At 44.8% G+C, this 57671-nt stretch carries 47 protein-coding genes, 8 tRNA genes and 3 pseudogenes (2 of these 58 only partly in view); 10 read left to right on the forward strand and 48 right to left on the reverse strand.

Going from position 1 to position 57671, the window contains the following annotated elements; all coding sequences use genetic code 11:
• From RQP50_RS27150 to zwf, 16 genes and pseudogenes are all read right to left on the reverse strand, one after another.
• Positions 1 to 816 (reverse strand): IS110 family transposase (locus RQP50_RS27150; protein ID WP_315747290.1); only part of this gene is annotated, 816 nt, incomplete at its 3' end.
• A 399-nt stretch (positions 817 to 1215) separates the two neighbouring features.
• Positions 1216 to 1305, reverse strand: a pseudogene (locus RQP50_RS27155) (hypothetical protein); the annotation flags it as partial.
• 85 nt (positions 1306 to 1390) lie between these two features.
• Positions 1391 to 2929, reverse strand: a complete 1539-nt coding sequence (locus RQP50_RS27160; RefSeq protein ID WP_315747291.1) for a glycosyltransferase family 2 protein — start codon at positions 2927 to 2929, stop codon at positions 1391 to 1393.
• A gap of 184 nt (positions 2930 to 3113) precedes the next feature.
• The gene (locus RQP50_RS27165; protein WP_315747292.1) at positions 3114 to 4031 is read right to left on the reverse strand and encodes a glycosyltransferase family 2 protein; all 918 of its coding nucleotides are present in this window, start codon (positions 4029 to 4031) and stop codon (positions 3114 to 3116) included.
• 15 nt (positions 4032 to 4046) lie between these two features.
• Positions 4047 to 5390 carry a glycosyltransferase family 2 protein gene (locus RQP50_RS27170; protein ID WP_315747293.1) on the reverse strand — a complete coding sequence of 448 codons (1344 nt, stop codon included), beginning with the start codon at positions 5388 to 5390 and terminating at the stop codon, positions 4047 to 4049.
• 12 nt (positions 5391 to 5402) lie between these two features.
• On the reverse strand, positions 5403 to 6491 hold the full coding sequence (locus RQP50_RS27175; protein ID WP_315747294.1) for an NAD-dependent epimerase/dehydratase family protein: 1089 nt from the start codon (positions 6489 to 6491) through the stop codon (positions 5403 to 5405).
• Between the two features lie 31 nt (positions 6492 to 6522).
• Entirely contained in the window at positions 6523 to 7761 is a 1239-nt protein-coding gene (locus tag RQP50_RS27180) for a UDP-glucose dehydrogenase family protein (protein WP_315747295.1), read from the reverse strand.
• Positions 7722 to 7934, reverse strand: a complete 213-nt coding sequence (locus RQP50_RS27185; protein ID WP_315747296.1) for a hypothetical protein — start codon at positions 7932 to 7934, stop codon at positions 7722 to 7724. Before RQP50_RS27185 ends, RQP50_RS27180 begins: the two co-directional genes overlap by 40 nt.
• Before the next feature lie 41 nt (positions 7935 to 7975).
• On the reverse strand, positions 7976 to 8755 hold the full coding sequence (rfbF, locus tag RQP50_RS27190; RefSeq protein ID WP_315747297.1) for a glucose-1-phosphate cytidylyltransferase: 780 nt from the start codon (positions 8753 to 8755) through the stop codon (positions 7976 to 7978).
• A gap of 277 nt (positions 8756 to 9032) precedes the next feature.
• Positions 9033 to 10307: an L-lactate MFS transporter gene (locus RQP50_RS27195; RefSeq protein WP_315747298.1), complete on the reverse strand. Its 1275-nt coding sequence runs from the start codon at positions 10305 to 10307 to the stop codon at positions 9033 to 9035.
• Between the two features lie 161 nt (positions 10308 to 10468).
• Entirely contained in the window at positions 10469 to 11215 is a 747-nt protein-coding gene (locus RQP50_RS27200) for a LytR/AlgR family response regulator transcription factor (protein ID WP_315747299.1), read from the reverse strand.
• Positions 11212 to 12855 (reverse strand): sensor histidine kinase, encoded by a 1644-nt coding sequence (locus RQP50_RS27205; protein WP_315747300.1) that lies wholly within the window; start codon positions 12853 to 12855, stop codon positions 11212 to 11214. The genes RQP50_RS27200 and RQP50_RS27205 overlap by 4 nt, the downstream gene beginning before the upstream one ends.
• Before the next feature lie 255 nt (positions 12856 to 13110).
• Positions 13111 to 14532, reverse strand: a complete 1422-nt coding sequence (gene gndA / locus RQP50_RS27210; RefSeq protein ID WP_315747301.1) for an NADP-dependent phosphogluconate dehydrogenase — start codon at positions 14530 to 14532, stop codon at positions 13111 to 13113.
• Between the two features lie 127 nt (positions 14533 to 14659).
• Positions 14660 to 15328, reverse strand: coding sequence for a fructose-6-phosphate aldolase (gene fsa / locus RQP50_RS27215; RefSeq protein ID WP_315747302.1), 669 nt, complete (start codon positions 15326 to 15328; stop codon positions 14660 to 14662).
• 40 nt (positions 15329 to 15368) lie between these two features.
• On the reverse strand, positions 15369 to 17363 hold the full coding sequence (tkt, locus tag RQP50_RS27220; protein ID WP_315747387.1) for a transketolase: 1995 nt from the start codon (positions 17361 to 17363) through the stop codon (positions 15369 to 15371).
• Entirely contained in the window at positions 17341 to 18864 is a 1524-nt protein-coding gene (gene zwf, locus RQP50_RS27225; RefSeq protein WP_315747303.1) for a glucose-6-phosphate dehydrogenase, read from the reverse strand. Before zwf ends, tkt begins: the two co-directional genes overlap by 23 nt.
• Positions 18865 to 18990: 126 nt before the next feature.
• Here zwf and RQP50_RS27230 point away from each other — a divergent pair, with 126 nt between their 5' ends.
• Positions 18991 to 19887, forward strand: coding sequence for a LysR family transcriptional regulator (locus tag RQP50_RS27230; protein ID WP_021255215.1), 897 nt, complete (start codon positions 18991 to 18993; stop codon positions 19885 to 19887).
• Positions 19888 to 19999: 112 nt separating this feature from the next.
• Entirely contained in the window at positions 20000 to 20620 is a 621-nt protein-coding gene (locus RQP50_RS27235) for an NAD(P)-dependent oxidoreductase (protein ID WP_315747305.1), read from the forward strand.
• Positions 20621 to 20768: 148 nt separating this feature from the next.
• Here the strand turns inward: RQP50_RS27235 and RQP50_RS27240 are convergent, their stop codons facing one another.
• The 3 genes from RQP50_RS27240 to RQP50_RS27250 all read right to left on the reverse strand — a co-directional run bounded on the left by RQP50_RS27240 (position 20769) and on the right by RQP50_RS27250 (position 22737).
• On the reverse strand, positions 20769 to 21134 hold the full coding sequence (locus RQP50_RS27240; RefSeq protein ID WP_315747306.1) for a GNAT family N-acetyltransferase: 366 nt from the start codon (positions 21132 to 21134) through the stop codon (positions 20769 to 20771).
• Between the two features lie 230 nt (positions 21135 to 21364).
• Positions 21365 to 21799, reverse strand: a complete 435-nt coding sequence (locus tag RQP50_RS27245; RefSeq protein ID WP_268625830.1) for a PaaI family thioesterase — start codon at positions 21797 to 21799, stop codon at positions 21365 to 21367.
• Positions 21796 to 22737, reverse strand: a complete 942-nt coding sequence (locus RQP50_RS27250) for a DMT family transporter (RefSeq protein ID WP_315747307.1) — start codon at positions 22735 to 22737, stop codon at positions 21796 to 21798. Before RQP50_RS27250 ends, RQP50_RS27245 begins: the two co-directional genes overlap by 4 nt.
• Before the next feature lie 188 nt (positions 22738 to 22925).
• On the opposite strand from RQP50_RS27250, the pseudogene RQP50_RS27255 reads away from it, so the two are divergent.
• Positions 22926 to 24361 (forward strand): annotated as a pseudogene (locus RQP50_RS27255) (aminotransferase-like domain-containing protein).
• A gap of 175 nt (positions 24362 to 24536) precedes the next feature.
• On the opposite strand, the gene RQP50_RS27260 reads toward RQP50_RS27255, so the two are convergent.
• The 6 genes from RQP50_RS27260 to RQP50_RS27285 form a co-directional block, all read right to left on the reverse strand.
• Positions 24537 to 25316 carry a MerR family transcriptional regulator gene (locus tag RQP50_RS27260; RefSeq protein ID WP_072727672.1) on the reverse strand — a complete coding sequence of 260 codons (780 nt, stop codon included), beginning with the start codon at positions 25314 to 25316 and terminating at the stop codon, positions 24537 to 24539.
• Positions 25291 to 26217 carry a DUF2268 domain-containing protein gene (locus RQP50_RS27265; RefSeq protein WP_315747308.1) on the reverse strand — a complete coding sequence of 309 codons (927 nt, stop codon included), beginning with the start codon at positions 26215 to 26217 and terminating at the stop codon, positions 25291 to 25293. Before RQP50_RS27265 ends, RQP50_RS27260 begins: the two co-directional genes overlap by 26 nt.
• A gap of 351 nt (positions 26218 to 26568) precedes the next feature.
• On the reverse strand, positions 26569 to 28044 hold the full coding sequence (locus tag RQP50_RS27270; protein ID WP_138188322.1) for an aminotransferase class I/II-fold pyridoxal phosphate-dependent enzyme: 1476 nt from the start codon (positions 28042 to 28044) through the stop codon (positions 26569 to 26571).
• Positions 28045 to 28189: 145 nt separating this feature from the next.
• Positions 28190 to 29317, reverse strand: a complete 1128-nt coding sequence (nspC, locus tag RQP50_RS27275; protein WP_315747309.1) for a carboxynorspermidine decarboxylase — start codon at positions 29315 to 29317, stop codon at positions 28190 to 28192.
• 1 nt (position 29318) lies between these two features.
• Positions 29319 to 30557, reverse strand: coding sequence for a saccharopine dehydrogenase family protein (locus RQP50_RS27280; protein ID WP_315747310.1), 1239 nt, complete (start codon positions 30555 to 30557; stop codon positions 29319 to 29321).
• A gap of 486 nt (positions 30558 to 31043) precedes the next feature.
• Entirely contained in the window at positions 31044 to 31334 is a 291-nt protein-coding gene (locus RQP50_RS27285; RefSeq protein WP_315747311.1) for a hypothetical protein, read from the reverse strand.
• 337 nt (positions 31335 to 31671) lie between these two features.
• Between RQP50_RS27285 and RQP50_RS27290 the strand changes: the two genes are divergently transcribed.
• Entirely contained in the window at positions 31672 to 33015 is a 1344-nt protein-coding gene (locus RQP50_RS27290) for an alpha/beta hydrolase family protein (protein ID WP_315747312.1), read from the forward strand.
• Between the two features lie 607 nt (positions 33016 to 33622).
• Here the strand turns inward: RQP50_RS27290 and RQP50_RS27295 are convergent.
• The 17 genes from RQP50_RS27295 to RQP50_RS27375 all read right to left on the reverse strand — a co-directional run bounded on the left by RQP50_RS27295 (position 33623) and on the right by RQP50_RS27375 (position 47692).
• Positions 33623 to 33988 (reverse strand): hypothetical protein, encoded by a 366-nt coding sequence (locus tag RQP50_RS27295; protein WP_315747313.1) that lies wholly within the window; start codon positions 33986 to 33988, stop codon positions 33623 to 33625.
• Positions 33989 to 34018: 30 nt separating this feature from the next.
• Positions 34019 to 34351: a hypothetical protein gene (locus tag RQP50_RS27300; RefSeq protein WP_315747314.1), complete on the reverse strand. Its 333-nt coding sequence runs from the start codon at positions 34349 to 34351 to the stop codon at positions 34019 to 34021.
• A 741-nt stretch (positions 34352 to 35092) separates the two neighbouring features.
• Positions 35093 to 36928, reverse strand: a complete 1836-nt coding sequence (glmS, locus tag RQP50_RS27305) for a glutamine--fructose-6-phosphate transaminase (isomerizing) (RefSeq protein WP_072727687.1) — start codon at positions 36926 to 36928, stop codon at positions 35093 to 35095.
• A gap of 823 nt (positions 36929 to 37751) precedes the next feature.
• Positions 37752 to 39095 carry a phosphoglucosamine mutase gene (gene glmM, locus RQP50_RS27310; protein WP_072727688.1) on the reverse strand — a complete coding sequence of 448 codons (1344 nt, stop codon included), beginning with the start codon at positions 39093 to 39095 and terminating at the stop codon, positions 37752 to 37754.
• A 151-nt stretch (positions 39096 to 39246) separates the two neighbouring features.
• On the reverse strand, positions 39247 to 40686 hold the full coding sequence (locus tag RQP50_RS27315; RefSeq protein ID WP_315747315.1) for a CdaR family protein: 1440 nt from the start codon (positions 40684 to 40686) through the stop codon (positions 39247 to 39249).
• On the reverse strand, positions 40679 to 41503 hold the full coding sequence (gene cdaA, locus RQP50_RS27320) for a diadenylate cyclase CdaA (RefSeq protein ID WP_021255712.1): 825 nt from the start codon (positions 41501 to 41503) through the stop codon (positions 40679 to 40681). Before cdaA ends, RQP50_RS27315 begins: the two co-directional genes overlap by 8 nt.
• Positions 41504 to 41697: 194 nt before the next feature.
• The gene (locus RQP50_RS27325) at positions 41698 to 42315 is read right to left on the reverse strand and encodes a zf-HC2 domain-containing protein (protein ID WP_028532705.1); all 618 of its coding nucleotides are present in this window, start codon (positions 42313 to 42315) and stop codon (positions 41698 to 41700) included.
• Positions 42316 to 42515: 200 nt separating this feature from the next.
• Entirely contained in the window at positions 42516 to 43082 is a 567-nt protein-coding gene (gene sigW / locus RQP50_RS27330) for an RNA polymerase sigma factor SigW (protein ID WP_021255710.1), read from the reverse strand.
• 374 nt (positions 43083 to 43456) lie between these two features.
• Positions 43457 to 46246 (reverse strand): phosphoenolpyruvate carboxylase, encoded by a 2790-nt coding sequence (gene ppc / locus RQP50_RS27335; protein WP_315747316.1) that lies wholly within the window; start codon positions 46244 to 46246, stop codon positions 43457 to 43459.
• A gap of 619 nt (positions 46247 to 46865) precedes the next feature.
• Positions 46866 to 46939: transfer RNA gene (locus RQP50_RS27340), tRNA-Gly, on the reverse strand.
• Positions 46940 to 46948: 9 nt separating this feature from the next.
• Positions 46949 to 47025, reverse strand: a tRNA-Pro gene (locus tag RQP50_RS27345).
• A 15-nt stretch (positions 47026 to 47040) separates the two neighbouring features.
• Positions 47041 to 47117: transfer RNA gene (locus RQP50_RS27350), tRNA-Arg, on the reverse strand.
• Between the two features lie 8 nt (positions 47118 to 47125).
• Positions 47126 to 47200: transfer RNA gene (locus RQP50_RS27355), tRNA-Gly, on the reverse strand.
• A gap of 155 nt (positions 47201 to 47355) precedes the next feature.
• A tRNA-Gly gene (locus tag RQP50_RS27360) sits at positions 47356 to 47429 on the reverse strand.
• A 9-nt stretch (positions 47430 to 47438) separates the two neighbouring features.
• Positions 47439 to 47515, reverse strand: a tRNA-Pro gene (locus RQP50_RS27365).
• 17 nt (positions 47516 to 47532) lie between these two features.
• Positions 47533 to 47609, reverse strand: a tRNA-Arg gene (locus tag RQP50_RS27370).
• A gap of 8 nt (positions 47610 to 47617) precedes the next feature.
• Positions 47618 to 47692, reverse strand: a tRNA-Gly gene (locus RQP50_RS27375).
• A 681-nt stretch (positions 47693 to 48373) separates the two neighbouring features.
• On the opposite strand from RQP50_RS27375, the gene RQP50_RS27380 reads away from it, so the two are divergent.
• From RQP50_RS27380 to RQP50_RS27385, 3 genes and pseudogenes are all read left to right on the forward strand, one after another.
• Positions 48374 to 48802: a hypothetical protein gene (locus RQP50_RS27380; RefSeq protein WP_315747317.1), complete on the forward strand. Its 429-nt coding sequence runs from the start codon at positions 48374 to 48376 to the stop codon at positions 48800 to 48802.
• Positions 48803 to 49826: 1024 nt separating this feature from the next.
• A complete protein-coding gene (locus RQP50_RS29420) occupies positions 49827 to 50135 on the forward strand; it encodes a tyrosine-type recombinase/integrase (RefSeq protein WP_394358444.1) in 309 nt (102 codons plus the stop codon).
• Positions 50136 to 51018: 883 nt separating this feature from the next.
• A pseudogene (locus tag RQP50_RS27385) lies at positions 51019 to 51880 on the forward strand (ATP-dependent DNA ligase).
• An 82-nt stretch (positions 51881 to 51962) separates the two neighbouring features.
• Here the strand turns inward: RQP50_RS27385 and RQP50_RS27390 are convergent.
• A complete protein-coding gene (locus RQP50_RS27390) occupies positions 51963 to 52532 on the reverse strand; it encodes a hypothetical protein (protein ID WP_315747318.1) in 570 nt (189 codons plus the stop codon).
• Between the two features lie 264 nt (positions 52533 to 52796).
• On the opposite strand from RQP50_RS27390, the gene RQP50_RS27395 reads away from it, so the two are divergent.
• Together RQP50_RS27395 and RQP50_RS27400 are read left to right on the forward strand one after the other, a co-directional pair.
• On the forward strand, positions 52797 to 52979 hold the full coding sequence (locus tag RQP50_RS27395) for a hypothetical protein (RefSeq protein ID WP_315747319.1): 183 nt from the start codon (positions 52797 to 52799) through the stop codon (positions 52977 to 52979).
• Between the two features lie 16 nt (positions 52980 to 52995).
• The gene (locus RQP50_RS27400; RefSeq protein WP_315747320.1) at positions 52996 to 53607 is read left to right on the forward strand and encodes a hypothetical protein; all 612 of its coding nucleotides are present in this window, start codon (positions 52996 to 52998) and stop codon (positions 53605 to 53607) included.
• 61 nt (positions 53608 to 53668) lie between these two features.
• Here the strand turns inward: RQP50_RS27400 and RQP50_RS27405 are convergent, their stop codons facing one another.
• Together RQP50_RS27405 and RQP50_RS27410 are read right to left on the reverse strand one after the other, a co-directional pair.
• Positions 53669 to 54208: a pyruvate kinase gene (locus RQP50_RS27405; RefSeq protein ID WP_315747321.1), complete on the reverse strand. Its 540-nt coding sequence runs from the start codon at positions 54206 to 54208 to the stop codon at positions 53669 to 53671.
• 79 nt (positions 54209 to 54287) lie between these two features.
• Positions 54288 to 55064, reverse strand: coding sequence for a hypothetical protein (locus RQP50_RS27410; protein WP_315747322.1), 777 nt, complete (start codon positions 55062 to 55064; stop codon positions 54288 to 54290).
• Between the two features lie 648 nt (positions 55065 to 55712).
• Here RQP50_RS27410 and RQP50_RS27415 point away from each other — a divergent pair.
• Entirely contained in the window at positions 55713 to 56156 is a 444-nt protein-coding gene (locus tag RQP50_RS27415) for a hypothetical protein (RefSeq protein WP_315747323.1), read from the forward strand.
• Between the two features lie 155 nt (positions 56157 to 56311).
• Here RQP50_RS27415 and RQP50_RS27420 read toward each other — a convergent pair whose 3' ends face one another.
• Positions 56312 to 56983 carry a hypothetical protein gene (locus RQP50_RS27420; RefSeq protein WP_315747324.1) on the reverse strand — a complete coding sequence of 224 codons (672 nt, stop codon included), beginning with the start codon at positions 56981 to 56983 and terminating at the stop codon, positions 56312 to 56314.
• A protein-coding gene (locus RQP50_RS27425) for an N-acetylmuramoyl-L-alanine amidase (protein ID WP_315747325.1) crosses the window boundary here: on the reverse strand, positions 56980 to 57671 show its 3' portion. 1 nt of this gene lie beyond the right edge of the window; only the last 692 of its 693 coding nucleotides appear in the window; the start codon is cut by the window's right edge — 2 of its three bases fall inside, at positions 57670 to 57671; the stop codon is at positions 56980 to 56982. Before RQP50_RS27425 ends, RQP50_RS27420 begins: the two co-directional genes overlap by 4 nt.
• Positions 57656 to 57671, reverse strand: the end of a protein-coding gene (locus RQP50_RS27430; RefSeq protein ID WP_315747326.1) for a phage holin family protein. It continues 461 nt past the right edge of the window; the window shows 16 of its 477 coding nt (coding positions 462-477); its start codon lies off the right edge, out of view; its stop codon occupies positions 57656 to 57658. The genes RQP50_RS27425 and RQP50_RS27430 overlap by 17 nt, the downstream gene beginning before the upstream one ends.

Genomic DNA, 57671 nt, shown 5'->3' on the forward strand with positions numbered 1-57671 from the left:
CTGGCGCTTAGCCAAGTCATATTCCTCGAGCAATTGTCCCAGGTGAAGTTTATAGGCATGGAGTGCTTGCTTGGCGCCAACACTGGATTTTGCTAGTACAATGAGCTGCTCCGCTCGTTTAGCTCCAGCATGACGCTTCACATATTGTTTCCATCCAGCAAGGACCTGCTCTGTTGTTAAGCGACAAATTTCCTCCGGCAAGGGGAAGAGTCTGAGCGTTGCAATGGCACTTGTGCAAGTAAGGATCTTAAAGACCTGGCGCAGCTCAGGGAATACGATATCTACCCATCGATGAATTTGGTTAACAGCGCTGTTGAGCCGTTTGGTAACCGTGTCTCGGTTAGCCATGAGAATTCGCAGTTCTTCGTAGGCTTCTGGATGAAAACGAACAGGGGAGTAATACCCGTTTTTGACCATATCTGCAATGACAAGAGCGTCCTTGCGGTCGCTTTTAGATGGGGTATTGTCACGGTTCTCCTTATTCTTTTTGACGAGATGGGGATTAACAAGAACGGACTCAATGCTCTGAGAAGAGAGCCAACGTGCGAGATTTAGCCAGTAATGTCCGGTGGGTTCCATGCCTACAATGACTTTGTTAAGCTTGTAGACTTTGAGTAGATCATGGATCCAGCGTCCCAGCATCTCAAACCCCTCAAGATGATTGTCAAACTCTAGCGGTGTACCTAATGCAATTCCACGAAAGCTGACTGCGCGGGCCACATGGAATTCTTGGGCGATATCTACGCCGATGACTAGGTGATGAACGGTAATGTTTTCAATGAGTTGATTTTGCTTGTCCTGTGCCTTAAACTTCATAGTAGAGCGACCTCCTGGATGGGATTATTGAGGCAATGACCTCGTGCACAACCCCATCGTACCGAGGCGCTCGTTTTTGTTCAACCACCCAATTATTCGTATTACAGGAATTCTAACGGGTTATCGATTGCAATAAGCTCCGCACTACTCCTTTCAATATGAAATGAAGAATAGACCCCCTACTTTTATAGGAGGTCTATTCTTCATCTAGAAGCTTAAACAGACCAAGTCGTATACATTCATATTCGCTAGAAGTTAGGTGCCAATCGAATAAGTTTATCTGGGGTGCCGTCCCCATTTTTGTCGCCATTGTTACTGGTGACGAAATAGAGTGATCCGTCTGGCGCTTCAACAATGTCGCGAATGTGTCCGTATTTATTCACAAACAAGTAAGTAAGATCACTGCTCTTGATCGTCGGTTGGCCGTTCTGCTCTCCAATGATATTTAGGCCAACCGCAATTGTTACCGGGTTGAATGTAGTTAATCTCATCTTTGGAGGATTCACCGTGCTCCGATGCAAAGAGACGATTCGTTCCCTAAAAAATCTAATCGTACCCACTAGTCACCACTTTATTAGCAAGAGTCCCCTACAGCAGCCGATAATTTTTGGCGTAACATGATATATGCTTCGGTTTCAGTGTGAAGTATTTCCGAATGCTGTGAAGTAGAGACAAACTCATCAAAAGCACGGCTAAGATCCCCTTTTATTATCCAACAAACGGTTTGCGAGAAGATAGCTACTAACTCGGCACTGACATTTTGGAGCAACGGATACTTTGTGAGTAGATTGGCAAGTTGCGTATCAATTTTCAATTTTTCTGACGATAAAGGTCGCTTCTTTTTGATGTCCAAAAAAAGCAAAAATAGCTGGTCATCCGGTTTATTTACGGCGCGATACGCCATGATTTCCATTTCTGTTAACAAAGGCTCGTCTACATCACGGTTTTTAGTCCAATATTGAAAACGCTCAATCATGCGGTTGTAATCTTTTCGAAGAATAGATGGGATCATATCAGGCATTTTTAATAGTACATACTCCAGCGCTTCTTTTTTAATGAATGGAGATAAGTGTGGATAAATAGCTACAAGAATTTCAACTGTCATTTCAGCGCTATTCAGGTTTCGGTATTTTTTTTGTGCGAGAAGCCATTTTACAACTGGAGTGCGCAGCTTCACATCAAGCTCTTCATCCGGAATATCGCTCTGTTGGAACAATTCCTTGGTTTTTTTGTGAGTTAATAAATCAAATAGGTTTCGCAGTTTTGAATGGTGGGACAAGGTAACATGAAGTAGAACGACTATCGTGTCAATAATTCCGTTATAGTAGACAAGCTGAAGAAATTGGTGGTTCTGTGGGCTGATTGCCCCGCACTTGTCAATCAGAAACGCACGTGCTGTATCGTCAAGTATTCGGTCGCAAGTCATACGGGTAGCGTCCAACTGATGCGAGGAAGAGCGTGGATAAACATAGTATTTGTGTAATGAGTCTGCAAGGATGCCGACACGGCTGGCATTACGAAAGTTTTCAATTGCAAACAGGGTATCATACCCATAATGTATATTTGGCATACGTGAAAAATCAAATTTGCGCAAAACCGACACTTTGTAAAGTTTACACCATACGGTTCTCATAAACTGATGATACGTAGGAAAATAGGTGCCAAACATAGCTGGTGAATCTAATATGAGGTTATGATCCAATTTGCGAATACCAAGCAGATTTTTGTTCGTCTCATCGATATAATCATTTCCGCAAGCGACGACATCAAGATCGTAATTCGATATAAACCGTACCATGTTCGTCAAGAAATTCGGTTTGTATTCATCGTCTGCATCGAGAAAACAGAGATAATCGGAATCATCGTAATTCCCGATGATTTCTGCCCAACTATTCCCCTTTTCATGAACATGATTCTGCTTGTTTCTAAGCGCATTAATCCGCGAATCTTTGGACGCATATTGTTCTATGATTTTACCTGTTCCATCTGTGGCGGCATTATCCAACAGATACCACACCCAGTTCAGCTCAGTCTGGGCCAGAACGCTTTCAATCGCGCGCGCTATCGTTTTTTTCGCATTATAAGCGTATGTGTAGAAAATGCACGTATTCAAGCTACAAATCATCCCCTATGCATTTAAAAATAGTTTCATGACTTCGCGGGACTTTTTCCAGCTTCTATAGATTATGTGCATGTTTACAGAATGTTTCTTTCTCATAAAGGACGATCCTTCTGGTTCCCGCAAAAGCGCGTACCCTTTGCACAGGCAATTGAGTAGGAGGAGTTGATTCATGATATCACTTTGGATCGTTTTCCGTATCTTTTCTGATGACCGCTTTGTAATCCTCACCCTTATTAGCTAAGTATTTCGTCATATATGTTAGTTGCTTCTCACAGCCTGGTAAGCAGTTGGATATGATATTCTCACACATGCTTTGCATAAAAGCGAGCAAAGAATTTTCAATATCTTGGGCAATTTCCGGTGCACGTGTGGAGAGATATTCTGCCCGCGTGTGATACATCGCCAAATATTCATCAAGCAACTCCGGCGTCATCTGCTTGTTATGTACTAACGCCGTCATGTTGGACGTGTGTTTCCTGAAAACATACATCGCGATATTCCACACGGCTATTCGCTGCGCCCGCTCAAATACCTTGTAGATAACGTGAATATCGTCCACCAGCACATTGTCTGGAAATGACAGACCCGTCCACAAACTGCGCCGAAAGAGCTTAGTCGGTGGAGCGGCATTGTAAAGCCGACGGTTCAATAACTCTCTTAATCCTTGCAATCGGTCAAAAACAAACCGCTCATTACAAATGAAGTATGGTTCCAGCCTGTCCCCTAAATCGTTATAGCTGCCGCACATAGCAATATCGGCATTCTCTTCGCGTGCAAGATTGGCGAGAAACGAGAGCATCGATGGCTCGCACCGATCGTCGTCATCCACAAATAAGACGTATTCACCCACAGCGACAGCAAGACCGCTGTTGCGTCCAAAGGATGCGCCGATGTTTTGCCGAATTGTTACTAGTTTTACCCGCGCATCCGCTTCCGCATAAGCCGCACAGATTTCCGCTGTACCATCGGTCGAACCATTGTTGACTAGAATCAGCTCATAATCATCGAATGTCTGATTCCGTAAGGAGTCCAGCATGTCTGGTAGATACTGCTCACGGTTGTATGTAAGCAAGATAACGCTAATAGACGACATAGGAACCTCCAGATGTTAAAATTCGATGATAAACAAATCGCTCTCGTCAATACCAAGTGCGATAAACTGCCCCCTGAGTTCTTCCCGCACATTTTGGTATCCAGACCCTATCAGGATCGTTATGGGCTTATCACTATCTATCTCCGTTACAGCGCCAGGAAGGCGAACAGGAATTCCATCCGCTAACATTCCGTCTTTTTGTACATCGTTGTCAAAAAAACCGGAAACAGAAAGGCCACATGTCTCAAAAGCAGTTTTCAAATGTAAGCCAATATGGCCGGTCGGAGCAAGATATATATCTCCCCCCTTTGCTAAAGCCATCCTAACTATTTGCTCAACGATGGTAAAGTTTTGCTCCCGCAAACTGGCAAGGCCCGCTGCAGCACCTTCTACTAACAGTGTATCAATTATAGAACAGCTGCAGTCTTCTGAGGGTGTAGGCGTAACTTTCCGTTTATTTTGTTGCTTCACATAGTTATCGATCTCGGCAGCGCTTTCGGTTATTTGCTTGCTAACGATGCATAACGCGGCAACGAGTTGATAACGAAATTGCTCCATATAGACGCGGACAAAGCCACGCTCTTGCTCCGTTTTTGCCTTGTACCGCATCAACCATCCCAAAGAGAGCAAAAGCTTGCTGCACTCCGAAACAGTACCCGCCGCGGTGATCCTCGATATCGATGACGAACGGACACGGTACAAATAAATCGGTGTATCAACGTAGTATACCGAGCGCGCCGAGAGCAATGTACGGATCGATACGTAGACATCATGATAAATATATACTGGCGTCTTTACATGCTTTATGGACACACGATAACGCTCCCGTAATTTTCGCGAAAATATCAGCCGCCACGTTGCCACATTGAACGGCTGTGCTTCAGTCAGATATTCAAGGACTTGCTCCTTGCTGCACCCGTTAATGCGTTCGGTTGGATAAGATGTGTCCGTAAAATTAATGATGCTTTCCTCTAAAACCGTACTGAACCGCCCGAAAAGCACATCGGGAGCCTGATTTCGTAAAATATCCAAGATTTCGCCATACGCGCCCGGAGCCAACATATCGTCGCCATCTACATAATGCATGTATTGCCCCCGCGCTTTTTGGGTGCCGTACATGACTGCCTTGCCGAAAACCGGCTCACCGATCAACTCGTAATATCGTATCTGTTTATGATGAGCTGCGTATTCTCTGCAAATCGCATCGCTCCTGTCAGTAGAGTTGTTATTGACCAAAACGATCTCATAATCATCAAAGGGCTGAGTAATGATGCTGTCCAAACATGCACCAATGTAACGCTCTAAATTAAATACGCTTACGATAAAGCTAACAAGCGGCCTCTGCCCAAATATCCGCATATTACACCTCTTCTAAGAACCATTGTCATCATTCCCGTGCATCCCTAAGTACCTCAAATACCGTTCTACACCCGTCCGCGTATCCACGAATGGCGTGAAATTCAGTACTGTTTTTATTTTGGTCAAATCTGGACGGCGGCGCTGTGGGTTGTCTGTATTGTAATGTTTGTCCGTATGCTCACGAAACATGATGCTCCCCTTATATCCAAAGATGTTATTCCCGACGGAACGGTATATCTCCGCTAATTCCCGAATCGTCATTTCTTCCGCGTCGCTGCCGATATTGAAGATGTCGTATCTCGCGTACAACGCACATTTTAGCGAAGCGAGCGTTGTATCCGAAGCATAACTGAAGGTACGAGTCGCTTTGCCATCGCTGTACAAGACAAGCGGTTCGTTCCGCAAAATATTCATCGCGAAATCCGCCGGAGCGCGTTTATCGTTTGTTCGCAGCCCGGGTCCGAAGCTGTTGAACGGGCGCACTACAGTTACGTGGAAGCCTTTCTGATAATGGAAATGATAACAAAGCGTCTCAGCGTACCGCTTGGATTCATCATAGCAAGAGCGCGGGCCGGAGCTGTTAACGTTGCCCCAATAGCTTTCTGGCGTTGGCACCATTTTGGGATCAGGATCGCCATAAATCTCGCTGGTGGAGTAAAACAACAAATTGAAAATGCCTCTGTTGCTGAAAAAGTCAAGCAGGCGCCGCAGTCCGATAACGTCGGCGTCCATCGTTTCGATGGGATACAATCGGTAGTAAACGGGAGACGCAAGCGACGCCATATGAAAAATAAGATCAGCGTCACCGGCAAACGAAAAATCCTCCTGAGTGACGTCGCCCTCGCGCACCGTAAACAGGGGATGGCATTCTATTTCGTGAACCCACTTGGGCTTTCCGAAAATATAGTTATCAAGCACGTAAACCCGTTTCACACCAAGTGTCTGTCCGTAATGGGCAAAAAACTGCACCAGCATAAATCCAAGGGAACCAGCAAAGCCCGTTATGAATATGTTTCTACCTGACAATGTGCTGCGCTCGCACTCTGTTAGTCCCTCTGCGATGCACCGTAAGTCTTCTAATAGAATTCGATTTTCCGCCATATGGTTCACCCGCCAAATTAACACTTAATTCTTAATTCCCTAAGAAATATCTGCAATCGACGAAGCGTGTGTCCGGAAAGGCTTTATCCATTCCTTTAAATTCTTCCCAAGCAGTCACAAGCGCTACCGTGGCGCAAGTTTCGCACACCTCTTGCACCGACACGCAATAAGTGATGGGAAGTCTGTACGTTTTCTGAAACTCTCGCATGGCAAGTGGGTCGTAGGTATAGATGCTAGCATAACCGCCCTGTGTCAGCGCGGCGATGATCTTCGCCGCCGGGCTGTCGCGAACGTCATCAACACCTGGTTTGAACGACAGGCCGAGGATACCGATTTTCTCGGTTTTCTCACCTGACGCACGGGCGATTTTTCGCGCAGTCCGTTCCGGCATTTCGTTATTCAGGGAGATTACGCCTTCCAATATTCGCGGCGTGAATCCTCTATTTCGTGCGACAGCGTCAAGGGCTGCTATGTCTTTGGGCAGGCAATACCCGCCGTAACCACAGCCGGGATATATGTAGCTGTTGATTCCTGAGTTGGCAATCCGTCTATCCTCATGCAAAATGCGAAACGCCCTTGCCGTATCGATACCACCGACCGCATCTGCGAGTAGAGCCATTTCATTCGAGTAGCTGATCAGCGCTGCAAGCAAGGAGTTAGATAAATATTTTATATACTCAGCCGTGTTAGGCTCTACAAAATGAAGCGGTGCGCCAAACGGCATATAGAGCTCCGAGAGCACATTCTTTGCTGCATCGTCGGTCACACCACATACAATTCGGTCGGCGTTCATAAAATCATCCCAGCACTTGCCCTCACGCAAAAACTCCGGGTTAACCGCAACCGGATTGTTCGCTCCCTTCGCACGGACATGCGGCGTGATTCGTTCGTTAAGCGTTCCCGGCGGAATCGTCGATTTCACGACAAGCACACAGTCGTTGGAGACTGTTGCAAGAGCGCTGTCAATCGCAGCTAATAAATGTGTCAAATCAACGCTACCGTCAGGCAGCCCCGGCGTTCCGACGCAGAAAAAACAGATGTCGCTCCTATACGCTGCGTCTACTGCACTGTCCGCTATGGTGAATGTTCTGCCTAGATTTCGTATGAGCGCGTTGTCCAGTTCTGGCTCGAAAAATGAGACTTTTCCACCGACTATCTCTGCACATCGCTCTTTGTTAATGTCATAACCGCGTACAGAGAAACCTTTGTCCGCAAAACCGAGCGCAGTAGTTAGCCCCACAAATCCAAGTCCGAATACGGCGATACGCATTTCCTTCGCTCCTCCTTTACCGCATCCAATACGGCGTCAAAGTATCCATTCTCATGTTGACGGAGCACGAATTTATATTCATTTGGAAGACCGAGTATTGTCCCCTGCAATTCTACGGAACCGTATAGCGCCTTCAAGGGTTCCCCCTGCTTCCCCATCTGGCTCAAGAGCATATATATGGCCCCCTAAGCCGGTATAGAACATCTCCGCGCCATTACCCCCATACTCTCCACTTCGCATTCCCGCTCGTCCAAGCCGCTTCGAGCACGCCTTTATCCCGAGCCGTATCCATGCAGGCCCAGAAATTGTGATGCTTATATACACCGAGCTTGCCATCTGCACTCAAGCGTTCTAGCGAGCTTCGCTCCAAAATCGTTGAATCATCATCTATATAATCAAAGACTTCAGGTTCCATCACCATGAACCCTGCGTTTATCCAACCGCCGTCTTCCTGCACTTTTTCGCGAAAACCAGTTACTGTCCCATCACGATCATTGATGCTTAGAATGCCAAACCGCCCACCTGGTTGAATCGCCGATAAGGTGACGGTCTTACCCGACTTCTCGTGTGTTTCTACCAATTTTGTTATATCAATGTCACTAACTCCATCGCCGTAGGTCATCATAAATCGCTCATTGCCAATATAGGGCGCAATGCGCTTAATGCGTCCTCCGGTCTGTGTGCTGAGCCCCGTATCCACGACGGTTACTTTCCATGGCTCCGCGACATTCGCGTGTACAATCATCTTATTCTCGGCGGTAAAGTCAAATGTCATATCGCTGCGATGCAAATAATAGTTGGCGAAGTATTCTTTAATCATATATCCCTTGTACCCACAGCAAATGATGAATTCGTTGAAACCGTAATGAGAGTAAATCTTCATAATATGCCATATAATCGGTGCGTCGCCGATCTCTATCATCGGCTTAGGTCGTAAATGCGATTCTTCACTGATACGTGTACCGAAACCTCCTGCGAGAATGACTACTTTCATGCAAACCTCCATCCCGGCTTTGCCAGCACAAATAGAAAGGTCGAGCCACCCAAATCGAGTGACCAGTTTGACCTATAATATGCCGATGAATATGCCCTGGTGTTTATTTTGGATTATCCGGTCTACCTTGCTCTTACTAAGCGCTCCCACCTATGGAATTTCCTTATGTAACAAAAAAACAGGCGTCTTTGCACCGCTTATCTGTGCGAAAGACACCTGTTTAATTTTCTAACACTCTTTCAGTGACCTTTCCTATCAATAGGAGGTTCCACTGCGATTATCCCACATTGTAACGCGGTTTTAGCACTTCTTGATTTACTACTGGTTTCACTTCTTGGTTCTTCTTCGACTGATTACGTTGGCTAGGTACGGAGATAAAGATCGCAATCAGGAACGAGAGCATACACAAGACCGCAATGACTGTAAAGGTAATTTGAAAACCACCGAACAAAGCACTAAGGAACGAACCAGCCAAGGCACCTAACCCGAATCCTTGATAAATGATTCCGTAGTTTTTGCTCTGGTTCTTCAATCCGAAATAGTCAGCCACAATCGCGGGGAAGACTGTGATATTACCGCCAAAACAGAATGCAATTACCGCGACACAGGTGAAGAAGATGCCCAGGTTCAAAGGTACGAAGTTTAAAGCCATGACTGACAATGCCGTTGCAAAAAGCGCTCCCGCTACAACTTTCATACGTCCTACTTTATCAGACAATGCGCCGAGAATGATCCGGCCGGCCGTATTGAAAATCGCCACCATAGCTACCGCATTCGCTGCTGTGCTGACATCAAGACCGGCAAGCTGTACACCGATGTCTTTGACGATACCAATCAGGTACAATCCACTCATACAAGCTGTGAATAAAATAATGAAGAGCATATACGCTTCTTTCGTACGCAGCATTTCTTTGACTGTATAATTCCGCCCACTCTGCGCCCCAGTATTGGCGTTTGCAGGTGCTTCCGTAATTACGGCTTCTTTGATTAAGAACGAACCGGCAATTACCATCACCATCACGATCAATCCCCAGACCAGAAATGCATAGGAGACACCCATCGTATTGATGAAATTCGCATTGATATATTTAAAAACCAAGCTGCCTGTCCCAAAAGCCCCCACCGAGATCCCCGATATTAATCCTTTGCGTTCAGGAAACCATTTAATTAAATTCGATAGTGATGTGATGTATGCTGTGCCATCCGCAAAACCAACAACCACACCAGCAAGTAAGTATAACATCCACAACGATGAAACCTGTGAGCTAGCGATTAGCCCTGCACCGAGAATAGCACCTGCAATCATTGTCATACGCCGAATTCCGATACGATCCTGAATCTTACCAGCGAACAATGTCGAGAAAGCCAGTGCAAAACTAGTGATGGAAAATGTAATCGATACGGAGCTAAGCTCCCATCCAAACTTGTCAGCTAACGGCTGATTAAATAAACTCCACGTATATATGGTTCCTAATCCCATTTGTACAATGATTGTTCCAAGGACGATCATCCATCGATTTACTTGCGACCCAGTTGCTTGATGCGTTCTCATGATAGATCCCTCTTTCCATTCTGCTATGATCAAGAGTTGTGTTTTATCTGTAGGGAAGTGAAAGCTCTTACGCTTTGCTTTTACACCCTTATCTTACAAGATAAAACGCTTACTTGAGCCATGAGCGACATGAAATGACGGGATTGCGGAATGAACTGCATTTATATATGCATCAACTGCCTAAATTCTTTGACTTTACTTCTGCTGACGGGCACTTTGGCATCCATATCACGTAGACGCAGCAGATAGGTATTGTTGAACCACGGAACGATTTCATGGATTTGGGACAGATTGACGGAATAGGAACGATGACAACGATAGAACCGATCTTGAGGCAGCATGGCATGAAAGTCCGATATACTCATCGGCATCGTGTAGGTACCGCTCTTCGTGAATACGTTGGTCACCTTCTCTTGCGCTTCCGCATAGTAGATGTCATCGCTATCCGTTACGATATACTTATCATTTTTCAACAAATTAATGCGTTTCTCCTCAGATCTTTGCCTGCTGTCCGCAGGATTTGAACTCCCTCCTTGCTGCACATCCCGTTCGAAGGCAGTCTCCAGCTTACGCAACATCGCGGCAATCCGGTTCTCGTCGTAGGGCTTCAAAATATAATCAAAAGCCTCCAGTTCAAAAGCTTGGGCGGCATGTTCCTTATAAGCAGTTGTAAAAATAACATACGGTTTATGCGCGAACTTACTGATATTCGTCGCTAGCAGCATCCCATCCAGCGAAGGAATGTTGATATCAAGAAATATCGCATCGACTTCCTTCTCCTGCAGAAATTTAAACACATCAAGGCCATCCTCGAATCGCTCCACGATTTCAATGCGGCTATGCTTGGTAATCAAATATTCGAGCTCTTCACTGGCCAAAACTTCATCTTCTACAATTATCGCTCTCATCGTGTCTCCTTCTGTATGTCAAAAAAGATATTCGTTCCTTGATCTAGCCGCTCCACTGTAACACCATGCCCGAAAATGAGCTTTACACGCTTGTGCACATTGAAAAGACCAATATGGTTCGGTGGAACACGTTCCTCCATCACCTGTTTAATCATATCTTCACGAATACCCACGCCAGTATCCTGCACACCAATCCGAATGTAATCTCCTATATCTTTGACATAGATGGTGACTGTTCCAGGCCCTTTCACCTTCAATATACCGTGGACAATCGCATTCTCCACTAACGGTTGAATGATGAGACTCGGAATCTTCACGGCGACTTCATCCACATCATAGACAACATGCAGCCGATTTCCGAAGCGTGCTTTTTCAATTTCGACGTAATTCCGAACCTGCTCCAGCTCTTTATGGATATCGATCAATTCATCCGTTAGCTCCAAATTATAACGTAAGTATCCGGATAAATTGACGATAAGCTCCCTCGCTTGATCTGGTCTAGTCCGGATCGAGGATCCAATCGCGTTCAACGCATTGAACAAAAAGTGAGGCTGAATGGTTGTCTGAAGTGCTTTGAGCTCCGCTTTATTCGCCATCTCCTTAATCTCTTCCACACGGGACACTTCCATTAATGTCGAGATGATCTGGGACAAACCGACGGCCATAGTCTGCAGCGGATAGGTAATTTTATGCGCTTTCCGATAATAAATCTTCAAGGTCCCCGTCACTTCTTCCCGCTCTTTCAGTGGAATAATGAGCAAGGATTGAATGCCGGGCATCGCATCGTCCAACGCATGGTTGCTTATCATGAATTCCCCGCTCCGTATCGTCTGTTTGGTCATATCACTGATGATTTCATGCCGGAATTGATAGCGGTCTTCCCCAAAACCGACGTAAGCGAGCACGCTCGAGGAATCCGTAATCGCCACCGCATCGGCTTGAATGTCTTCTTTAATAATGGAACAGATCTTGTGCAAGGATTCGGTATTGATGGAGCGGAAATAGGGCAATGTCTTATTCGCAATGTCCAACGCCAACTTCGCTTGCTGCGCAGCGATTCCTTCCCGCTCACTTTCTACATTCTGAATTAACAAAATGATCAATCCCACATTCAATTGCCCTAGAATCATCGGTGTTGCTATTCTGGATACAATCTCATAGCCTAAGGTTGTAGGGTGCGCCATGAATATGATCAACAGCATCGTTAAGGCTTCGCAAGCCATCCCAGCAAGTATCCCGATGAACCAACGTTTCGCCTTTGGTGTGCGAAGATGAATATAGCCAGATACCAGCCCCGCAATAATACTCGTGATGAGGCATGGAATCGAGGTCACCCCGCCGATATCAATCAAATAACGATGGATTCCGGACACCACGCCCACGACAAGACCGACCCATGGCCCGAACAAGATTCCCCCTGCCATAATTACGATGATCCGCACGTTGACGAGCGAGCCTTCCACATCGATGCCTGAGTAGGTACCGAATAGTGCAAAAGTACAGAACAGAAGCGTCACGACGGCGAACTCCTTCGTTGTCAGCGATTCCTTCTGCAGAATCTGCTTAAAGCTCGGAATACGAGTTAAGAAAAACAAAATAATGAGCAATAATGCTGCCCGCTCAAAGAGCTGAAGCAGCATTGTGAAATCTCCGTTTATTGGAAACTACCTCCCGTTATCTCAAGCTGTTGTTTGTTTATTTTATCAAAGTTTGCTCTGTTTTCACGTTCCAAATCCATACATCAAACAATCTACATACCCCATTAATCTTAATAACCTTAACCACAAAGAAAGAGCGTGTTTTGAAAAAGATTGATCAAAACACGCTCTTAACATACTCTATTGAATTATTCTTTTATTTAAGGTTTAAAGGATTACTACACAATATTAAATCACTTATTGTTCGTTATTTTCCATCCACTGAAAGTGAAAGCTTCCCTTTTGATCAAGCCGCTCGAACGTATGCGCCCCAAAATAATCCCTCTGTGCCTGCAGCAAATTAGCTGGCAGTCTCTCTGTCCGATAGCTGTCATAATAAGCTAAAGCGGAAGCGAAAGCAGGAACCGGAATCCCTCTGGTTACGGCGATCGATACGACTTTTCTCCAGGCATCCTGATAGTTAGCAATAATCCCACTGAAGTATTCGTCCAACAACAGGTTTTTCAAATCCGGGTTCCGGTCATATGCATCCTTAATATTTTGTAGAAACCTTGCGCGGATAATACATCCTCCGCGGAAGATCATCGCAATGCCGCCATAGTTCAAATTCCAATTGTACGCGTCGGAAGCAGCTCTCATTTGCGCAAAGCCTTGCGCATACGAAGCGATTTTGCTGGCATACAAAGCTTTGCGAACGGCTTCGATGAATTCATTGGGATCGCCGTCGTAGCTTGACGCCGCGGGGCCTTTCAGCTGCTTGCTTGCTGCCACGCGTTCTTCTTTCATAGCGGAGATAAATCGTGCAAAGACAGATTCAGTAATAATGGACAATGGAACTCCTAAATCCAATGCACTTTGGCTCGTCCATTTCCCCGTTCCTTTCTGTCCTGCCGAATCGAGGATGACATCCACCATTGGCTTGCCGGTCTCCGGATCAGTCTTCGAGAAAATATCGGCTGTTATTTCAATCAAATAACTATCCAGTTCGCCTTTGTTCCATTCGGAGAAAATGTCATGCAGCTGCTCGGTATTTACGTTCAATACATCTTTGAGCAGATGATACGCTTCGCCGATGAGCTGCATATCGCCGTATTCAATGCCGTTGTGCACCATTTTGACATAATGGCCGGCACCGTCTTCTCCGATATAAGTCGAGCAGGGATCGCCGTTCACTTTGGCCGAAATGGCGGTCAGGATTGGCTCTACCAGTTCATACGCCTCTTTTTGCCCGCCCGGCATAATCGCGGGGCCGTTTAGCGCTCCCTCTTCGCCGCCCGAGACACCTGCGCCAATAAAACGGAATCCCTTGGCTTGCAGCTCTTTATTTCTTCTTTGCGTATCAGGGAAATAGGCGTTCCCGCCGTCGATAAGAATATCCCCTTGACTCAGGTAAGGAACTAGCTGATTGATGGTATCGTCTGTCGGTTGTCCCGCTTTGACCATAATTAGAATTTTCCGCGGCGTCTCGAGCGATTGGACGAATTCTTCGACACTGTACGTGCCGACGAAATTCTTGCCTTGCGCCTCCTCCAGAAGCTCATTCGTTTTCTCTGGCGAACGATTGTATACCGCAACCGAGAACCCTTTGTTTTCTATATTTAAGGCCAGGTTTTTCCCCATAACGGCTAAGCCGACCACGCCGATTTGCTGTTTTTTCATTGCAATTCCCTCCCTGTCATTTCTCTCTCTTTGTAGATAAACGTTTGATGAGCCCGGCTTTCTGCGCTTCGAAACCAGGCTTACCCAGCAGCGCAAACATATTGATCTTGTTTATTTTAAGCGTAACTTAAAGCTTAGCTGTTTTTTTCCAATCGGCAGCGAATTTATCCATACCTTGATCCGTCAACGGATGCTTGGAAATTTGTTCGATCACCGCAAATGGAATCGTGGCAATATGCGCGCCTGCCATTGCTACGCGCGTTACGTGATCCGGATGGCGGACGGATGCCGCGATAATTTGCGTGTCTAGGTTATGCACCCGGAACAATTCAGCGACTTTCGTGACAAGCTGGACGCCATCTTCCGATATATCATCCAAGCGGCCAAGGAATGGCGAGACATAGGTCGCACCTGCACGAGCGGCCAGCAAAGCTTGGTTCACGGTGAAAATCAGCGTCACGTTCGTTTTCACACCTTTGTCGCTCAAGTAGCGGCAAGCTTCAAGCCCAGCCAGCGTCATCGGAAGCTTGATCGTGATGTTTTTGTCATTATTGTTGATTTTGATTAGTTCGTTCGCTTGCGCGATCATCTCTTCAGCTGTCACCGCATCAGGCGTTACTTCAGCGGAGACCGATTCAACTCCGGGTACTTCCCGCAAAATCTCGGCGATTCGATCTTCAAATTTCACACCTTCCTTGGCAACCAACGACGGATTCGTCGTAACACCGGATAAGATGCCGATTTTATATGCTTTTTTGATGTCTTCCACATTTGCAGTATCGATAAAGAATTTCATAGGTAAGTACCTCCTCCATTATTTTGTTGCTAATTTATTATTAATTCATTAATTCCTTCGCAAGGCGAACCACTTGATTGACGGAGAAACCAAAGTATTCCATAACCTCCGTACCAGATCCGGATGCGCCAAATGTATCGATCGACAGTACTTTTCCGCCTGGTCCCGTGTAACGATCCCAGCCTAACGAAATGCCAGCTTCAATGGCCACCCGCTTCGTAACGGAATTAGGAAGAACACTCTGCTTGTACTCATCGGGTTGACGATCGAACAGCTCTCTGCTCGGCATGGCAACGACGCGTACGGAAATATTGTCCCGCTCCAACTCCGCCTTGGCGTTCATGGCCAGAGAAACCTCGGATCCGGTTCCGATTAGGAGGACATCCGGCTGACCGCCCGTTTCGCTCAAGACATAAGCGCCTTTGGCTACCCCTTCAACATTGGCCTTGGTCGCTTCATATACAGGCAGATTTTGTCTGCTTAGCACCAAGGCTACCGGGCCTTCATTTTGCTGTAGAGCATACGCCCATGCGCTTGCCGTTTCATTGGCATCGGTCGGACGAATGACCGTAAGTCCTGGAATGGTGCGCAGCGCAGCCAAGTGCTCGACGGGTTCATGCGTAGGTCCATCTTCCCCAACAGCAATGGAATCATGGGTAAACACATAAATCACAGGCAGTTTTTGTAGTGCAGCCAAACGAATAGACGGGCGCAAATAATCGCTGAATACGAAGAAGGTGCTTACGAATGGTTTTACACCTCCATGCAGGGCCATGCCATTGCCGGCTGCACCCATAGCGTGCTCACGGACGCCAAAGTAGATATTGCGTCCCGAGTAAGACTCCACCGCAAACTTTTGCTCTCCTTTGATGTCCGTCATCGTCGAATGCGATAAATCCGCACTTCCTCCAAAAATCGAAGGAACGGTTTTTACGTAATGATTTATCGCTTCGCCACTTGCTACACGGGTAGAAATCGATTTGGAAGTGTCGAACGTAAGGATATCCGCGGCCTCAATCGACACGGAGCCGTCGATGACTTGCTCAAGCTCCTTACCCTCCGCAGGATATTGCGCTTTATAGGCAGTGACCAATTTGTTCCACGCTTCTTCTTTGGCCTCGCCCTTGCGTTTCAACTGCTCGAAATGCGCTTTGACTTCTTCCGGAACGGCGAACTCTTCCTCATACTTCCATCCGTAAGCTTCCTTGGTCGCCTTCGCTTCTTCTTTGCCAAGCGGATTGCCGTGTACTTTATTCGTTCCCGCTACCTTGCTGCCGTAACCGATAATCGTCCGAATTTCGATTAGCGTCGGCTGCGCATCGTTTTGCTTGGCTGCGGCGATCGCTTCGGCAATCCGGGAAATGTCATTGCCGTCATCGACCCGGATATATTGCCAATTGGCCGATTCCGCTCTTTTTTGCATATTTTCGCCGAAGGAAAGGTTAGTCGCTCCGTCCAACGATATATCGTTGGAATCATACAATACGACTAATTTCCCAAGCTTCATATGTCCTGCCATGGACATTGCCTCGTAAGAGATTCCTTCCATCAAGCAGCCGTCTCCCACAAGCGCATACGTATAATGATCGATTACTGGGAATCCGTCTTGATTGAATTTCGAGGCCAAATGTGCTTCGGCCATCGCCATCCCAACTGCCATTGCCAACCCTTGTCCCAGAGGCCCAGTTGTCGCTTCTACGCCATCTGTATGCCCATATTCGGGATGCCCCGGCGTTTTGCTGTTCAGCTTGCGAAACTGTTTTAAATCATCAAGCGATACCTGATATCCCGACAAATGCAGCAGGCTGTATAGCAATGCTGATCCGTGACCCGCAGACAGAACGAAGCGGTCGCGGTTAAACCATTTAGCATGGCCGGGATTGTGATTTAACAGTCTGGACCAAAGGGCGTATGCCATTGGTGCTGCCCCCATAGGCAGTCCTGGATGACCTGAATTGGCACGGTTGATAGCATCGATAGACAATGTTCGGATCGTATCGATGGATAATTGATCAATGGTTTCCTTGGTAAGCATATTGTTCTCCTTCTTCCGCTTTAATATTTCCTTCTGATTTGTCATCGAACCACCAATGATAGCCATCCTGCGCCAACAACGCATCGGATTCGGCAGGTCCATAAGTACCCGCTTCATACCGATGAAGCGGAACCAGATTCTCCTCGAATGCTTCCAGGATCGGTTGAACCCATTGCCACGACAATTCGACTTCATCCCAATGTGCGAAGTACGTAGGATCTCCTTGCAATGCATCGTAAATCAAATTTTCGTAAGCCTCGGGAACATCGCCCTTGCTCTCATGAAAGTTCATCTGAAGGGGCTTGAACTCCCCTTTATGCAAAGGATCTCTTGTATTTAATTGCAGCGTAATGCCCTCGTTAGGACTAATTTCAAATACCAGAAGGTTAGGCGATTTTCCTACTGTATTTGCCTGTGAGGACTTCGTTAACAGATCTTTGAACTCAATTACAATCCGCGTTGATTTCTCTTTCATTCGTTTGCCTGTACGGATATAAAAAGGAACTCCGCGCCAAAAGAAATCATTGATCTCCAATTTAGCGGCAATAAACGTATCGTTCATAGAAGTAGATGCGATACCTGGTTCGGAGATATAGCCGATTACCGGCTCACCTTGAATGGTTCCTGCCTTGTACTGCCCGCGGATAATGCTCGCGCTCACTTCCTCTTTATGCAGTGGCTCTAGAGCTTCCATCACCTTTTTCTTCTTAAAACGCACCATTTCCGAGTCGCTGTTGATTGGAAGATGACTCGTCAGCATCATCAGTAATTGCAGCATATGGTTTTGGAACATGTCTCTTACGGCGCCTACATGATCGTAATAACCCGCTCTTTCTTCTACGCCGACGGTCTCGTTTGCCGTAATTTGCACGTTGGCAATGTAACGATTCGTCCATAAGGCATTAAGAACCGGATTCTGCTGCAAAATCTCAAGCTTCTGGATCAGCGGCTTGCCGAGATAATGATCGATTCGGTAAATTTCATGATCCGCAAAAGCTTGGCTCAGCTTCTGATTTAAATCACGAGCAGATTTCAAATCATGGCCGAAAGGCTTCTCGATCACGAGACGCTTCCAGCCATTCGCGGAACCAAGCCCGCTTTCCTTAATGCTCGCTGTGATTGTTTCAAAAAATTCAGGTCCGACAGATAAATAAAACAGGCGATTCGGTGGAATTTGCAGCTCTTCTTCCCTCTGTTCAATCAGTTGCAGCAGCTTCCTATAATCTTCTTTGCGATCTATATGAAGAACGCTGTAACGGAATAAGCTCACAAATTCTTTGATTAGCGCAGAATTGTTCGCTTCACGTCTGGAAAAAGTACGGATAGACTGCTCGACATTTGCCTGAAACGATTCATCAGACAATTCTCTTCTCCCAAGACCAAATAAGGAGAATGATTGTGGCAGCTTCCGATCGATATACAAGTTGTAAAGGGCAGGGTATATTTTTCTTTTGGCTAAATCCCCTGTCGCTCCAAACAAAACAAAAGTGGTCGGCTCCATGTTTCTCTCTCCTTCAAGCAGCGCTCTCTTAATCAAGCTCTGGTTTCTATTTCGTAGTTCCACTATAATACGAATATCATCTATACAAGTAATAAATATATTTCACAGGAGCTATAGACCACATCTATGAGTATTAATTACGAATTGTACAAGGTTTTTTATTGGGCTGCGAAGACAGGCAGCTTGACTCAGGCTGCCAAGGCCTTATTTCTAACCCAACCTAGCGTCAGCCACGCCATCAAACAGCTTGAAAACAGCTTTGGCGTCACTTTGTTTTACCGGAATTCCAAGGGCGTTGGGCTGACGAGAGAAGGCACCATCCTGTATTCCTATATTGAGCAGTCACAGATCTTAATATCGTTGGCCGAAGAAAAAATGGAAGCACTTAAAAATCTGGACAGCGGCGAGCTGCGGATCGGCGGAAGCGATTCGCTGTTCAAGCACTATTTGCTCCCTTACTTAGAGGACTTTCATGAGAAGCATCCCGGGATCAGACTTCACCTGAATCATGGAACTACGCCGGAAATCATCTCCTTCTTAAAAGAAGGGAAAATTGATTTAGGCGTCATCCGTATGCCTATCGTCGATACCCAACTTGAAGTGAGGGAGACTTTCCAGTTGCAGGAATGCTTCGTAGCGGGGACACGTTATGCCGAGCTCAAGGATGCGGTTTTAACGCTGGATATGCTGCTCCAGTACCCAATTATCCTGTTCTCGCGCAATAGCAGGGCACGAATGACCATTACGGAATTATTTCAAAGCTACGGCTATAAGCTCGCACCTAAAATTGAGGTCGGAAGCGTGGATCTTCTCATCGAGTTTGCTCGAAAAGGACTCGGAATTTCATACGTGACGAGAGAATTTGTGTCGAAAGAGCTGGAGGAGGGTACCCTCTTCGAGATTCAATTGGACGTGCGGCTGCCGCCATCTCACGTGGGGATTATGATTATGCGCAACATGCCGCTTTCCATGGCAGCATGCGGGTTTATTGAGATGATTCAAACGTGTCCGCTATCAAAATAGGCACATTCAGATGCTGCTTTGCTTTGCAAGGTCTTCATCATCTGGCCCATGGCATGAACCAACGGTCTCTACCACTTTTAAAGAAAGAATAGAGAGTAAGGGAGAAGGAAAAATGAAAATATGTATATTGGGATCAACTGGGAGAGTTGGATCAGAGCTGCTGAAACTAGCATTACACGATTCGCATGATATTACGGTCTTAGTGCGTGATCAGAATAAGCTTGCAGTTTCGCATAGGAATCTACAGATCATCGAGGGAAATGTATTAGATGAACATGATGTGAAGAAGGCGTTAAAGGAAGTTGATATCGTTATAAGTGCTCTTGGAACAGATGGGAATGGCACGTTGTCGAAAAGTATGCAAACCATTATTAAAAATATGAAAAAAGAGGGGATAAGCCGAATCGTTACAATTGGAACAGCGGGTATTTTACAAGCTCGCACAAATCCGAACATCTATCGGTTCCAATCGGAAGAATCAAAAAGAAGAAGTACCACAGCTGCCGAAGATCATTTAGCTGCTTATCTAGCCTTAAAAAATAGTGGGCTATGCTGGAAGATTATTTGTCCTACCCATTTAATCGATGGCGAAAAAACGGGCATGTACCGAACTGAGGTAGATGTGCTGCCATTGAACGGATCGAAAATTACAGTGGGCGATACTGCTCATTTTGCCTGGTCTTTGATAAATAAAGAAGGATATGAGAATAGCCGTGTCGGCATCGCTTATTAAATCCGTCCCAAAGACGTTGGCGTGACTAGTTTTTTTATGGTAGTAATGGGTTTCCACAAGAAAAAAATTGTGCCGACCTGTAATTTTATTTGGTCGGCACAATTACATGGTTCCACTCTTTTTTCCAATGTTAATTTTGTCTCCGTATTCACTTTAGTTCCAGATCCATAAACACATCCGCTCTTACATAGGGCATGGGTCCGATCTGCTCGACAGGAACACGCTTGAATCCAACCGATTCGTATAGATGAATGGCGTCCGGCAGCTTGGTGCTGCTGCCCAAAAAGATCGATGTCGCGCCAAGTCCGCGTGCGCGGTTAATGGCGGCATGGATGATTTCCCGTCCGTATCCGCGCCCTCTCAACTCGGGTGTAACGCTCATCTTTGAGAGCTCGAACACCCCAGCACCAGTCGGTACAAGTGCAACGCATCCGACGATCGAATCGCTATCGCGTGCGATGAGCACGTCTCCTCCTCTGTTCACGATATTCTCCACCGGGTTATCGAGGATCACCCGATCCGCCTCTTCGACGGTGAAGATTCGGGCGATCCATTCTTCGTTAAGTGTTTTGAAGGCCCGAGCTTCTTCGGGCGTCTGCATCGAAGTAATCGTGAGCACTGTTTCAAGCATGCTATGTTCCCTCCTCTTGTAAAGGTTCGTCGCCTACTGCACCTATCCTGTCATCAGATACACAGCGAGTCATTAAAGCCATCGCTTCTCATTTCATGGGCATGTCTTGTGGCTTACCTGCCTTGCGCCTTATCGCCCCTTAATGTCATACAAGTGCTTGAGGCATGAGCGATAAGTTTACCGTTCTCGTCAGTAATATCGCAGTGGATAAACCCGATGGTCTGTCCTCGCTTATACAGCGTAGCATGGGCCTTTATTTTGGATTTCCATACAGGTTTAAAAAAGTTTACTTTCATCTCGATCGTGGTGAAGGTTTCGTCTTCTTGCAAGGTAGAGCCGTAGGCAATACCCATGGCCATGTCCGCAAGAATGCCGATGATGCCGCCATTGCATGTGCCTTGCGGATTCGCGTGTTGTTCCGAAGCCTGCATTTCATACGTGGCCTCGCCCTCTTCTACGCTAATTAACTTCAGTCCCATAAGGCTCTCGACGGGAGACTGCTCCAATTCTCCGTTCAGCACTCTCCGATAATGCTCAAGAATGGTCATTTTGCATATTCACCCGCTTCTTTCCTCTGTCTCTGGAACAAATTATTCATCACTAGAGCGATGATCACGATGAATATCCCTGCCAACTGCAATCTTCCGACTTCAACTCCCTGGAGGGCACTGATCGTGACTGTCGTAACAGGGACGATATTCATAAATAACATGCCGTTCTCTGGCTTCAACATTTTATTGCCGACGTTCCATGTGAGCACGGCAAGTACGCCTGCGATCAGGATCATATACAGTAGTTCCGCCCCTGTGCTTCCGATCATCTTCGCGCTTGGCATCGTCAAGGCTCCGAAGACCGTTGCCGACAGCACGATTAAAATATTCATCAAGGCTCCGAAGCATGTTGTCATAGCAGTGTAACGAAGCGGCGACCAGCCTACAAATTTACTGCCACCCAACGTATAAATGACCCAGCATAGAGCACCGAGCATAATCAGCAGACTGGCGCCAATGTGCTCTTTGGTCTGTACGATTAGGGAGGGATCTCCATTCGTTATGACCAGCAGCGCGCCTGAAAGCGCAATGAAAATGGAAACAAAAGTAGATAGCTTGGGTTTGCTTTTATGCACAGCCCAATTTACGCATGTCGTCATTAATGGCATTAACGCCATGATAACGGAGGCAATGATTGCGCCTGACGATCCGCTGAGCTGTTGTCCGACAAAGGTAAGAAAGCCGAATCCCGAAAACCCTACAGCGCCAAAAAATAATAATTTCCACGATTGTCCCTCCAATCGGAGCACGTCCTTCCCTTCGAAAACGATCAGCATTCCCAAAAGAATGAGGCCAGCCCAAATGTAGCGAATCGTCGTGAAATAGAACGGATCGAGAACCTTCAAGGCAACTTGCATGACGGGAAACATGCCTCCCCACGCCAGCACAGGAATCAAACAATAGGTGATACCCGTTAATATAGTGTTTCTGTTCATTCCTAGAACCTTCTTTCATGAGCGTCGTGGTTTTTCCAGCAGAATTGATTAGTCTCCTCTTTTTTCATCATAAACGAAGGTGAACAGAACAGATCGATAAGACCAGAACAGAAGGAAGGAATTCCCTGTATAATAGAGACACACGCGCAAGTGCGAATTTCGGGTTAATGGGCCTGGGGGCAAAACATATGGGGAAAAAAGTTCTTTCAAGCGGATATGCAGGCAAACTGTTTGAACAAATCTATGACTATATTCTGGATCGAATCCGTCGCGGAGAATGGAAGCCGCATGAGAAACTCCCCTCCATCCGCTCGCTGGCGATGGAATTCAATGTACATCGACTGACAGTCTATAAAGCCTATCAGCTATTAAAGGAAAATCGGATCGTTGAAGCGAAGGACAAATCCGGCTATTATGTGAGACTGAACGGCAGTCTTCCTACGGATTCGCTGCATGATCCGATCATATCCGCTTACGTGCATGAGAGCCATCTTTCTGAAATTCATCAGGTGCAAGCCGAATATGTACTGTCAAAATCGCTGCTCGATCCGAACCTGCTCCCTAATCTTTATTTTTCGGAATATGTGAAGCAAGTGTTCGATTTGTATCCCAAAATGCTCGGCACCTACTTTACCGTGCAAGGAGACCAGGAGCTGCGGGTTGCATTGTGCCGTTACTTTACCGATTGCCACCGGTTTCACTTGTCAGCAGACGAATTGTTGATCACTTGTGGCCGCAGGAGGCCATGGATTTGGTTGCCCGAGCACTGGTCAAGCCGAGAGATGCCGTTATGTTGGAGCGTCCTACCTACAGCACGGCAATTGATATTTTCAGAAGACAAGGCGCAGCTATCGTTCCGGTTGAGATTCACCCGTACGGCTACGATTTGGAGCAGGTAGAGAAACTGATGCAAGCCTACAAGCCGCGGCTGTTTTATCTGAATCCCACTTTTCAAAGTCCAACAGGCTATGTCGTACCCGCCGAACAAAGGAAAAGGCTCGTTGAGCTTGCCGAGCGGTATCAATGTTTGCTACTAGAGGACGATCCTTACCGCGACATTTATTTTGGCGAAGAACCTCCACGGCCTCTTTTTGCTTACGATACGGCAGGATGGGTCATCTATCTTCGCAGCTTCAGCAAATATATCGCTCCGGGCCTCGGCATCGCCATCGTTGCGTGCCGCCCTTCCATCATGAACTACCTGATAAAAGCCAAATTGTTGTCGGACAGCGGGACGCCTTTGGTGAATCAGAAAATTTTCCTGCATTATTTTTTCTCCGAGCGGCTGCAGCAGCATATGGAGAAGCTTCGCATTGCGCTTGCGGTTCGCAAGGATATCGTAGAACAGGAGTTGTCCGCTACCGACTGGCAATGGAACTCCCCTGCAGGCGGATTCAACTTATGGGTGAAGCTTCCGGAAACGGTGGAGATTGAACGTTTACTCCGTACATGCATAAACCAATCAATCACCTTTGTACCCGGAGCGATTTGCGATCCGCTCAAGGAGTACAAATCATGGATACGCCTCAGCTATTCCTATCTGAATGAGCAGCTATTGAGAGAAGGCATCCAGAAGATTGTCGAATTATCACACGGGGATAGCCGTTCATCTAAGAAACAATAACAAAATAATTACCTTAATCATTATTTAACAACAAAGCAAAAACTCCATTTTGAAAAAGATTGATCAAAATGGAGTTGCTCTTTTTAGTTAACGATGAGATTTTTCCACACTATATCCAGTTTATCATTTAAAACTACTCAAATTATCTCCTAAAGCTACAACATGCCATTCGACCTTAGGACAAATGAGAGACGTTCAACTGATTAATATTATGCATAATTGCACTGTATAGAAAATCTGCTAAATCCTCATTGCTATATTGATTAATGTAGTTTTTGAATCGTGTATCGAATTTGTATGTATTGGCAATGCAAGCCAGTAACTCCGAATCACATGTCATGACTTGCATTAGACTTTTCTTCCACTCTTCGATTAATCGTTGCACCTCAACGGAGGAAGGAGACTGATTGATACAAGACGCAATTTTTTTGAATATTTCTTCCATGGATTGTTCAAATTCATAAGACCATTTCTCTTTTTCATCTAGTGATAATTTTTCCAACTTTTCATTAAACACTTTGTATGCCTCTGTTTCACCATAAATGAATCTCGCCTCATTTGCGTATTGTTCTTTCAATGGCAAAACGGAAGAATTGTTGAAAATATGCAAATTACTAACATCATTCCCCGAAACGTATTCTTCGAGAGCATCCATGATTGTTTCTAGTCTTTGTTTTCTCGATAATAAGATTTGTCTTTGTTTCTTTAGTAACTGTTTCTGTTCTTCCTTGGTCAGCTTTAAAATATCCGCTATTTCTTTCAAAGATAAATCCATTTCCTTTAAGAACAAAATGGTTTGAAGTTTTTCTAAACTGCTTCGATCATATAGGCGATACCCGTTTTCCGTCAGGTGTGACGGTTTAAATAAATGGATTCTATCGTAATAATGCAGGGTTCGAGCTGTAATGCCTGTAATCTGAACTATATCTTTAACAGCTAATAATGGTTTCTTCATCCCAAAATCCTTTTATTTCGTCTAGTATTTGAGCAGCTGGCGTTATTGTTGCCTCAAAGATCGTTTTTCCTGTTTCTCTTAAATAATATTGGATTAGATAATATCCGCAAGCGTAGCCAGCGCTATAAGGCATATTGACCGGTTTAAAGTTTTGAAGCTTAGCGATCTCGTCACCATAAAGATACGGAGCAAATTTATCAAACCCAGTTAATTGCAATTGTTCTCTAAGCACAGGCTTTATGCGCCTATTAAGTGTTTCTGCGTTTGTCTTCGTTACCCAAGGGCCGAGCAATTCTTCTCCAAACAAGAATGTAGCATAGTTTTCAGCTAATCCTTCACTTACAATTAGTTCGCCCAAATTAACAGTGTGATCCCACTGAATAAATTGATATCGCACATTATGGTTGCATTCATGCGCCAGCGCAGCCTTCATTCGAGGAATCGTGTACTCATTTGGCACAAGTGTACACATGATAAAACCAGGAATCCCCCCATCGCCGCTATATCCTTCGCTTAACATTAAGGAACGACTTTCCGGATTCCCTAGCTGAATGGTAAACAAATAATCGGATACGGGGAGGCTTATTTCATGTTCTATAAATAGACGAAGGCTTTTCTTAACAGCGTGCTCGCACTCTAACCAAAAAGAATCTGACGAAATCAACGCTATCTCAGGTGAAATCAGATGAGTAATCTGATCTGGGGATCGGTTCATCATACTATTCAACATAATAACATCAAACCCATGCGGCTCTTCAGCTCTAAAAGGAATCTGTTGGATTTGCCATTTTTTCATAAAGGGAGCCATCATTTCGGTTCTGAATAATTCAAGCTTTTCCTCGGGCGAAGCTTGGACAACTTTTTGATAAATATGATCTGAACGCATTGATTTTATGTTCATATCTCTCACCCCTAGTTATTTATAGTGAGAATTATGCACTATGACGTAACGTCATAGTCAAGTACTTTGGATCAAATATTTTTATCAAACTATCCTGGTATTGCTTAGTGAGGCCATGGCAGTCTAGCACTTTATTTTTCAGTTCCTTCGGACAGCATTAATCTTAATAACCTTGATAAAAGAACAACAAAAAAAGAGCGTGTTTTGAAAAAAGATTGTTCAAAACACGCTCTTAACATATTCTATTGGATCATTCTATTGAAAACTCAATTAGAGATTCCTTCAATTAAAATGACCAGACTTGCATTGGCGGCGCTTCGTGGTGCGCTCGACGCGTAAGGTATGCAGATTTTATGAAATCGGGTCGGTTTCCACGATCACCTTGACATTTTGGATGTACCGATCCTCCGGTCCTTTCACCGGAAGCCCCACATCCACATGATCGACAATGTAATCGATGTTGTCTTGGGAGATCACTTCGCCCGGCAGCAGGATTGGAATACCCGGCGGATAGACATATATGAACTCGGCAATGATTCTACCGGCTGATTCCTTGAACGGAATGACTTCGGTATCTCCATAAAATGCATCCCTTGGAATCAAGGAGAGATGAGGAATTTCCGGGATCTTCACGATTAGCTCATTTGCAGTGTTCACGTTGTAATACGTTCCAGCTAGCTCGCGGAGAGCTGTAAGCAATACCGATACCGTTTCCTCATTGTCGCCCGGGGTAACCAGGCAGAGGATATTGTACATATCGCTGAGCTCGACCTCAATGTTATAATGCTCACGCAGCCAGTTTTCCGCTTCAAAGCCTGTAATGCCCAGATGGCGGACATGGATGGTGAGTTTGGTCGGATCATAATCAAAGGTGGCCTCGTCCCCAAGGATTTCTTCCCCGAAGCAGTACAGACCTTCCATTTCATTAATGCTGCGGCGGGCTTTTTGGGCAAGATCAATCGTTCTTTGCGCCATGTCATGGCCGTTAATCGCTAGATTGCGTCTGGATGTATCCAATGATGCAAGCAGCACGTATGAAGTAGAAGTTGTTGTCAGCATACTGATGATTGTCTGCACGCGCTGAGGATTCACATAGCCGTTTTTTGTATTCAGGTTGAGAACCGAGCTTTGTGTCATAGAACCCCCAAGCTTATGCACACTAGTTGCGGCCATATCCGCACCGGCTTCCATAGCGGACATCGGCAAATCCTCATGGAAATGGATAAGTACCCCATGCGCTTCGTCTACGAGCACTGGAACATGGCGGCTGTGGGCAAGATCGACGATTTCCTTCAGATTGGCGCATACGCCGAAGTATGTCGGGTTAATAACCAGAACCGCTTTGGCATCCGGATGGCGGTCCAGTGCACGCTGTACGGATTTGGTTGTAATGCCGTGATCGATTCCAAGATTCTCGTCGCGAACCGGAGATATGAATACTGGCTTCGCGCCAGAGAAAATGATGGCCGACATGATCGATTTGTGCACATTGCGTGGGACGATAATTTTGTCCCCAGGCGAGCATGTAGACAAAATCATGGTCATAATGGCACCACTCGTCCCCTGTACGCTGAAATAAGTATAATCTGAGCCAAATGCGTCGGCTGCAAGCTTTTGCGCTTCTTCAATAACACCGGTAGGCTGATGGAGATCATCCAGCGGCGCAATGTTAATCAAATCTATGGATAGGGCATTATCGCCTATAAACTCTCTGAACTCACTGTCAGTTCCTACGCCCTTTTTATGACCGGGAATATGAAATTGTACGGGATTGCTCGCCGCATGTTCTTTCAGAGCTGTAAATAGCGGCGTGTTACGGTGGTCCATTTTATGCTGTCACAACCTTTCTAAGCAGTTCCGGCTTGAAATCTTTCCTTTTTACGCCGAATAGCAGATACATGTCCTTCTGGCCGACTTCAGCCAAGTTATATTCACGCTTAATTCCCATCGGAGTTAAGGGTTTGGTTATTCATTAAGCTAGTCTCATCTTAAAATCCTGATAACCGAACTCGCGCACGACGCGGCAATTCCCATCCTTCTCCTGCACGGCGATGGCCGGCAGCGGCATGCCGTTGAAGGTATTGGTTTTGACCATGGAGTAGATCGCCATATCTTCAAATACTAATCTGTCGCCGCTCTTGAGAGGCTGATCGAAGGAATAGTCTCCGATGACATCGCCCGTAAGGCAGGTCGGACCACCGAGCCGGTAAGCGTATGGCTTCTCCCCGAATTCACCCGAACCGACCAGAGGTGGACGATATGGCATTTCCAGAACATCCGGCATATGACAGGTAGCCGACGTGTCCACGATTGCAATCTCGATGCCGTTGCGATGGATATCCAACACGGAAGTGACCATATAGCCCGCGTTAAGCGCGATGGCTTCTCCGGGTTCAAGGTATACTTCCAAGCCGTATTTATTTTGCATTCGCGTTATGCAAGCTTCGAGCTTCGGAATATCGTAGTCTTCTCTCGTGATATGGTGACCGCCGCCGAAATTGATCCATTCCATTTGCGGCAGCCAAGATCCGAACTTGTCCTCAACCGCATTCAGCGTGGTCTCCAAATCGTCCGAATTCTGTTGGCAAAGGGTATGAAAGTGCAATCCCGAAACGCCTTCCAGCAGTTCCGGCTGGAAATCCTCCCTTTTGACGCCAAATCTTGAGCCCGTCGAACAAGGATCATAAATCTCATGCCCCACTTGCGTTGAACATTCCGGATTGATACGAAGGCCAATTTTTCTGCCAGCAGCAAGAGCCTTCGCTTTATACTTTTCCAACTGGGAGAAGGAATTGAAGATGATGTGGTCGCAAATGGAAATAATCTCATCGATCTCATCTTCACGGTAAGCTGGGGCAAAGACATGATTTTCTTTGCCCATTTCTTCGTGACCCAGTCGTGCTTCGAATAATCCGCTCGCAGTCGTACCGCTTAAGTATTTTCCGATGAGCGGATACATTGCAGTCATGGAAAAAGCCTTTTGCGCCAGTACAATTTTGGCTCCCGTACGCTGCATGACGCCGTTCAATATTTTCAGGTTTTTCTCGATGAGTGCTTCATCGACTACAAAACAGGGTGTCGGTAATTCCTCGAACCGCATCTTAACGAACGAGCTCCGGCTCTTTAGCTTCCTCAGGCAAGGCGTCAACCAGCACAGGGTTGAAGTCTTCTACCCATGGAAGTCCCCATTTGTTCAGCTCCTCCATGAATGGATCCGGATTGAACTCTTCGACATTATATACGCCCGGTTTGTTCCATTTGCCGGTGAGGATCATCGCCGCGCCGATCATGGCAGGAACGCCCGTTGTATAGGAGATGGCTTGGGAGCCCACTTCCTTATAGCACTCTTGGTGGTCGCAAACATTGTAGACATAGTACGTCTTGTCTTGGCCGTCTTTCTTCCCTTTGAAGATACAGCCGATGTTCGTTTTGCCTACTGTACGAGGTCCGAGAGAAGACGGATCCGGAAGCACAGCCTTCAGGAATTGAAGCGGAATGATTTGTTTCCCTTCGTATTCGATTGGTTCGATGGAGGTCATTCCTACGTTTTCAAGCGCCTTCAGATGCATGAGATAACTTTGGCCGAAAGTCATGAAGAAACGGATGCGTTTCAGACCAGGGATGTTTTGCGCAAGAGACTCAAGCTCTTCATGGTACAGCAGATACATGTCCTTTTGACCGACTTGAGCAAAGTTATATTCACGCTTAATTTCCATCGGTTTTGTTTCGATCCATTCCCCGTTTTCCCAGTAGCGGCCATTGGCAGACACTTCTCGGATATTGATTTCCGGGTTGAAGTTGGTTGCGAAAGGATAACCGTGATCCCCGCCATTGCAATCCAAAATGTCGATATATTCGATTTCGTCAAAGTAGTGTTTCAGCGCATAAGCCGAAAATACGCCGGTTACGCCAGGGTCGAATCCGCTGCCGAGCAGTGCTGTAATTCCTGCTTTTTCGAAGCGCTCCCGATATTCCCACTGCCATTTGTATTCGAATTTCGCCGTATCTTCCGGCTCATAGTTTGCCGTATCCATATAATGCGTTCTGGTAGCCAGGCAGGCATCCATGATCGTCAAATCCTGGTAAGGCAGAGCCAAGTTCATGACGATATCCGGTTTGACTTCGTTAATCAGAGCGATCAGCTCTTCAACGTTATTGGCATCGACCTGTGCGGTTGTAATTTTAGTTTTGCCGCCGTCCAGTTTTGCTTTCAGATCATCGCATTTGGACTTCGTACGGCTGGCGATGCAGATTTCTTCGAAGACCTCGCTGTTTTGAACGCATTTATGAACTGCTACAGATGCTACGCCACCGGCGCCAATGATTAGTGCTTTTCCCATTTTTCAATCTCCTCACCGAATTCAATTTTTTTCACTGTAAAAACGGCAACAAAAAAAGCAAGTGAAACACGCACCATGCGCATCACACTTGCTTGATATATTTAAAAAAATAAGATATTCCCAATAAACATGACAGAACAAACTCCTAGCGTGCTTATCAGTCACCCCTAGGACTCATCGTTTCATGGAAGAGCTCTTATATTCAAATATATTTTGTTAGGATCAGAGTCTATATAGCAAATAATGCCTTTACCACTCTTATTGACCGTTTCACAAGTTGTGTGCGTATTGCACTGGTTGTAAAGTAACCAACTTATAAAATTTGAGCTTTTAACTCAATCAATAAGGCAACGAAAAGTTGCCAGTCGGCATTTGACCCGGCTGTCCGTATGGCCTTAACTTCCGGAGAGGAAGTGGTCAAAAATTATCTGCTTGGAAAGATCCTAAATATATATTGAATATTCGCTTTCCAAAATTAATGCTTCTTCATAATAGCAGGATCGGAATTAATGAGCAAGAAGAAATTTCAAAAAAACTAAAACCGTCTTCCTGCATACGTCGACAATTGATCATGAACATATGCCCAGGAGTTAGACTAAATCTATGTTTTGGATATCTTTCTGCCCGGTGCCAAGTGAAAAGACAGTGGTACTTGGCAGCCAGCTTCACCAGTCCGCACTGCACTTTATGACAGTCACGCTGGTACAACTGTCCCCATGCAAATAAGTCTGCCACTACGCCATCAACAGCTCTAATCCCCGAAATCCAACGCCCCATAGGCATCCCGCCCCTTAACCCTAATATAGATGCGAAAAAGGAAGTAGAAAGAGATCGGGGAATTGCTTGAAAATAAAGATGCCTGAGAAAAAGAGTGTAAGAAAAGTCGAGCGAAAATCAGGGGAAATACCTGAAATTCGTTCGGCTTAGTCTAATGCTTTATTTGTCTAATACACTGGAAATGGGACTACTTCATAAGACACTTGGCTAGGAGTAGAACCACCTCGACTTCCAGCACATTTACGCCAATGAAGGGGAATTTGATGTTAGTAGAGTCTAATGCATTGGAAGCAAGTATTCACTCCACAAACCTATTGTTGAAATGGAGAGTTGCATTATGGAAGTAAAGCTTATCGGGAAACGTAAATTTTTAGTGCCAATTATGCTGTGTTCATTGTTTATCGGGAATAGCGTAATAAACGCATTTGGAAGCAGTCCTGCCCAGCAAGAGCAACAATCAGCAGTTGTTGTTACCCAACAATCTAAGGCTCCGACGACTTCGTCTAAGCAGACAGCTGAAATTTTCCCTGCCCTTAAAGGCCCATATAAAGTGGGGACAGAACGTTTTCATTGGGTAGACAAATCTCGTCCGGAAACATTTACGGCAGAAAAGTCGGATCATCGTGAGCTGATGATTCAAGTCTGGTATCCTACTAACGCATCAAGCGCCTCTCATAAGCGCGAACCTTATGCAGCGGATCCAACATCATTGGCAAAAGCATATGAAAGCTACTCTAAAATACCTGCTGCTCAATTTTTACCCTTGCTCTCATCTACTACTCATTCTTTGATCAAGGCACCTATTGCTGAATCGAAACAAAAATATCCGGTACTCATCTTATCACACGGCTTAGGGATGCTTAATGACTCGTATCGATTTATTGCAGAGCCACTAGCAAGCCAAGGCTACATCGTTGTAAGTGTTCAGCATACCTATAATTCGTTAGTAACCACATTTCCTAACGGAAAAGTCGTCAAATTTAACGGAGCTAATAACGACAGTACCTCTTACTTAGATCAATTAATCACCAAAGTATGGGTGAAAGATATTCAATTTGTATTAGATCGCCTAGAACAACTTTCAGCGAAGAAAAGCTATCATATTTGGAAGCAGGCTGATCTGAGTCGAGTTGGAATGCTCGGTCATTCATTCGGCGGTGCTACAGCTGCTCAAGTGATGCTGCAGGATGATCGCGTAAAAGCTGGCATCAATATGGACGGCGGCTTCTTTGGCAAATTGATTCCTGAGACCGGAATACCAGGTCCATTTATGCTGATGAATGCTAGCTACGACGGATTGAAAAATTTGGAAAGTTATGATCCTAAGCAGGCTGCACAAGTACAAGGAATGGATGAAAAGAAGATGACCGAGATGTTGAAACATGTGATTTCTCGCTATAAGCAGGCAGTACACTATAGTTATTCCGTATCATTCCGTCATGCAGACCATAGTACATTTTCAGACACTCCGTTTTTCACCTATCCATCTGTACCGAATGATGCTGCCAGCTTACAGACCGTGTATCGTACCCACAGCAGTATTAATGCATATACATTGGATTTCTTTGACTACTTCCTAAAGGGTAAGCCAAGTAAGCTGCTAGATGGGAAAAACAAGATCGAGGATGTAAAGGTAGAGATTGGAGAGCACGTCAAAACCAGACCTGCTTCTTCCAAATAATATAATTTTAACTGGAATCTTCTCGGTAATTGACCGGGAAGGTTTTTGGTTAGGTTCATAAAAAGTACACATCGCCCAAGGATAATAAGATCCAAGGGGTACATACCCCGTAGAACATCTGTCGCGTCCTCTATCCTGTCGCCATCTCGAACATCAAACCAATCTAACTTACAAAAAGGAGGGGCTCCTGCTTTTTATTCAAATTGCTCGGAAACGTATTGATTTTGCATCTCGTTTGTCTACATTATTAACGGTGATGATCGAATGTCTCTTCCCTTATCGTAATCGCAACGTATAAATGCGGGTTTAGTGAAATTGCACGAGCTGGCTGTATCCCAATACCCTTACGGTGTAACTACAAATAAGGGCGATTCTGCGGACTTCACAGCTTCCCGCAAGTCGCCTGTGTTAACATGTACTTATAAAAACTTATACTTACAAGTACAGGCGTTCGTTATTTAGCGACCGTCTTTTTTATTTCTTTTATAATGTTGAAGCTTTGTGTTAATCCCAAAACGTCTTATTAAAAAATGCTATGCGGTAATGTCCTTATTTTCTTGTCAAAAACGGAATTGTCATCCGACACCTACATAAAAAGTATAACTTATTATACAAAAGATGGTGGTTCAAGTCTTGTAATATCTCTATGTACCAAAGTAAATCGATTGTCCGATAAAAACAATGGCTCTGAAAATGTAATCACCTCATTGTTTCCTCGAGGGGTGAACTCTATGTTAATCTCTACTTTTAAGTCGCGAAAAATCATATCTGAAGGTTTGTCATAATAATTTTCCAGTGATAATTCATCACCTTCAACTATGTCATAATGCAAAGTTGATGTTGTTCCTTTGATTTGCATCAGACACCGATTATCGATTTCCCATTTGAATTTCTTAACAGTTGTTGAGAATGGATGGAGAAAGCACAACCAACCATCTCCGTTTGGCTTGAATACGATTTCGGTATCCTCCATAGCACCTGGTGCATACACTGCGTCCGCTGATCATCGGCCGATAATGTTTTCTACTAAATGACCCTCTTTAATGACTGAGATCTTCTCCGTAATTTCTTCTTCTATGAAATCTTCCATTAGACCTGGATAAGTATTAGCCAGCCATGCATCGGTATCTACGGGTTGTAGTAATGTACCGCCTCTTCTTCGGTATGCGGCTTCACATCTCTTACATACTCTAACCCCTTCTCTAGGTTGAGTCTCATATCCAGAGAGGAGTGAACCACAAAGAACTTGGTCAGTATCAATGTCCAAGTAATGAAGCTTCATGCGTTTTTGACCAGCGAATGTTCCTGCTGTAATTAATTTATACTCTCTTGGCATTTCCTCGCCTCTCTGAATAATAAGTACGCGAGCCCAGAGGCTTCCTGTACCCGTAGATGATTAGTTTATTCTCCCAGTCTACAACAATTCTATTCGCCATCTTTAAACTCCAATCTCAGTTTAATACTACTGATATTTTCATTATATCTCTTTTTATTATCATTAATAATTACTTCTTGTACTCTTCCCGCCCCTAACGAAAATCTTCCTCCTCAATATATTAAATAATTTATACAAAGTCTTAATGCTATATTGAACAAAAATAGAGGATAGTAGCCCATATAATGAACTAACTATCCTCTACATACGATACTACAATTTAACTCAGTCTAATGGTTTATTTTTAACAGAGGAATCCTCCACTTTATTATGTTCTCCGTCCAACTCATTGAGACCGTCCGCGTTTACTGCACTTCCAAATAAGAACCATGTTGCGTTAATGTTAAACACTTTGATTATTGCGAGAAAGTTTCTAGCGAAGGATTGTACTTGTTTAGTTCAAGCTCACTCTAGGTTCCCTGTGACACTTCAATAAGGTTTGAAAACTCAGTTTGGTTCATCTTATTTTTCTTTCTAATTTCTCGAATTTGCTCCCCTAACATTAAATACAGCTCCTTCATCATAAAAAAGTCCCGATGACCTAACAAAGCATCATCGGGACTGTTCTAGGAGTTCCAGACTTTTTTTACTGGTTCCACACTTTTTTATCACTTAACAGGAAGATACATTCAAGCCCGTTCCTTATTCCACAGTCACACTCTTCGCCAAGTTTCTTGGCTTATCCACATCATTGCCTCGTGCCAAGCTTGCATAGTAAGCAACAAGCTGCAATGGCACTACAGACAAGGCAGGAGACAAGCGAGACAGCGTAGCTGGCAGTACGAACATGCCATCTACCGCCTTCTCTACTGCAGCAGCATTCGCTTCGTCAGTAATCGCATAAACGACACCGCCGCGCGCCTTCACTTCCTTAATGTTGCTCACTGTCTTCTCAACAAGCGCAGTCTGTGTAGCCAGTGCGATGACAGGTACTCCTTCTTCGATCAAGGCAAGTGTACCGTGCTTCAATTCACCCGCTGCATACGCCTCGGAATGAATATATGAGATCTCTTTCAGCTTCAGCGATCCTTCCAATGCTACCGCATAATCCAGACCACGTCCGATAAAGAACATATTGTCGTGCTTCGCAATGTCCTCTGCAACCCGCTTCAGCTCGTCAGATTGCTCCAGAATGCGCTCCACTTGCTCCGGCAATGCCTGCATCGCAGCAATCTGCTCACGAATCCAAGCCTGATCGTGAAGGCCAAGCTTCTCTGCCCAGTACAGGCTGAATATCATGAAGGCAACAAGCTGTGATGTGTATGCCTTTGTAGAGGCAACCGCAATCTCAGGACCTGCCCATGTAACAATGGTATCGTCTGCTTCACGGGCAACCGAGCTGCCTACGACGTTCGTAATCGCCAGAACCGTCGCACCGCAGCGTTTTGCTTCACGGAGTGCTGCGAGTGTGTCTGCTGTCTCACCAGACTGGCTGACAACAATAACAAGCGTCTGTGGTGTAATAATTGGCGAACGGTAGCGATACTCCGAAGCGACATCTGTCTCCACGGGAACGCCTGCACATTGCTCAATCAGCGTACGTCCGACAAGACCTGCATGATAAGCAGTACCGCATGCGACAATATGCACGTTGCGAATTTCTTGTAATTTCTCTGCAGTCAAATGCTTCAACTCAGGAAGCTTGATTCCACTGCGATCTTCTTGCATTCTACCGCGCATCGTGTCGCGATATGCCTTGGGCTGCTCATGAATTTCTTTGAGCATGAAATGGTCGTAACCGCCTTTTTCCGCAGTCAACACGTCCCAATCGACAACAATCATTTCCCGAGAAATAAAATTCCCCTCTAACGTCATCAATTCGACAGCGTCCTTAGTCAGTACGGCCATTTCGTTGTCGTTCAAAATATACACTCGACGCGTATATTGCAAAATCGCCGGAATATCCGAACCGATGAAATTCTCGCCTTCTCCAATACCGATAACTAGCGGACTTGCGAAGCGAACAGCAACCAGCTTATCCGGTTCATGCTCTGTCAGGACAGCCAATGCATAAGCACCGCGCATACGCGCTGTAGCCTTCTGCACAGCCTTCACAATATCTCCCTCATACTCTTGAGCAATCAGATGAGAAATGACCTCTGTATCCGTCTCTGAACGGAATACAACTCCGGATGCGATCAGCTCTTCCTTCAGCTCCATATAGTTCTCGATAATACCATTATGAACAACAGAGAACTTCATCGATGCATCCGTATGTGGATGCGAATTCTCATTCGAAGGCTTGCCATGTGTCGCCCAGCGAGTATGGCCAATGCCTACCGAACCTTGCAGCGGCTCATCCTCCAATTGAGAAGCAAGGACAGCTAATCTACCTTGTGCCTTGCGCACTTGCAAGCCTTCCGGTGTGAATACAGCAATGCCAGCAGAATCATATCCACGATACTCCAGCTTGCCCAATCCTTCCAACAACACCGCTTGAGAATTTCTAGCTCCAATATATCCGACAATACCACACATAATATAGACCTCCGATTATTCGCGGCCTCTCCAGTTGGCGACGTCGCACACAGAAGTCCATGCCTCATAAGCGTGAGTGCATAGCATTATTGGATGACTTATAAAGTTCAATAAGCTCATGGATAACGAGGGAAGCAGCCTAATTTGTAATAGCCTACTTCGCCAAGCAGCACAACAAGCAAGCTTGTTAGCCAGCTTGGACTCTGTGTGCTCTGTCCATCCACGAGACAGCCCGATTCTTAGTAGTTAATTGAGTTAAATCTTAATGGCAGCGATAATCAGCTGCATTGTATCTCCAAATTGATACGCCTTGACTATGCAAGTGTATCTCCATCTCATTATCAAACATACCTGCGTAAGCATGCGTTGTCAGGAAAGTCGCCTCTCCTGCATTCCGCTAATGCTCTTACGGTGCCGGTAACACACCGGGAGGTCCCCGCCGAACATTTCGAACACCTCCACCTCGTCCACTCGCTGCAATGGCCGATTCAGCAGCAAGCGCTGGCGCTTCTTGAACGGTTGCCCGTTACATTGCCAACCTCACAATCCTCACTTTCTATATGTGAATCATCTTCTATTTTTCTATTTCCTATCTTCCTTACGAAGAGGACTGGCTCATCCTCTAGCATAAGCTGTTCCTGCATCATACACCGGCTTCTTGGCTGAGCTTCCAGGCATCGGCTTCGCCTTATCCACTCTGTATTTGCGGAACATGTTCTTACATTATATTCACTTTAGCCATTTTCCGCAACAATGCTACAGAAAATAGGAAGAAAGCCGCTTACCTGACCAACGTCAAGCAAACGGCTCTGAACAAGTCCTATTAAGCTAGTTCTTTCTGTACAACCTCTACAATGCGGTTTACATATCCCTCTACAATATCCGCCTCAGGGCCTTCGGCCATAACACGTATCAGGGATTCTGTCCCGGATGGACGAACGAGCACGCGACCATTGTCACCCAACTCCTGCTCAACTTCCGCAATCGCCTTCTCGATAGCTGCATTGCCTTGGTATTTCGATTTATCCCCAACACGCACGTTCACCAGCACTTGCGGGTATTTGCGCATAAGCGACTTCGCTTCACTTAAGGATTGGCCATTTGCCTTCAAGTTAGCAACCAATTGGATACCAGACAGCATGCCGTCCCCTGTCGTATTGTAATCCAAGAAGATAACATGTCCGGATTGCTCACCGCCTAAGTTATAATTACCGCGGCGCATTTCTTCCATAACGTAGCGATCGCCAACTGCCGTCTTGGCTGTATTCAACCCGTGCTTCTCAGCACCCTTAAAGAAGCCAATGTTGCTCATGACTGTTGTTACAATCGTATCACTATTCAAACGACCAGCCCGCTTCATTGCATCGCCGCAAATGAGCAGAATGAAGTCGCCGTCAACTTCCTCGCCATGTTCATCAATGGCAATCAAGCGATCCGCATCGCCGTCAAAAGCCAGACCCAAATGAGCCTTGTGGCGCAGCACTTCTTCCTTCAACATTTCCGGATGCGTTGAACCGCAATGATCGTTGATGTTCAGACCTGTTGGCTCAGCGCCAATAGCGATTACTTCTGCACCAAGTTCACGGAACAAGCGTGGTGCCAACTCATAAGCAGCACCGTGTGCGCAATCGAGCACAATACGCATTCCATCGAAGCGTTGATCAACGGTTGACTCCAAATACTCTACATAGCGCCACTTCGCATCCGTATCCACTGTAACCGTACCGAGACCTTCGCCAATTGGACGAGGAAGCTCATCTTCAGCAGCATCCATTAGCTGCTCAATTTCAAGTTCTGTCTCATCAAGCAACTTGTAGCCGTCGCTGCCGAAGAACTTAATCCCGTTGTCCTGTACAGGGTTATGGGAGGCAGAGATCATAACCCCTGCGTCAGCACCCAATACACGTGTCAAATATGCAACAGCTGGTGTGGACAACACCCCAAGCTGGATGACATCTGCGCCAATTGACAGCAAACCTGCTGTCAATGAAGCCTCAAGCATACGGCCAGATACACGCGTATCCATACCGATAACCACCTTCGGTTTGCCTGATGCCTGCTTCGTCAGTACATAGCCTCCACAGCGTCCAATTTTAAAAGCAAGTTCTGCTGTCAATTCCTGATTCGCTACACCGCGTACACCATCAGTACCAAAATATTTCCCCATCGTTCGCTTCTCCTTCATGCTGCCATCAATCAATATGATCTGCTGTAGTTAGCACCTTCGATCATAAATCCATCCTGTGCAGCATCTATTCTCACGTCGTAAATTTGATTTTTCATTATTCTATTCGTCAATTCATAGATGTCACACATCTCTAGTTGGAATGTTCCACTGATCCGTTCACCGCATCGGACGGTGTTCCTTCCGCTTCATTCGAGGAAGGCGGATTCTCATGAGTGTCGGTCGATGGATTGCTTGGATGCCCCGTCTCATTCTGGGTTCCTGATGTCGAGCCGTTGCCTACTTCTTCTGGGATCGAAGTAGGAGGCTTCGGATCAGGCAATGTCGTTACGGGCGCTTCCGTATCCTTAATCACGACCTTGATCGTTAGTGGAGTTGAATCCACTCGTCGAACGAACCGAGGTAAATTTACCTGCAAGTTCACTGTATGCTCACCAGGAGGCAAGTCATTCACATTCGCAATCAGCTGAATGTCACTTACCTTCAGCGCATCAATCAGATTCGGTGCGCCAACAACAATAACGTCCATCTTGCGGGAAGCCGGTTCCGCAATTGTCGTCTCCAATCGGTCATTGTCGCCCGTTAGTGTAATAGGAACGTCCGTTATCGTACGCTGTTTTACACCCGAAATTTGCAATTCGACAGTAATCTCACTCGGTTCTATTTTCTCAATGTTCGCAGGCGGCGTCAATTGTACCTTTATCTTATACGTCCCAGCAGCTTCAAATTGGCGCAAATCGACTTGTACATTATCCAAGTATTCGATCTTATCCAACGCTTCCTGAGGGCCGTACAGGGTCACCTGATTGACATCTGGAGACAAGGCTGACACAGCAAGTCCTTCCGCTAATTGTCCAATCAAATTCACTTGGAGCGGTACGGTCTTGAATGGCTTCGTGATCGGTACTTCCACCTCGACAAAAGATGGTGTCAGGACTGCTCCCTCCACTTCATCGCCTCTCGCATTATACGCCGTCAACTTCACCCGCTTCGTGATAACAGACTCATTCGCCTTATCGACACTTACTGCACCTACTATCGATTTTACTTCAGCCATACGAGATGCGGGAAGCGTTACATGGACCCGGTTCGAAGGACGCACAATTGGAGTGCCTGCCTTATATCCTTTGGCAGGGGTTCCTTCTGTTTGTACCTGTACTTCGTACTCCTTCGTCTGCACATCCTCCAGCTCAATCGTTGCACTGCTCGGCTCCATCGACATCAAGTCAATTCCAGTCGGCAACTCATGACGGAGCTGTACCACATGTTTCCCCTTCCCATAGCCTGTTAAATCAAGTGTTACTTTATAATCTTCTGGCAATGCAGAAGCAATTGCTGTCCGCTTGCCTCGAACCTGTATACGAACCTTATCCGGCCGTATGGACTTAATCACCTGCTGCTTCGTATCCAATCCGACAATCCGTACTTGCACGTCATCAATCCAGCGAGATTCCATGAGCGGCTGCGGAGAAGTCGGTGTTGTATCGTCTTTATGTACGACAGCGAATAGAAGCACACCTAATACTAACGCAATAATCTTCGCTGCATTGTTATTCATTAACCACTTATCCATGATGCTCACCTTTTCGTTTCCAGAACATTTTTAGTTCTTTCTTCGCCTTCGGCTTTAACTCATCGAACAGCTTGGATATGAGTGATTCTTCCTTAATATCACGCACAACTTGTCCATTGATAGCAAGGGACACTTGTCCTGTCTCCTCGGAAACGACAACAGAAATCGCATCACATACTTCACTGATTCCAATAGCTGCCCGATGTCTTGTCCCCAATTCCTTACTGATAAATGGATTCTCGGACAACGGCAAATAACAAGCTGCTGCCGCTATTTGGCTGCCTTGTATAATAACTGCTCCGTCGTGCAGTGGTGTATTCGGGATAAATAGGTTAATGAGCAACTCTGAGCTAATACGGGAGTTCATGGCAATGCCTGACTCCGTGTATTCATTCAACCCTGTCACACGTTCGAAGACGATGAGTGCACCGATCTTACGTCGTGACATATAATTAACTGCTTTAATAAGCTCGCTAATAACACGAGCCGTCTCATCTTCCTCTGCTACCGCGCGTCCACCGAACATTTTCCCTCGACCCAACTGCTCCAATGCTCGTCGCAGCTCTGGTTGGAAAATAATTACGATCGCAAGAACCCCGAACGTAAACATTTGATTCATAAGCCATTTCAGCGTATACAAATCAAACCACGTACTGATCGCCCAAGTCACAACGAGGATAAAGATCCCCTTCAGCAACTGGACAGCACGCGTTCCGCGGATGAGCACAAGTAGCTTATAAATTACATAACTAACGATTAAAATATCGATGATATTCTTGATCGTGTCTTTCCACGACATGTCCGCAAAATAATTCATGCAGGTACCCCCGGCGTTCGTTTCCCCTGATAAGATCCTGATGAGAAGATGAAGCACCTCTCTATGTATAACTATAACCTTTTCGTCTTGATGAAGCAAAATTTATATCCCATTCTTATCCATCCTTACAAAAAAGCCCTCCTGCAATAGCTGCAGGAGAGCCTCGGTACAACAGATACGGATACTGTCATTCGTTATGGCAACGACGGCCCCGTGCCGAACAAGTTCGTAAGCTGGTACCACATCCAGCTTAGTGCTTCGTCGATTTGGTGAACCGATCCCGAAATATTTGCCGTAGATGCTTGATACAGCTTCCCGTCAATGACGGTTACATCGCCCTTCACTTTGCCGTACACTTCTGCGACTCCGTTATGAATCGTTAAGTTACCTGATATTACTTTATCCGAAGGCACGATGACCTTATTATTCTCTACGACAACTCCATTCAGATCAGCGCCCTTAACCATAAGCTGCTTATCCGCATTCCACATACTTAGCGCACTTGTCATCATAACCAACACAAAGACGGCTGCGACGGTAATGGCTGGGTGACGTTTGACCCATAGCATGAACGCACTTTGCTGCTTCGGCTTCGGTATAACGCTCATGACCCGTGCCGTCAAATCATCCGATACAGGCTGCACTCGGTGATTGAAGCTGTACAGCAGAGTATCCATCTCCTCTAACTGACGAAATCGTTCGCGGCAATCCGGGCATGCAAGCATATGTTCTTTCAATTCGAGTGCATATTCCGGTGTCAAATCGTCATCTAGTAAATCATGCATTAATGAGACGGCTTGTTTGCAATCCATTTGAGCCAATCCTTTCATGGAGTCTCCAATCAGATACGATGGCGCATCCTACACTAAGAAGGATGACCCTATCTGGGACGTATCGTCATGCACCGAAGTCTTTCCCAACATTCTATACATTTTCGTTAGGGCTCATTCGGCTTGTTATACGATACGACTTGAATGCAAAATAGTTTCACTCTTTAGCCTGCTATTTTTTATCAGATTTTACGTTCCAGCTTCTTGCGGAGAAATTCTCGTCCCCGGTGCACCCTCGTTTTGATCGTGGTCACAGGCATATCTAGTACATCGCTAATTTCCTGCAGCGACATATCCTTTAAGTAACGAAGCACCATCACGGTCTTATATTTTGCAGGGAGACTCTCTATCGCCTCATGGACCATTTTCTGAGTCTCGCTTACAAGCAAGTATGTCTCAGGTGTACGATTATCGCTAGGGATCATCGCATACCCGTCAATGCCCTCCTGGTCATTCATCTCTGCATCAAGGGAATAATTCGGCTTCCGTTTGCGCAAGCGATCAATGCACAGGTTCGTTCCGATACGATAGATCCAAGTCGAGAACTTCTGAGTCTCATCGTAACGATCCAAATTGCGATATACACGCAGAAATGTATCTTGTACCACATCCTCTGCTTCATGCCGATTGCTCAGCATGCGATAGGCAAGATGGAATATTTTATCCTTATATAAATCGACAATCTCGGCAAACGCTCGCGTATCCCCTTTTCGAGCTAATCTCACGAGCCGTTGTTCTAGCGTATCCAAGCGGTCTCCCTCCATCCTCACTGCTCTTATGCCGATGTCTTCTCAATCATTGCACCTCAATGACAATGCCGGACATCGTAAGCAGGAATGCGAACCTTGGGAGCAACGTATCTTACTGTGCTCACGATCATTCACCGAATTCAGTGAATGAACAATGGCTCATTCGGGAAGCCTTGTTCCCTGCCTGTCGCTGCCCTAGGGGTGCGAGTGTGTCGATGTAGAAGCAATGCTGCTCTTCTTTGCCGACGCACTCTTTCCTATGTATAAACACAGGAAAAGTCGAGCCTCGATCGCTCAAGACTCGACTGCATCGTCGCTACTTCGTGCTGTTTACGTATCGACGTAGCCTGCGGAAATCGATCATTCCGACATTATCAACCTGTATTTCGAAGCCCTGCTGCAATACCGTTAATCGTAAGCAATACTTCCCGCAGCAATACCGCATCATCCTCTTCGTTCTCACGAAGCTCGCGCAGTTCTGCCAGCAGTTCCACCTGCATATAGCTGAGCGGATCCACGTATGGATTGCGCAAGCGAATCGATTCCTGGATGACAGGAACATTGTCGAGAATATCCTCTTGTCCGGTAATTTGCAGGATTAACGAAGAGGTTAATTTGAATTCTTCCTCAATTTGCGTAAAAATACGCTCGCGAATGGCTTCGTCCTTAATCATGCCTGCATATTCCTTGGCAATGACAAGATCCGCCTTCGCAAGTGCCATTTGCAAGCTGTCGATCATAGACTGGAAGAAGGAATAATTCTGATACATATGGCGCATTGTTTCCATATTCTCTTCCTTGCCTTGATAGAAGCTCTGCAATCCTGTTCCTGCTGCATACCACGCAGGGAGCAAGTACCGGCTCTGCGTCCATGCGAATACCCAAGGGATCGCACGCAAGTCTTCGAAGCGGTCACTGTTCTTCCGCTTCGACGGACGTGAACCGATGTTCAGTTCACCGATCTCTGGAAGCGGCGTAGACTCCTTGAAGAACGTCATGAAGTCTGGATCACGGAAGATCAGATCCTGATACTTCTTCAGCGAAGCCTGGGAGATGCTCTCCATGAGCTCCTTCCACTTCGATTCATACAGATCCGTATGCGGCGTACGAGCCAGCGTAGCCGCTTGTATAAGTGCCGAAGTAGCTTGTTCCAAGCTTCGGTAAGCAATACCTTGTACGGAATAGCGGGAAGACAATACTTCACCCTGCTCCGTAATCTTGATGCCGCCACCAATCGTGTGTGGAGGCTGAGCCATAATACTGCGATTCAATGGCATACCACCACGACCAAGTGCACCGCCACGACCATGGAAGAACTTCAATTTCACATCGTACTTCTTCGCAGACGCCGTCAGTTCCTTCAGAGCCATACGAAGCTCCCAGTTCGCTGTAAATGCACCGCCGTCTTTGTTGCTGTCTGAGTAGCCAAGCATGATCTCCTGCAGATCATTCATTGCTTCAACAGCACTGCGGTATATCGGCAAATCAAACAACGTCTTCATGATCGCAGGTGCGGCATGAAGGTCGTCGACAGTCTCGAAAAGCGGCACAGCCTGCAATGTGCAGTGTACTTTGCCTTTCTCTTTGCGGAACAAGCCTACTTCCTTCGCCAGCAGCATGACTTCAAGCACATCGCTCGCTGCCTCCGCCATACTGATCAAGTAGCTTGTAATACATTTCTCACCGAATTCCTTCTGTGCATCATAGACGATACGATACACATTCAGTACTTCAGTTGTAGATTCACTATATTGAATATATTCCGATATCAATGGACGAGGATCATTCAGCAAGCGATTAAGAAGCTCAATCTTCTCCTCTTCGCTCAAGCTGCTGTAATCGTCCACGATGTTCATGTTAGCCAAAATTTCAGTCATTGCATTTTCATGCTCTTTACTATGCTGACGAATATCAAGTGTCGCCATGTGGAAGCCGAACAGTTCTACTTGACGAATCAGTTTCTTCACATACGTGTCTGATACATAATCTGCGAAGTGGTGGCGCAAGCTCCGGTCAATAATTCTCAGATCTTCCAAGAACTCAAGCGGATTGTTGTAACGCTGTGCTGTCCCCTTCGTCGACTCATCCAGTATATTATTCAACTTCTCGAACATGTAGATTAACTTGATACGATACGGTTCCTTCTCATTGTTCCAGTATCCCGCATGCGTCAATGTCACATTGCGGCTGTCCTCTGCAATCGAGGATAGCAGTTCCTCAGATACAGATACAATTGTAGTACTGAAGCTAAGCGTACGGAACAAGGACTTCAATCGCTCCTCGTATTTGCGAATCGCAAGTGTACGCTGCATCTTCAATGTTTCCCATGTTACATCATGGGTAACCGAAGGATTGCCGTCACGGTCGCCACCGATCCAAGAACCAAATCGAAGGTAAGTAGGCACATGCCATCCTCCGGATGGATAGTACTTATCCAGGCAGCGTTCCAATTCATGATATACATCTGGCAGAACATCGAACAGTGTCTCGTTGAAATAGAATAAGCCGTTGCGGACTTCATCGAGTACAGTTGGCTTACGATCACGCAGTTCATCCGTTTGCCACAGTGTAATCACTTCGTTCAGCAGCTTATCTCGCAATTGTTCACGCTCACGGTGTGTCAGAGTTGGATTATCCAACATTGTAACATCATCAGCGATGCGCTTATGAATATCGAGAATGGCCCGACGCATCGCCTCAGTCGGGTGCGCCGTTATGACAAGTTCCAAAGAAATGCTTTCAATAATTTCTTGCAATTCTTCTTCGGAAACTTTACGCTCCTTCAACTCCATGATCACACTTTCGATCGATCCTGGTTGAATGCTTTCACCTGCAGAGCGCTCATAATCGCGTTTGCGACGGATCCGATGATTCTGTTCTGCAATGTTCACTAACTGGAAGTAGATAGCGAATGCACGAATCACTTGATGTCGGATTTCGGGGTTCAACGTATTGATGAGTTGCTTAAACTCCTCATACAACTCGGGTAAAAATACGGCACGCAACGATTTGCTAAGCTCGCGGATCTTCTCCACAATGTTAAGCAATTCATTACCACCTTGATGGACGAGCACTTCGCCGAGTATATTACCCAGAAAACGAACGTCCCGCCGCAACATATTGTTGGAATTCGTCTTGTTTGCGGTTAACGTTAGATCAGTCATTCGTCTCCCCCTATCTCACAATTCAGTACAGTCTGTAAAAGACTTTCTTAACATCATACTACAAATTGAGACGAAAATCTTTACTTTTCATTGAAAAAATCGCACGTTTCAATTGTATCCCCTTACATTGGTTCGGGTTTACAATCGATCGTTATCTTGATATCGCTAACCTGTATTTTTAGCCTTAAACAGCCTGAAATGTATGTTCATCATCCTACTCATTATGTTTCATGTAGAGCCTATAATTCATACATGATCGTCTAAATATGAACTGCGAACGCAGCTATTCTCAACAAAATAAAAAACGCCTTTCGGCGTCGATTTCATGCTGGTTAATGAAACCGGAATACTCCGGTCGCTTATCGTGCCTCCTATTGTCGGCACCACACGTCCCTCTCCCGGACGCGCGCGCTGAACCGTATTTCAAGAAGCATTGCAGCGCGGTACTCAACATGTCTGATTTGAAAAATGGAGCCTCTCGGCTCCATTCGGTTATTGTTCATATTGACGCTCGTCCTACTTGAGTATTTCCACGATGTCTTTACGGACGGTCGAACCCTTGGTTTCCCATCACATCTATACATACAAAAAAAACGCCCTACGGCGTTGGTTTTCTTAATGGAGCGGGTGATGGGAATCGAACCCACGCTACCAGCTTGGAAGGCTGGAGTTCTACCATTGAACTACACCCGCATATTTAGATGGTCGGGATGACACGATTTGAACATGCGACCCCCTGGTCCCAAACCAGGTGCTCTACCAAGCTGAGCTACATCCCGATACTGTATTGAAAATGGCGCGCCCTGAGAGATTCGAACTCCCGGCCTTTTGATTCGTAGTCAAACGCTCTATCCAGCTGAGCTAAGGGCGCAAATTATATGGAGCGGACAACGAGATTCGAACTCGCGACCCTCGCCTTGGCAAGGCGATACTCTACCACTGAGCTATGTCCGCATATGGAGCGGGTGATGGGAATACTCAACATAATCTGATTCAAAATGCCTTCGGCATTAAGATGGTACATGTTGACGCTCATCCTACCCTGATTACTCATCGATGCCTTCACGGATGGTCGAACCTGAGGTTCGCTTCCCTAGCAAGGATGTTGTTGGAGCGGGTGATGGGAATCGAACCCACGCTACCAGCTTGGAAGGCTGGAGTTCTACCATTGAACTACACCCGCGTATTTAGATGGTCGGGATGACACGATTTGAACATGCGACCCCCTGGTCCCAAACCAGGTGCTCTACCAAGCTGAGCTACATCCCGATACTGTATTGAAGAAATGGCGCGCCCTGAGAGATTCGAACTCCCGGCCTTTTGATTCGTAGTCAAACGCTCTATCCAGCTGAGCTAAGGGCGCAAATTATATGGAGCGGACAACGAGATTCGAACTCGCGACCCTCGCCTTGGCAAGGCGATACTCTACCACTGAGCTATGTCCGCAATTTGTCGTTCAAAACGATATATCAGAAGCGACAAGTAATAATATATCATAAGGTATTAAGTAATGCAACCCTTATTTCAAAAAAAATAATAAATAGCTGAAAAACCTTGCTGTTGAGCCACTGGAGACTTCAAGGTGCCTGTTCTAGGACATCTCATCACAACGCTTAACAGCTATTATCGCCCACAAGCTCCAACGGTTCTCTACGTTCCCCCGCCCCTCAGAGCATTTCGTCAGGTCGCCATAGTGGAATGCAATCGTTATTCCAGTCGTACGTCCCCTTATTTGCTCTAGATGGGTTTGAGACGCTTTACGTATCCAAATCCCCTCTTTAAGGGTTTAAAAGGGCTCTTACAGGCTTCTAAGCTTATCCCTAAGATTAATTCCTTCTATTCTCCAACATAATATTGAGACCTACAAGAACACGTATCTACCTAAATAAACAGCAAAACGGTAAAAGGCTAATTCGAATAATGAATCAATCGCTTCATCTAAAAGGAATTGTCCCATCAAAGGTGGGACTTTATTTATAAAAGATGTACCTAATTAGTGTGTACAAGTAAAGCCTCGAATAGTTCGGGTCTTTGTCACAGATAGGACTCATCTACAGCACAAGCTAATGGTTATATGTGGTATATTGGAAATGTATAACATTAATATACATTTCCAAGGAGGTTACTATGAAAAAATCGTTAGTCATCATTTCAACAGTGCTAATGTTATCAACATTTACTGGATTCGCTTCTGCTGCGCCTGACTCAACTAGAATTGCACCAACTCAATCAGAAACCTCAACAGATTCAAGAGAAATTTCACTTTTTGATGTTAGTCACGTTGGGTCCCATTCCTTCCAGAGCTCATTTCATGCAAACATCCATGCCGGAAAGAGCTTAGACGTTCATGTTAAGAATGACGGCCCAGGAACAGTGTACATGACGTTAGTACGCGATGGAAAAACCTATGCGGTAGACATTCCAATATCTTCAGGACAACAAAAAACAGAAACAATTAAAGTCTTTGGTGGCTTTATCTCTGAAAAATGGAAAGTATTCATTAATAATAAAGACGGTCATAATATGGACATCCAAGTTAAGGCAAAACAATACTAGAAGCATTTAAGCAAATGATCATAATAAAGCCTCGGACTAACCCGGGGCTTTACTTCTTTGGTGCCGGCCTCATATTGCCGCCAGACAAACTACTCCAAAATGGGTTAAAGTAACATTCCCTGTCAAACCAAAAAATTATCTTAGATCTTTCATTACCTCTCTTTGCATATATCTCTCTCCTCTTATCTTTAAACAGCATTATCCATGTTATGTTACAACACCACTATCCTGCCCGACAGTTCAACAAAAGGACGCTCCCCATTCTTTGCTTGGGTTACAATCACAAACTAAAGAACGTACGCAGGTAGCATGTATTGCTTAAAAAGAAGCCATGGCTTAATCTAAGCACTAAGATAATACTTTGGTGCTTATGACATTTTCGTTTTCGGAAGGCATGATGCTCGGGATGTGTTTATCCTCGCGTTGCTCACATACCGGAATAAACGAAAATATTTTATATCTTATCGTGCAGCATATCACATCCATCAATTATCACTACAAATAAGCAAAATTGATTCAAGACAAATAGAATGAATATCTCTCAATCTTATTGTCTGCATTTTGGTGATCAATAGCATCCACTTCACATCCGCTATATCGACACCTGAGCCAGCAAAATAGAAGCTAATTCCCATCGACATTATGAAGAAGCTTGATCCACCACGTTTGGCCAAAAAGGAACTCTCACGTGGACGCTGGGGCAGTGTCAGACATTTCTTAAGGCAGCATCTGTGAGTCGCTTCTACACGGCCTATTTAACGACCATAAACACAGGAATTCGGCGTGGTGAGGTTCTAGGTGTCCAGGTGAGCGATTTCTCTTATGAAGGCAAATACATCGACGTTACGCAGTCACTCACGTATCATAAAGAATTCGTCTTCATTGTTCAGGCACCAAAAACAAAGAAGTCCGAAAGGTACACACCTATCATAGATAGGTATACTTGAAAAGCTGAAAGAGAAGATCGATCAGAGTCATATATATCAACGCACAAAATAACGAAGTATATCAGCAACAATGGGGTTTGATTAATTGCCACTCAGACGGTGAGCCAATACGTCCATCTCAATTACGACATGATTATGAAAAGATAGTAAAAAAGAGCGGACTGCCATACATTCGATTCCATGACTTGCGGCATTCATTTGCAACTAACTTGTGGGAGCTTGGTTTCGATCTTAAAGACATTCAAGAAATGTTGGGTCATTCTAGTGTAGCCATAACCGGAGACATCTATACTCACATGAGAGATGAAAAGAAAAAGAACCTCATGGCGAAATATTCTGAGGCTATAAACTCGATGAATAAAAGCAATGATCCTGTGGATATGTAGCTTTCCGTTAACAAGTCCGTTAACAAAAACAAGGAGCCTTACGCCCCTTACTATCTATAAACAGCAAAAAACCCTTGTCCGACAAGGGTTTAATGATATGGTGCGCGTAGAGGGACTTGAACCCCCACGCCAAAGGCGCTAGATCCTAAGTCTAGGGGATCTGTTTCACTCGTTTCGCCTAAGTATTGATATATAAGGATTTATTGGTTATCCACAGGGTTTTGTTCGTCTCTGTTTTAACCTGTTCGTTAGCAAGTCCGTTAGCATGGTTAGCAACTCATCACATTAGCTAAATCGTGTTTCTTCCTATATAATGTGTTCAAAAAGTATATGCAAAAATTGTATCTAATTAATGTTAACAAGTAAAGCCCCGAACTAATTCGTGGCTTTACTTGTTTGGTTCTGGCCGCATGATATCGTAGACAGGTTTATTGCACTTTAGGCAGGTATACACCCCTCCCACCCAACGACCGCGCATTGCAGCCATACAGTTACAAAGATATAGCGACTTCCCTTTCTTTACAGGAATCGGTTTACTCCGTAATTCCTCTCTCCAATCCTTCATGCTGTTCTCCCCTTCACAGGTCGCCAGGATAAGATACGTTCGATTATAAACGGCCTCCATGCCTTAGCCTTCATGCAGGTTGCATGAATAACTCCGTCCCGAATGCTACGGACAACAATATGGCGCTGTGTAATTTCACCACGTCTATCTTCATAAATGATTTCGATATCCCGACCAATGTAATGTTCCAGATGCAATGTCATCACCTCATAAGAACGTTTGTTCTCATTATATGCGAATGTGCGTTCGTTATTCAATAGAAAAACTTACTACAACAATTAAAGAACATAATTGTTACAATTGATCCGGGGTGATCAAATGTTTATTTCTCCAATGCTTCTAGAAACAAGCGAAAAAGCATTTAATGATGATCGTTTTATCTTTGAACCTAAGTTTGACGGCCACCGTCTCATTTATTCATTTACGAATGGAGTTACCCGTTTATATACAAGACACAACAACGAATGCACTAAGCAGTACCCCGAATTGCTAGCATCGGGTATTGAAGATGAAACCATATTAGACGGTGAAGTGGTTGTGTTCGATCCTGCGACTGGCGCCGTTGATTTCGAGGCGGTAATGACCAGATTCCAAGCTGGACGAGCAGACAGCATTAAAAGACTAACCGAGCAGCTGCCGGTTACGTTTGTGGTGTTCGATATCCTTAAATATAGAGGAAAAGACTTGCGCGGCCTTCCATTATATAAGCGCAAAGAAATATTATCTTCTGTATCTTTCAATAATAGTCGTATCATAAAGACGCCTTACATTTGAAGGTGCTGGCATGGCATTGTTCGAGGGCATATGTTCAAAGGACATGGAGGGCATCGTTTGTAAGCGAAAAGACAGCTTATACGTTAGTAGGCGTTCAGAATCATGGCAAAAAGTAATCAACTGGACATACGTAGATGTTTGGTTGACCGGATACAGGAAAGAGGAATTTGGATGGCTTGCGGCTGTGGACAGTGGAAACGGCAAATTGCGGCCTGCTGGTATTATCGAACTTAGCGTGAAGCCGATTCATAAGAAAGCTTTTTACGGGGTCAAAGATTCAATAGTTACTAATGAAGATAAAAATAACGTATATATCCGGCCAGTACTTCGTGCGAAGGTAAAGACACGAAACTGGACTAAAGCTGGGTTACTTCGGAGCCCAGTTTTTGTGGACTTCGCTGTATAAGCCGTGGGATTTATTCCCCGGCTTTTTTTATACAAAAATAACCTGCCACTATGACAGGTTACTCTTTTTTAGAATCTATCATTTAATATGATGCTCGGAAAGCTATATAATCACCAAACCACAAATGAGTTATATTGCCCTGTAAATTAGAGAGTGCACGATATCGTATATATTCTTCGTGATGGGCTTTGTTTGCATCTTCATCTAATCCAAGGGTATCATTACTACCTAATACACTTCCCTTACGTACATCATAAATATAATCTATTTCTTTTATAATATCTTTTTCAGTTTTATCAAGATGAGTTGCTTTATCTCCATAATAGTCCTTGAATTTATCTATAGGATCTCCAACCTTTATACCTGTTGGATATAGCTCATAGTAATTTTGCGTTTCTCCTGCCAAGTATACATAAGAGACCTTATTATCACGATATTTTATAGTTAAGCCATTGTCGTATTCAAAACTATTAGGTCCACCGAACCCTTCACCTGCTACCCTTTCAGCCTCAATGCGTGACATCCCATAGCATATTTTTTCTTCTCCGCCCTGTTTTTTTATGCACATGTCTTGAAGTGAAAATTTTGCGGATGAACCACATCCAGTAAGTATTAACATTCCACCAAGTAGTAATAAAGCTATCTTTTTCATGTCTGGCCACCTCCATGGTATATGTTACCACCGTATCCACAATTAGCTCAAGACTTTTGCCGCATACAATTTATTACTACTAAATTCCTAGATAATAAATTTTGATACAAAAAACAACCTGCAACTATGACCTTTCAACTATGCTTTATCGCCAATATAACGTTAATCACGGTACTAATATACCAAATTCTATAGTTTTCAGCCCCCTACTTTTGTTATATCATAGGAATCAAAATAGAAAATTGTCCCAAAATGGAGGTTCACATGAAGGAGCAAAATGATGTCACTTTAAAATATAATTCTCTAGTATGCCTAAGGTTATCTAACGGAGAAGTTATTAAAGGACACGTTGAAGATTCCGGAGATGACAATCGAATTAAAATACGAAATAAAGAAGGTGTACAGTGGATTCCTTATGAAGAAATAACATCAATAATATCAATATGATAGGGAGGTATGATGCTTGATGTATTGGATGAAATATGTAATACCACTTCCGTTCATACTACCTGTTGTAGTCGAATGGTATCTATACTGTAAAATGCGTAAAACTGTATTAGAACCAATTAAAGAACACATCACAGGCAATAAAACAGGAGCAAGAGGGCAAATAGTTAATTTACATGGTTCTTATAGTAAATGTTCTGATAGAGAGGTATTAATACAAAATCACCTATTGGATCGCTATACTGATGCACCAACATTCGTGGATAAAATTGTAGATCTCTTTGCTAAATTAATGATGCCATTGATGACATTTATGCTCCTCATTGCAATGAATTGGATGGTAAACGTCTTTCAATCAGTTAATGCCAAAATTGACAAGGAGCAGTTAGATGCATTCAAAGAGAATGTAAACAACTTTCAGGAAAGTATGAATGAATTTTATAATGCACCAATCTTATTTATCTTCATTGTAATAGCGTCCTTAATATTTTGTTCAATCATGTCGCACTCAATACAATATATACAAAATAGTTTTCTCAAATCACATAAAGATATGGTTAATAGAATTATAATGGAAAGAGGAATTGAAAAGTCCTCACTCGGTGAAACTAATAAGCAATCAGCGTAATACCAAGATACATAAAAAAGAGCAGTATGATTTTTTCCTCAACTGCTCTTTTTTATGTATCTTAAAATGTTGATTCTCCTTGTGTGTACCCGAAATACTTTAACACATTCCCCTCTCTGTACCGCTCATGAGCCTTTTCCAACAAGAAATCATCTTCAAGATCAATATATCCTGTTAAATATAGAGCTTTTAAATAGTCTTCAAATTCCTCATTCCCCAAGACCATGCTTTCCTTTTTTATTCCACCAAATATGTTTGTTTCAAGAGCCAGCAAAAACGATGTTCCTTGCGTAGTTCCCCCTGACATATAAATGTTGTCGTCAGAATTAATAAGCAGGTTGATTTCTTCTGAACTCAAATATTCTGAAGGATTAAGCTTTTCAAGCTGATTAAATCCTCTTTCATCACGAAATGTATAAGCTTTAACAATAGACTCATAATGAGCATATGGATCTTTCTTTAATCCTTCAAACTGATCTAAATCGACATCTTCAGCAAAATATTTTGTCTTCAATCGTGTATCAATGTCACTCAGTGTAAATGGGTTAGGAATGCTTAATAACGAGAATTTTTCATATAAAGTTAAGATGTCTGGCCGCAATTGTCTGTCCCCTTTTTAAATGAATTTACTTGAGTAGGTACTAGAGGTTTTTTTAGTATTAGCTATACCTTATCACAGACTACGGTTTAATACCCGGTCGGCCGTATGCACCAAAGAAAATATGACCTGTTACTCGGTTTGAATCAGCTCCGCCATGATAATGATCATAGTACAACTGATCGCTTCTACCATTTGGTGAAAAGTGATTTTCCTTTTGGGAAATCCTCCCTTGTCCAAGTCTAAAGGCGAGTCCCTTTGCATCTTTTTCAGTTGCTGCCCATACATCATTACGTATACTTTGTAATAAATATGCTTCTGCTTCACCCTCAGTTAGCGGCTTTCCAAGTAACAATGGCGCTCTGTATCCATTCTGAAGACGCGCAACAAAAAATTTTGGTTTGTCATTATTTCGGCTATTAGTTAATTCTCGGTACATATCGTTAACTGAAGCCCATGATTCATTAGCCTCATAGATTAACATACCTGTAACAGCAAGAGCTCCTAACCATTTAAGTAATTCAGCCGCTCCCATACCGACCCACGGTAGTGCAGGAACAAAGCCCTGAGGTTCGTAATGCTCTTTCACAAAAGGTTCTTCTACTACAGGTTCTTTCACTACAGGTTCTTCTACTATAGGCTCTTCTACTACAGGTTCCTCTACTACAGGTTCCTCTACTACAGGTTCCTCTACTACAGGTTCTTCTACTACAGGTTCTTCTATCTGGTATTGTTCAGCGGATTGGCTCATTTGCAAATGTGCTTCATTAGCTGCAAACACACTTGCTGACGAGGTAAAGAACAAAACAAATGCTAGTACAAAAGAAGTGGCTCTAATAAGTGCTTTAAACTTTTTCATTGTTTTCCCCCATTATCCCTCTAGTACCCACTCAATAAATTCCTTGTAAACGTTTTTATTACCAAGTTTACATTGACCATATTATACAATTTAACCCTATTAATCAAGGAAGTAGATTCCATATTTTTCTTTACAGGAAATTCCACAATCAAGTATAGCGCCAAAAGATAAAACGATTTATTGCTCCAATGGTCAATAAAAAACATATAGAGCTCTTTTATTTGGTTGGAGCTCTATATGTTCTCCACTTTATTTTGAAATGGTAACCTTCCTTTCTTTCCCCACCCATCCAATCACTCTTCCGCCAGCTGCCTCAACTACTTCACGTGCTGACGCAACGGCTTCTCCACCAGAACGAGCTGACAACGCCCGCCATCATTTAAGCATCCGTACTGCCTCCAACGTAAACCTCATGTGGTTACTCTTTTTCCTTATAAGAACGTTTATTTCCGCTGTATATGATCATTCGTTCTGTTTCAAGGCATTGTTATTTCGCGATTAATTGCCAAAAAACTCTGTTAATCATGTAGTTCCCCTAATTATTCTCTCTATTTTCCATTATTCAACAGACAAAAGATTGCCTATATGTTAATATAGGGTTAACATTTAGATTTATCTAAATGATCCACATAATAGGAGGTTAATCAAATGAAAAAAGTATCTCTTGCATCTTTGATTCTGCTCCTCTGCTTTAGTGTTTTTGTAACGGCTGTTTCAGCAGCGTCTGGTGCTGATTCAGGATTTCAATCTGTGAATAACGGTCACACTGCAAGGGTTTATACCGATTCAACCTATTATGGAGTTAGTGATAACTGGATTAATGTTACAGTCGAGAAATCAACATCTGCTGCATTCAGCTATGAGATTTGTTTCATGAATTCAACGCAAATGACATGTCCTGTAAAAACAGGAGATATGACATCTTCCTCAAAGACCCACAAGATTGATAAATCTAGTTTATATAGTATCCTTCCATCACATTCTCAAGGTTCCTTTACGGTAATGTTAAAAGTCTTTAAAAAGGGAGATTATTGGACTTGGTATGGTGACATCATGACGAAAAATACTTTTACTGCAGTCAGACCAGTTTAATTTGATTTGGATGATGTCCCAGTAGACTAAACGATTTGGGGCGAAGGATGTAATAGTGTATCCAAGCTTAAGAGAAAATACAGGTAATAAAGTATATTAAAAAGAGTCGTATGGGGAGGAATCCCATACGACTCTTTTTCGCGTGGTAAGCACTATCACATAATTGAGATAATGGAATGAACCGTTCGACCATCACCTCGAAGACTAACTGAGTCGTAGCGGAGTTGTGACGACCCACTTCCATCCAGGAAGATACCATCCGTAAGCGTGCCGCTGCCGATCTTTTGCTTTATGGCCGTCCGGAATTCCGAAGCGGTGCATGGCGTGTTTGTGACTACCATCCACAGACTTAGGCCGGATCCATATACAAGACCAGTACGGTACACCTTCCCTGACATATTTGGCATGTTCTGCAGGCGAGCGATTCGTTCCCATCCAGACTCATTCTGCAACGACATAGATATGCCGCCCTGCGCCCAGTACCGGCTCCTGTCGGATACCTTCAACTCATCGGCCGATTTGACTACCTGCACGGAATATCGGCGTGCAGCAGCATCCCATACAAGAGTGCCGCGGGCATATTTAGCATTGTGCCAGCCACTGCCATAATCTCCGCATTTGCCCTTCACAGGAACGTCGTTTTGGACTGCTATCGACAATAACGCTCCACTTGCAAAATCGAAAAAACCGCCATTTACGGCGGTCATTTTCTGGTTGCATACACTTGTCCGGCTTGTCCGGAGGACTACGTCATTAGGGCTACACTTTAGGGTATGAAGCACAATGCCGCTTGACGCTGTGCATTTTGCATATGCCGCTTTGCTCACTCCCTCGCCCCCTTAGTAAGGGTTACTATCTTCTGCGCCTGGTTCCACCCCACCTGGAGTCCGCAGGCTTCTGCAATGGAGCGAACAGGGGCATATGTGACGCCGTTGACTAGGATGCCATCTTTCACCTGTCGTCCGTCCACCTCGATTGTAACCACGTTTTTTGACGACTCCGGTGCTGGCTGCTGCGGCTTGTCCTGGCTGATCATCTCCCGATCAATCATGTTCAAGAATTGACTCCATTTTGGCAAGATTCGACTAGGGCAGTTCTTTTTCGTCCAGTGACCATGAGGCACTACCCGTTGAAGCGTCAGACCATGCCGTTTCAAAAGCTTCGCTACAAGCCAAGCGGCGTTCTTCCATGCAGCCTCTTCGTTCATGCCATCGTACATGCAAACTTCGATACCGATGCTCGTTGAGTTACCAGGACCATTGCCGTCTGTGCAATGCCAACCCTGCTCGTTGTCGCGCAGATGCTGGTAAACCTCATTATCATCCACCGTGTAGTGCCATGAAGCTTGGCGGCCACCGCTGCCGTTCAACACATAGCGAGAATGTGATTCAGCAGTCGCATCCGGCTTTGTGTTATCGGTGTTGTGTATCGTGATATACTGCGGATGCTCCATAGGTTTTTCTGGCTTGTTCGGACGTCCGTCCGGAAGAAGCCGTTGTTTAATTTCGATTGTCA

This window comes from Paenibacillus suaedae (assembly GCF_032337355.1).
Lineage (GTDB): Bacteria > Bacillota > Bacilli > Paenibacillales > Paenibacillaceae > Paenibacillus_B > Paenibacillus_B suaedae.

Bases quoted from the DNA above. Each gene is read 5' to 3' on its own strand.
- RQP50_RS27185 (WP_315747296.1), bottom strand. From the start codon at position 7,934: ATGCTCTTGAGCCAGATGGGGAAGCAGGGGGAACCCTTGAAGGCGCTA.
- ppc (WP_315747316.1), bottom strand. From the start codon at position 46,246: ATGACTGATCTAACGTTAACCGCAAACAAGACGAATTCCAACAATATG.
- fsa (WP_315747302.1), bottom strand. From the start codon at position 15,328: ATGAAATTCTTTATCGATACTGCAAATGTGGAAGACATCAAAAAAGCA.
- RQP50_RS27410 (WP_315747322.1), bottom strand. From the start codon at position 55,064: ATGAAAAAGTTTAAAGCACTTATTAGAGCCACTTCTTTTGTACTAGCA.
- RQP50_RS27390 (WP_315747318.1), bottom strand. From the start codon at position 52,532: ATGAAAAAGATAGCTTTATTACTACTTGGTGGAATGTTAATACTTACT.
- nspC (WP_315747309.1), bottom strand. From the start codon at position 29,317: ATGCGGTTCGAGGAATTACCGACACCCTGTTTTGTAGTCGATGAAGCA.
- RQP50_RS27395 (WP_315747319.1), top strand. From the start codon at position 52,797: ATGAAGGAGCAAAATGATGTCACTTTAAAATATAATTCTCTAGTATGC.
- RQP50_RS27235 (WP_315747305.1), top strand. From the start codon at position 20,000: ATGAAAATATGTATATTGGGATCAACTGGGAGAGTTGGATCAGAGCTG.
- RQP50_RS27200 (WP_315747299.1), bottom strand. From the start codon at position 11,215: ATGAGAGCGATAATTGTAGAAGATGAAGTTTTGGCCAGTGAAGAGCTC.
- RQP50_RS27265 (WP_315747308.1), bottom strand. From the start codon at position 26,217: ATGAACATAAAATCAATGCGTTCAGATCATATTTATCAAAAAGTTGTC.
- RQP50_RS27270 (WP_138188322.1), bottom strand. From the start codon at position 28,044: ATGGACCACCGTAACACGCCGCTATTTACAGCTCTGAAAGAACATGCG.
- cdaA (WP_021255712.1), bottom strand. From the start codon at position 41,503: ATGAATTATTTTGCGGACATGTCGTGGAAAGACACGATCAAGAATATC.
- glmM (WP_072727688.1), bottom strand. From the start codon at position 39,095: ATGGGGAAATATTTTGGTACTGATGGTGTACGCGGTGTAGCGAATCAG.
- gndA (WP_315747301.1), bottom strand. From the start codon at position 14,532: ATGAAAAAACAGCAAATCGGCGTGGTCGGCTTAGCCGTTATGGGGAAA.
- RQP50_RS27380 (WP_315747317.1), top strand. From the start codon at position 48,374: ATGAAAAAATCGTTAGTCATCATTTCAACAGTGCTAATGTTATCAACA.
- glmS (WP_072727687.1), bottom strand. From the start codon at position 36,928: ATGTGTGGTATTGTCGGATATATTGGAGCTAGAAATTCTCAAGCGGTG.
- zwf (WP_315747303.1), bottom strand. From the start codon at position 18,864: ATGGAGCCGACCACTTTTGTTTTGTTTGGAGCGACAGGGGATTTAGCC.
- RQP50_RS27325 (WP_028532705.1), bottom strand. From the start codon at position 42,315: ATGGATTGCAAACAAGCCGTCTCATTAATGCATGATTTACTAGATGAC.
- RQP50_RS27165 (WP_315747292.1), bottom strand. From the start codon at position 4,031: ATGTCGTCTATTAGCGTTATCTTGCTTACATACAACCGTGAGCAGTAT.
- RQP50_RS27415 (WP_315747323.1), top strand. From the start codon at position 55,713: ATGAAAAAAGTATCTCTTGCATCTTTGATTCTGCTCCTCTGCTTTAGT.
- tkt (WP_315747387.1), bottom strand. From the start codon at position 17,363: ATGCTTACCAAGGAAACCATTGATCAATTATCCATCGATACGATCCGA.
- RQP50_RS27260 (WP_072727672.1), bottom strand. From the start codon at position 25,316: ATGAAGAAACCATTATTAGCTGTTAAAGATATAGTTCAGATTACAGGC.
- RQP50_RS27205 (WP_315747300.1), bottom strand. From the start codon at position 12,855: ATGCTGCTTCAGCTCTTTGAGCGGGCAGCATTATTGCTCATTATTTTG.
- RQP50_RS27170 (WP_315747293.1), bottom strand. From the start codon at position 5,390: ATGCGGATATTTGGGCAGAGGCCGCTTGTTAGCTTTATCGTAAGCGTA.
- RQP50_RS27250 (WP_315747307.1), bottom strand. From the start codon at position 22,737: ATGAACAGAAACACTATATTAACGGGTATCACCTATTGTTTGATTCCT.
- RQP50_RS27180 (WP_315747295.1), bottom strand. From the start codon at position 7,761: ATGCGTATCGCCGTATTCGGACTTGGATTTGTGGGGCTAACTACTGCG.
- RQP50_RS27315 (WP_315747315.1), bottom strand. From the start codon at position 40,686: ATGGATAAGTGGTTAATGAATAACAATGCAGCGAAGATTATTGCGTTA.
- RQP50_RS27280 (WP_315747310.1), bottom strand. From the start codon at position 30,557: ATGGGAAAAGCACTAATCATTGGCGCCGGTGGCGTAGCATCTGTAGCA.
- rfbF (WP_315747297.1), bottom strand. From the start codon at position 8,755: ATGAAAGTAGTCATTCTCGCAGGAGGTTTCGGTACACGTATCAGTGAA.
- RQP50_RS27230 (WP_021255215.1), top strand. From the start codon at position 18,991: ATGAGTATTAATTACGAATTGTACAAGGTTTTTTATTGGGCTGCGAAG.
- RQP50_RS27290 (WP_315747312.1), top strand. From the start codon at position 31,672: ATGGAAGTAAAGCTTATCGGGAAACGTAAATTTTTAGTGCCAATTATG.
- RQP50_RS27295 (WP_315747313.1), bottom strand. From the start codon at position 33,988: ATGGAGGATACCGAAATCGTATTCAAGCCAAACGGAGATGGTTGGTTG.
- RQP50_RS27285 (WP_315747311.1), bottom strand. From the start codon at position 31,334: ATGGGGCGTTGGATTTCGGGGATTAGAGCTGTTGATGGCGTAGTGGCA.
- RQP50_RS27175 (WP_315747294.1), bottom strand. From the start codon at position 6,491: ATGGCGGAAAATCGAATTCTATTAGAAGACTTACGGTGCATCGCAGAG.
- RQP50_RS27300 (WP_315747314.1), bottom strand. From the start codon at position 34,351: ATGCCAAGAGAGTATAAATTAATTACAGCAGGAACATTCGCTGGTCAA.
- RQP50_RS27195 (WP_315747298.1), bottom strand. From the start codon at position 10,307: ATGAGAACGCATCAAGCAACTGGGTCGCAAGTAAATCGATGGATGATC.
- RQP50_RS27245 (WP_268625830.1), bottom strand. From the start codon at position 21,799: ATGACCATTCTTGAGCATTATCGGAGAGTGCTGAACGGAGAATTGGAG.